Source organism: Paraburkholderia terricola (assembly GCF_003330825.1).
Classification (GTDB): Bacteria; Pseudomonadota; Gammaproteobacteria; order Burkholderiales; family Burkholderiaceae; genus Paraburkholderia; species Paraburkholderia terricola.
In genome coordinates, this window is record NZ_CP024941.1 from 1,374,134 (window position 1) to 1,431,804 (window position 57,671).

51 protein-coding genes are annotated in these 57,671 nt (G+C 64.2%); 36 read left to right on the forward strand and 15 right to left on the reverse strand.

What is annotated here, in order from left to right; all coding sequences use genetic code 11:
- Positions 1-87: 87 nt before the first annotated feature.
- The 3 genes from folD to fixL all read right to left on the reverse strand — a co-directional run bounded on the left by folD (position 88) and on the right by fixL (position 4,610).
- On the reverse strand, positions 88-948 hold the full coding sequence (folD, locus tag CUJ90_RS06125; protein WP_114162201.1) for a bifunctional methylenetetrahydrofolate dehydrogenase/methenyltetrahydrofolate cyclohydrolase FolD: 861 nt from the start codon (positions 946-948) through the stop codon (positions 88-90).
- Between the two features lie 504 nt (positions 949-1,452).
- On the reverse strand, positions 1,453-2,097 hold the full coding sequence (gene fixJ / locus CUJ90_RS06130) for an oxygen response regulator transcription factor FixJ (protein WP_073427541.1): 645 nt from the start codon (positions 2,095-2,097) through the stop codon (positions 1,453-1,455).
- Positions 2,094-4,610 carry an oxygen sensor histidine kinase FixL gene (fixL, locus tag CUJ90_RS06135; protein WP_073427542.1) on the reverse strand — a complete coding sequence of 839 codons (2,517 nt, stop codon included), beginning with the start codon at positions 4,608-4,610 and terminating at the stop codon, positions 2,094-2,096. The genes fixJ and fixL overlap by 4 nt, the downstream gene beginning before the upstream one ends.
- A gap of 275 nt (positions 4,611-4,885) precedes the next feature.
- Here fixL and aceE point away from each other — a divergent pair, with 275 nt between their 5' ends.
- From aceE to lpdA, 3 genes are all read left to right on the forward strand, one after another.
- A complete protein-coding gene (gene aceE / locus CUJ90_RS06140) occupies positions 4,886-7,582 on the forward strand; it encodes a pyruvate dehydrogenase (acetyl-transferring), homodimeric type (protein ID WP_114162202.1) in 2,697 nt (898 codons plus the stop codon).
- 84 nt (positions 7,583-7,666) lie between these two features.
- Positions 7,667-9,322 carry a dihydrolipoyllysine-residue acetyltransferase gene (aceF, locus tag CUJ90_RS06145; protein WP_114162203.1) on the forward strand — a complete coding sequence of 552 codons (1,656 nt, stop codon included), beginning with the start codon at positions 7,667-7,669 and terminating at the stop codon, positions 9,320-9,322.
- 298 nt (positions 9,323-9,620) lie between these two features.
- The gene (gene lpdA, locus CUJ90_RS06150) at positions 9,621-11,399 is read left to right on the forward strand and encodes a dihydrolipoyl dehydrogenase (protein WP_114162204.1); all 1,779 of its coding nucleotides are present in this window, start codon (positions 9,621-9,623) and stop codon (positions 11,397-11,399) included.
- Between the two features lie 322 nt (positions 11,400-11,721).
- Here lpdA and CUJ90_RS06160 read toward each other — a convergent pair whose 3' ends face one another.
- Positions 11,722-12,297 carry a phasin family protein gene (locus CUJ90_RS06160; protein ID WP_083083351.1) on the reverse strand — a complete coding sequence of 192 codons (576 nt, stop codon included), beginning with the start codon at positions 12,295-12,297 and terminating at the stop codon, positions 11,722-11,724.
- Between the two features lie 711 nt (positions 12,298-13,008).
- Here CUJ90_RS06160 and pbpG point away from each other — a divergent pair.
- The gene (gene pbpG / locus CUJ90_RS06165) at positions 13,009-14,187 is read left to right on the forward strand and encodes a D-alanyl-D-alanine endopeptidase (RefSeq protein WP_114162206.1); all 1,179 of its coding nucleotides are present in this window, start codon (positions 13,009-13,011) and stop codon (positions 14,185-14,187) included.
- A 102-nt stretch (positions 14,188-14,289) separates the two neighbouring features.
- On the opposite strand, the gene CUJ90_RS06170 is transcribed toward pbpG, so the two are convergent.
- Positions 14,290-15,093, reverse strand: a complete 804-nt coding sequence (locus tag CUJ90_RS06170) for an IclR family transcriptional regulator (protein ID WP_073427548.1) — start codon at positions 15,091-15,093, stop codon at positions 14,290-14,292.
- Between the two features lie 180 nt (positions 15,094-15,273).
- Between CUJ90_RS06170 and CUJ90_RS06175 the strand changes: the two genes are divergently transcribed.
- Entirely contained in the window at positions 15,274-15,996 is a 723-nt protein-coding gene (locus tag CUJ90_RS06175) for a (Fe-S)-binding protein (protein ID WP_114162207.1), read from the forward strand.
- A gap of 81 nt (positions 15,997-16,077) precedes the next feature.
- Entirely contained in the window at positions 16,078-17,493 is a 1,416-nt protein-coding gene (locus CUJ90_RS06180; protein WP_114162208.1) for a lactate utilization protein B, read from the forward strand.
- A 179-nt stretch (positions 17,494-17,672) separates the two neighbouring features.
- On the opposite strand, the gene CUJ90_RS06185 is transcribed toward CUJ90_RS06180, so the two are convergent.
- Positions 17,673-18,173, reverse strand: a complete 501-nt coding sequence (locus CUJ90_RS06185) for a hypothetical protein (RefSeq protein WP_114162209.1) — start codon at positions 18,171-18,173, stop codon at positions 17,673-17,675.
- Positions 18,174-18,441: 268 nt separating this feature from the next.
- Here CUJ90_RS06185 and CUJ90_RS06190 point away from each other — a divergent pair, with 268 nt between their 5' ends.
- The 10 genes from CUJ90_RS06190 (at position 18,442) to iscX (ending at position 25,633) form a co-directional block, all read left to right on the forward strand.
- Positions 18,442-18,681: a hypothetical protein gene (locus CUJ90_RS06190; RefSeq protein WP_114162210.1), complete on the forward strand. Its 240-nt coding sequence runs from the start codon at positions 18,442-18,444 to the stop codon at positions 18,679-18,681.
- A 174-nt stretch (positions 18,682-18,855) separates the two neighbouring features.
- Positions 18,856-19,353: a low molecular weight protein-tyrosine-phosphatase gene (locus tag CUJ90_RS06195; RefSeq protein WP_073427553.1), complete on the forward strand. Its 498-nt coding sequence runs from the start codon at positions 18,856-18,858 to the stop codon at positions 19,351-19,353.
- Positions 19,354-19,484: 131 nt separating this feature from the next.
- Positions 19,485-20,015 (forward strand): Fe-S cluster assembly transcriptional regulator IscR, encoded by a 531-nt coding sequence (gene iscR / locus CUJ90_RS06200; RefSeq protein ID WP_073427554.1) that lies wholly within the window; start codon positions 19,485-19,487, stop codon positions 20,013-20,015.
- Between the two features lie 94 nt (positions 20,016-20,109).
- The gene (locus tag CUJ90_RS06205) at positions 20,110-21,333 is read left to right on the forward strand and encodes an IscS subfamily cysteine desulfurase (RefSeq protein WP_114162211.1); all 1,224 of its coding nucleotides are present in this window, start codon (positions 20,110-20,112) and stop codon (positions 21,331-21,333) included.
- A 64-nt stretch (positions 21,334-21,397) separates the two neighbouring features.
- Positions 21,398-21,814: a Fe-S cluster assembly scaffold IscU gene (gene iscU, locus CUJ90_RS06210; protein ID WP_073427556.1), complete on the forward strand. Its 417-nt coding sequence runs from the start codon at positions 21,398-21,400 to the stop codon at positions 21,812-21,814.
- Positions 21,815-21,980: 166 nt separating this feature from the next.
- Positions 21,981-22,304, forward strand: coding sequence for an iron-sulfur cluster assembly protein IscA (gene iscA / locus CUJ90_RS06215; RefSeq protein WP_073427557.1), 324 nt, complete (start codon positions 21,981-21,983; stop codon positions 22,302-22,304).
- Between the two features lie 115 nt (positions 22,305-22,419).
- Positions 22,420-22,947 carry a Fe-S protein assembly co-chaperone HscB gene (hscB, locus tag CUJ90_RS06220; RefSeq protein WP_073427558.1) on the forward strand — a complete coding sequence of 176 codons (528 nt, stop codon included), beginning with the start codon at positions 22,420-22,422 and terminating at the stop codon, positions 22,945-22,947.
- Between the two features lie 111 nt (positions 22,948-23,058).
- The gene (hscA, locus tag CUJ90_RS06225; protein WP_114162212.1) at positions 23,059-24,930 is read left to right on the forward strand and encodes a Fe-S protein assembly chaperone HscA; all 1,872 of its coding nucleotides are present in this window, start codon (positions 23,059-23,061) and stop codon (positions 24,928-24,930) included.
- 148 nt (positions 24,931-25,078) lie between these two features.
- Positions 25,079-25,420: an ISC system 2Fe-2S type ferredoxin gene (gene fdx / locus CUJ90_RS06230; RefSeq protein WP_073427560.1), complete on the forward strand. Its 342-nt coding sequence runs from the start codon at positions 25,079-25,081 to the stop codon at positions 25,418-25,420.
- A gap of 15 nt (positions 25,421-25,435) precedes the next feature.
- Positions 25,436-25,633 (forward strand): Fe-S cluster assembly protein IscX, encoded by a 198-nt coding sequence (gene iscX, locus CUJ90_RS06235; protein ID WP_007181290.1) that lies wholly within the window; start codon positions 25,436-25,438, stop codon positions 25,631-25,633.
- Positions 25,634-25,763: 130 nt separating this feature from the next.
- On the opposite strand, the gene CUJ90_RS06240 is transcribed toward iscX, so the two are convergent.
- The 5 genes from CUJ90_RS06240 to CUJ90_RS06260 form a co-directional block, all read right to left on the reverse strand.
- Complete coding sequence (locus CUJ90_RS06240; protein ID WP_114162213.1) at positions 25,764-26,513, reverse strand: glycine zipper 2TM domain-containing protein; 750 nt, start codon at positions 26,511-26,513, stop codon at positions 25,764-25,766.
- A gap of 326 nt (positions 26,514-26,839) precedes the next feature.
- Positions 26,840-28,396: a lysine--tRNA ligase gene (gene lysS / locus CUJ90_RS06245; RefSeq protein WP_244220010.1), complete on the reverse strand. Its 1,557-nt coding sequence runs from the start codon at positions 28,394-28,396 to the stop codon at positions 26,840-26,842.
- A gap of 124 nt (positions 28,397-28,520) precedes the next feature.
- Positions 28,521-29,625 (reverse strand): peptide chain release factor 2 gene (gene prfB / locus CUJ90_RS06250; RefSeq protein ID WP_114162214.1). Its coding sequence is split into 2 segments (ribosomal slippage): positions 28,521-29,543 and positions 29,545-29,625, totalling 1,104 coding nucleotides; the frame shifts between segments, so codons are not numbered across the junction.
- A gap of 146 nt (positions 29,626-29,771) precedes the next feature.
- Complete coding sequence (gene recJ / locus CUJ90_RS06255; protein WP_114162215.1) at positions 29,772-31,478, reverse strand: single-stranded-DNA-specific exonuclease RecJ; 1,707 nt, start codon at positions 31,476-31,478, stop codon at positions 29,772-29,774.
- 28 nt (positions 31,479-31,506) lie between these two features.
- Positions 31,507-32,637 (reverse strand): regulator, encoded by a 1,131-nt coding sequence (locus CUJ90_RS06260; RefSeq protein WP_114162216.1) that lies wholly within the window; start codon positions 32,635-32,637, stop codon positions 31,507-31,509.
- A 154-nt stretch (positions 32,638-32,791) separates the two neighbouring features.
- On the opposite strand from CUJ90_RS06260, the gene CUJ90_RS06265 reads away from it, so the two are divergent.
- The 10 genes from CUJ90_RS06265 (at position 32,792) to ftsB (ending at position 45,027) form a co-directional block, all read left to right on the forward strand.
- On the forward strand, positions 32,792-33,037 hold the full coding sequence (locus tag CUJ90_RS06265; protein WP_152035333.1) for a hypothetical protein: 246 nt from the start codon (positions 32,792-32,794) through the stop codon (positions 33,035-33,037).
- A gap of 319 nt (positions 33,038-33,356) precedes the next feature.
- A complete protein-coding gene (locus CUJ90_RS06270) occupies positions 33,357-34,610 on the forward strand; it encodes a lipoprotein-releasing ABC transporter permease subunit (protein ID WP_073427565.1) in 1,254 nt (417 codons plus the stop codon).
- Positions 34,603-35,346, forward strand: a complete 744-nt coding sequence (gene lolD / locus CUJ90_RS06275; protein WP_073427566.1) for a lipoprotein-releasing ABC transporter ATP-binding protein LolD — start codon at positions 34,603-34,605, stop codon at positions 35,344-35,346. The genes CUJ90_RS06270 and lolD overlap by 8 nt, the downstream gene beginning before the upstream one ends.
- Before the next feature lie 93 nt (positions 35,347-35,439).
- Positions 35,440-36,228, forward strand: coding sequence for a TatD family hydrolase (locus CUJ90_RS06280; protein ID WP_083083362.1), 789 nt, complete (start codon positions 35,440-35,442; stop codon positions 36,226-36,228).
- Between the two features lie 114 nt (positions 36,229-36,342).
- Positions 36,343-39,324 (forward strand): DNA internalization-related competence protein ComEC/Rec2, encoded by a 2,982-nt coding sequence (locus CUJ90_RS06285; RefSeq protein WP_244219983.1) that lies wholly within the window; start codon positions 36,343-36,345, stop codon positions 39,322-39,324.
- 125 nt (positions 39,325-39,449) lie between these two features.
- Positions 39,450-40,247: an alpha/beta fold hydrolase gene (locus CUJ90_RS06290; RefSeq protein ID WP_073427568.1), complete on the forward strand. Its 798-nt coding sequence runs from the start codon at positions 39,450-39,452 to the stop codon at positions 40,245-40,247.
- Positions 40,248-40,496: 249 nt separating this feature from the next.
- The gene (locus CUJ90_RS06295; protein WP_073427569.1) at positions 40,497-42,170 is read left to right on the forward strand and encodes a CTP synthase; all 1,674 of its coding nucleotides are present in this window, start codon (positions 40,497-40,499) and stop codon (positions 42,168-42,170) included.
- Positions 42,167-43,021, forward strand: a complete 855-nt coding sequence (gene kdsA, locus CUJ90_RS06300) for a 3-deoxy-8-phosphooctulonate synthase (protein ID WP_073427570.1) — start codon at positions 42,167-42,169, stop codon at positions 43,019-43,021. Before CUJ90_RS06295 ends, kdsA begins: the two co-directional genes overlap by 4 nt.
- Before the next feature lie 172 nt (positions 43,022-43,193).
- The gene (gene eno / locus CUJ90_RS06305) at positions 43,194-44,477 is read left to right on the forward strand and encodes a phosphopyruvate hydratase (RefSeq protein WP_073427571.1); all 1,284 of its coding nucleotides are present in this window, start codon (positions 43,194-43,196) and stop codon (positions 44,475-44,477) included.
- A gap of 118 nt (positions 44,478-44,595) precedes the next feature.
- On the forward strand, positions 44,596-45,027 hold the full coding sequence (gene ftsB / locus CUJ90_RS06310; RefSeq protein ID WP_073427572.1) for a cell division protein FtsB: 432 nt from the start codon (positions 44,596-44,598) through the stop codon (positions 45,025-45,027).
- Between the two features lie 101 nt (positions 45,028-45,128).
- Here ftsB and CUJ90_RS06315 read toward each other — a convergent pair whose 3' ends face one another.
- The 3 genes from CUJ90_RS06315 to CUJ90_RS06325 all read right to left on the reverse strand — a co-directional run bounded on the left by CUJ90_RS06315 (position 45,129) and on the right by CUJ90_RS06325 (position 47,236).
- Positions 45,129-45,509, reverse strand: coding sequence for a DUF1542 domain-containing protein (locus tag CUJ90_RS06315; RefSeq protein ID WP_114162218.1), 381 nt, complete (start codon positions 45,507-45,509; stop codon positions 45,129-45,131).
- Positions 45,510-45,697: 188 nt separating this feature from the next.
- Positions 45,698-46,648, reverse strand: coding sequence for an Hsp33 family molecular chaperone HslO (gene hslO / locus CUJ90_RS06320; RefSeq protein WP_083083367.1), 951 nt, complete (start codon positions 46,646-46,648; stop codon positions 45,698-45,700).
- A gap of 63 nt (positions 46,649-46,711) precedes the next feature.
- Entirely contained in the window at positions 46,712-47,236 is a 525-nt protein-coding gene (locus CUJ90_RS06325) for a gamma carbonic anhydrase family protein (protein ID WP_083083368.1), read from the reverse strand.
- A 374-nt stretch (positions 47,237-47,610) separates the two neighbouring features.
- Between CUJ90_RS06325 and CUJ90_RS06330 the strand changes: the two genes are divergently transcribed.
- The 10 genes from CUJ90_RS06330 to CUJ90_RS06375 all read left to right on the forward strand — a co-directional run bounded on the left by CUJ90_RS06330 (position 47,611) and on the right by CUJ90_RS06375 (position 56,719).
- Complete coding sequence (locus CUJ90_RS06330; RefSeq protein WP_422879699.1) at positions 47,611-48,474, forward strand: ferritin-like domain-containing protein; 864 nt, start codon at positions 47,611-47,613, stop codon at positions 48,472-48,474.
- An 86-nt stretch (positions 48,475-48,560) separates the two neighbouring features.
- On the forward strand, positions 48,561-49,445 hold the full coding sequence (locus CUJ90_RS06335) for an alpha/beta fold hydrolase (protein ID WP_114162220.1): 885 nt from the start codon (positions 48,561-48,563) through the stop codon (positions 49,443-49,445).
- A 103-nt stretch (positions 49,446-49,548) separates the two neighbouring features.
- Complete coding sequence (locus CUJ90_RS06340; RefSeq protein ID WP_073427578.1) at positions 49,549-50,379, forward strand: 3',5'-nucleoside bisphosphate phosphatase; 831 nt, start codon at positions 49,549-49,551, stop codon at positions 50,377-50,379.
- 142 nt (positions 50,380-50,521) lie between these two features.
- Positions 50,522-51,157: an L-threonylcarbamoyladenylate synthase gene (locus CUJ90_RS06345; protein WP_073427579.1), complete on the forward strand. Its 636-nt coding sequence runs from the start codon at positions 50,522-50,524 to the stop codon at positions 51,155-51,157.
- Positions 51,158-51,204: 47 nt separating this feature from the next.
- Entirely contained in the window at positions 51,205-51,867 is a 663-nt protein-coding gene (locus tag CUJ90_RS06350) for a site-2 protease family protein (RefSeq protein WP_114162221.1), read from the forward strand.
- Positions 51,868-51,873: 6 nt separating this feature from the next.
- On the forward strand, positions 51,874-53,076 hold the full coding sequence (locus CUJ90_RS06355; protein WP_073427581.1) for a tryptophan--tRNA ligase: 1,203 nt from the start codon (positions 51,874-51,876) through the stop codon (positions 53,074-53,076).
- A 16-nt stretch (positions 53,077-53,092) separates the two neighbouring features.
- Complete coding sequence (locus tag CUJ90_RS06360) at positions 53,093-53,698, forward strand: class I SAM-dependent methyltransferase (protein ID WP_114163466.1); 606 nt, start codon at positions 53,093-53,095, stop codon at positions 53,696-53,698.
- Positions 53,699-53,741: 43 nt separating this feature from the next.
- On the forward strand, positions 53,742-54,668 hold the full coding sequence (dapA, locus tag CUJ90_RS06365; protein ID WP_083083372.1) for a 4-hydroxy-tetrahydrodipicolinate synthase: 927 nt from the start codon (positions 53,742-53,744) through the stop codon (positions 54,666-54,668).
- A 130-nt stretch (positions 54,669-54,798) separates the two neighbouring features.
- A complete protein-coding gene (gene bamC, locus CUJ90_RS06370; RefSeq protein WP_073427583.1) occupies positions 54,799-55,938 on the forward strand; it encodes an outer membrane protein assembly factor BamC in 1,140 nt (379 codons plus the stop codon).
- A gap of 7 nt (positions 55,939-55,945) precedes the next feature.
- Positions 55,946-56,719 (forward strand): MBL fold metallo-hydrolase, encoded by a 774-nt coding sequence (locus CUJ90_RS06375; protein WP_073427584.1) that lies wholly within the window; start codon positions 55,946-55,948, stop codon positions 56,717-56,719.
- A 109-nt stretch (positions 56,720-56,828) separates the two neighbouring features.
- On the opposite strand, the gene CUJ90_RS06380 is transcribed toward CUJ90_RS06375, so the two are convergent.
- On the reverse strand, positions 56,829-57,527 hold the full coding sequence (locus CUJ90_RS06380; protein ID WP_073427585.1) for a Bax inhibitor-1/YccA family protein: 699 nt from the start codon (positions 57,525-57,527) through the stop codon (positions 56,829-56,831).
- Positions 57,528-57,671: the final 144 nt, after the last annotated feature.

The window sequence follows — 57,671 nt, forward strand, 5'->3', positions numbered from 1 at the left end:
TCCAATCCGTCGGCAGACAAATTATCAGATGTCGCGGTTCCTCGCGCGCGAGGAGTGTGGGCGGCGCAACGCGCCGTTGGGGCTTGATTACGCCGTTGCGGCCGCTTCGCGCTCGGCGGCTTCGATCGTGTTGACGAGCAGCATCGTGATGGTCATCGGGCCGACGCCGCCCGGTACCGGCGTGATGTAGCCGGCCACTTCCTTGACGCCCGCGAAGTCGACGTCGCCGCACAGCTTGCCGGCTTCGTCGCGATTCATGCCGACGTCGATCACCGCGGCGCCCGGCTTCGCCATCTCGGCGGTGAGAATGTTGCGCAGCCCGGTGGCGGCGACCACCACGTCGGCGTTGCGCGTGTGCGCGGCCAGATCGCGCGTCTTGCTGTGGCAGATCGTGACGGTCGCGCCGGCTTCGAGCAGCAGCAGCGCCATCGGCTTGCCGACGATGTTCGAGCGGCCGATCACAACAGCATTGGCGCCCTGCAGCGGAATCTGGTAAGCGGCCAGCATCTTCATCACGCCATACGGCGTGCACGGGCGGAACAGCGGCTGGCCGGTCAGCAGCGCGCCGGCATTGGCGACGTGAAAGCCGTCGACGTCCTTCTCGGGCGCGATCGCCTCGATCACCTTATGGCTGTCGATATGCGGCGGCAGCGGCAATTGCACCAGAATGCCGTGGATGCGCGGATCGCGGTTCAGTTCGTCGATGCGCGCGAGCAGATCGGCTTCGGGCAAGTCGGCCGGATAGCGGTCGAACGACGAGCCGAGACCGTTGTCGTGGCACGCCTTCACCTTGTTGCGCACATACACTTCGCTGGCCGGATTCGCGCCCACCAGCACCACCGCGAGGCCCGGCTGATGGCCGCGGGCGGTGAGGGCGGCGGCGCGCGCGGCGACGTCGGCGCGCAGGGTCTTGGAAAGGGCTAGGCCGTCGATCAGTTTGGCAGTCATGGTCGGTCGAGATGGGCAGTTTGGAAAGCGGGCGGGGCGCGTACGTCGATGGCGCTTTTCAACCGGAACGGGTCGGCACGTGAAAAGCGCGCGGCGCGAATCGGCGATAAGCAGCGCTGCAAAGTCCGACATTATACCGACCCGCATGACGAGCCACAGGGCGATTCCGGCTCGCGCGAGAGCGCCGCCCTTCCCGTGGCACGGCCGTTGCGTGCGAGGACGAGCGCTGCGCCGATATCCGCGTTGAGCGGCGGCACGGACGCGCGCCGCACTGCTCGCCCGTGCGGCGGGATGGAGCGCGATGGGAGCGATCGGCGAGTGTGCGCAAACGGGCCAACGAGCAACACACGGCCAAGGCGTACCCGGAATCAACGAGCCGCTCGGGCAAAGGCAGAGGGAAAACAGAAGGAAACAGAAGGGAAACGGGGGCGAAGCGGGCCGGACTCGTCGACAGTCCGGCCGTTGAAACTCGAAAACGCCTGGCGGGGAGGCCGCCTGTCGCGCTTATTGTGCTTGCTGCGGCTTGTTCGACAACGCCAGTCGCAGCAGATCCGCGACGGTGTTGACGTTGAGTTTTTCCATGATGTTCGCGCGGTGCGCCTCGACCGTCTTGATGCTGATGCCGAGGTCGTCGGCGATCTGCTTGTTCAGGCGGCCGGCGATGATGCGCTCCAGCACCTGATGCTCGCGCGCGGTCAGCTTGCCCAGCCGTTCGGCGGCGGCGCGCTGTTGCTGCACGCTGGTGCTTTCGCTGCGCGCCTTGTCGAGCATGCGCTCGACCAGCTTGCGCAACTCGGCTTCGTCGAACGGTTTTTCGATGAAGTCCATCGCGCCTTTCTTCATCGTCGAGACCGCCATCGGCACGTCGCCATGGCCCGTCACGAAGATGATCGGCAGCGAGGCGTTGTCGGCGATCAGGCGTTCCTGCAACTCGAGTCCGCTCATGCCGGACATCCGCACGTCGAGAATCAGGCACGCGATCTGGCCGGGGTGCTGATGCGGCTGCCAGGCGTCGATGAACTGCTCGGCGCTGGAGAAGCATTGCACGCGGTAGCCGTTCGCCTCCAGCAGCCAGCGCAGCGAATCTCGCACGGCCTCGTCGTCGTCGACGACAAAGACTGTTTCCTGTGTGGTGACTGGGCTGTTCATAGCTCTCCCGTAACGGTTTGTGGTGTCGGCGCCTGTGACCCGCCGTTGCTCGGGCCGTCAGGCTCTCCAATGGGCAGACTGCAATGGAACGTGGCGCCCGTGATGTGGCCGTCGGACTCGACGTTGTTCACCACCCACAGACGGCCGCGATGCGATTCAATAATCGAACGGCAAATGTTCAACCCCATGCCCATACCGTCGGACTTGGTGCTGTAAAACGGTTCAAACAGACGCTCGGCCGTTGCTTCGTCGACACCCGGCCCCTGGTCGACCACGCTGATTCTGACAAAGCCGCCTTCCAGCCGCACGACCACGCGAATCACCGGATCGACGGCGTCGGGGCGTGCCTCGTGCATGGCTTCGGCGCCGTTCTTCAGCAGGTTGACCAGCACCTGCTCGATCAGCACTGGATCGACGTAGATCACCGGCAGGCGCGAACGCAAATCCGTGACGATGCGAATGCGGCGCTTCCTCGCCTCGAGTTCGGCCAGACCCACGGCATCCGCGACGATATCGGCCACGCGCGTGGCCTGCCGCTTCGGCTCGCTGCGTTTGACGAACTCGCGAATGCGCTTGATGATCATGCCCGCCCGCACCGCCTGCTGCGCGGTTTTTTCAAGCACGGGCAAGAGATTATCAGGCGTCGTTCGACCGGATTTAACCAGTGCAACGGTTCCCGAGCAATAGTTATTGATCGCGGCGAGCGGCTGGTTCAGTTCGTGCGCGAGCGAGGAGGCCATTTCGCCCATCGTCATCAGACGACTGGTGAACTGCAGCTTCTCGTCCTGCTGGCGCGACAGTTCCTGAGCCTGCTTGCGCGTGGTGATGTCGGTCGCGATCTGCATCTGCGCGAGATGGCCGTCCACCCACTGAATGTACTGGCGGCGCACCTCGAACCATTTCTGGATGCTTTGCACGTAGATTTCCTGCGCGTCGGCGGTGCTTTCGGTCAGCGCCGCGGCGGGCAGACCGGCATAGGTGTCCACCATGTCGATCGAATCGGACGACGCCTGCGAGCTATCGAAGCCGCCGCCCGCCAATTCCAGATGACCGTCCGGGCGAATGCCGAAGAGATGCCGGTAGTAGCGGTTGGCGAACAGCAGTTCGGCCTCGTCGGCGGCCAGCACGGACACCGCGGCGTCGAGGCTTTCCAGGACCGTGGTGAAGCGCTCGTGCGCGGCGGCGAGTTCCTCGCGCGCGCGCTTCGGTTCGGTGATGTCGGTCATCGACGACATCCAGCCGGTTTGACGGCCCGAACTGTCGATCAGCGGCGACACGTACAGGCGCGCATGGAACAGCGAACCGTCCTTGCGGCGCACCCGCAGTTCGAAACCCGAGGAGGGCGCCTTGCCGCGCAGCGTCATGTCGAGCTGGCGCTGCATTTCCGGATACGCGTCGCGCGGCCAGTAGGCGAACGGCGCGGTCTTGCCGACCAGATCGCTTTCGTCCCAGCCGGTCATGCGGCAAAACGCCGGATTGACGTGAGTAATGCGGCCATGCATGTCGAGCACGCGCATGCCGATCAGCACCGAGTTTTCCATCGCACGGCGAAAGAAGGCTTCGGCGTACAGCGCCTGCTGCGCTTCGAAACGTTGCCGCGTGTGTTTCCACAGGCTCCACAAACTCCACAGCACGAAGCACGACAGGCCCGCCACCAGCCAGACCAGCGTGTTGTTGGTGAAGTTGGTCATCTGCGGGAACGCGTACACGCGCACCGAGACGCCCTGGCCCGGCGGATCGAGCGGCAGATCGTAGAACATGTCGCGCGGCAGGCGCGGGCGGGTCGACGTGGTGGTCAACTCGCGGTTGTTCACGTCGATGATCGAGATCTTGTACTTGGCGGACAGCTCAGGCGGAATGTCGTGCTTCAGGATGCCTTCCACCGAAAACACGGCGGCGACGGTGCCGAGAAACTCGCGGTCGCGGAACACCGGCGTTTGCAGCGTGATGTAGCCGTTGCCCAGGTCGTCGTAGATCAACGGCGAGTACACCTGGCGGCGCGTGCTGCGCGCCTCGGCAAACGCGGCTTTCACGGCCTCGTCCATCTGCGAGTCGTTCGGCTTGGCGAGGCGCTGGCCGAACACCGGCAGCGCGGTATTGGGCCAGCGCGGCTGCTGCTGGCTCGTGTACCAGTTCATGTAGAGGATCTCGGGATGCCCCTGCATGATGTCCGTGGTGGACACCTGGAACGAATGCGGGTCGCCGTGGCCGGCGACGAGGTCGCGCGCGAGCGCCTGGATCTGTTCCTGCGCGCCGGTCATGGAAAGGCGGATCTGCTGCTGCGCCCATGCGACGTTACGGTAAAGCGTGTCTTCCTGCTGCTGTTGCTCGCGCCGGTTCAAACTCCACAGAATCAGGCTCATGACGACCAGAAAAACGAGGATCGACAGAAGCGGCGTGAGCAAATAGGAATTCGACCACCATGGTCCATGGTGCCAGCGGGAGGACGGCGTCGAATCCGCCGAATGACCGGCGGTGCGCGCCGAGCGTGCGAAAAGCCGTTCGGTCAACATGCGTGGCATTGTAGCGCAGCGCGTCGCTCGTAAATGGCGCAAAAAAGCGCGGAAACTCACGTTAATCGGAGCAAACTAGCCGGCGTATCCGTCGATCGGCAGTCAAATCAGGTTGCGCCGCAGCAATTTTCCGCATTGTGAGAATCGATCTCGCAATTCGAAAATTTTGTTGCGCGGACGTCGGGACCCTTATTACAATCGGCCGAAGCTGCCGCGGCCGTGCTTCGTCCGCGTCGTCTGTCCAAAGAGCGTTCCTCTATATCCAGGAGACGAGCATGTCCGCTGTACCCGACGAAGTCATGAAATATGTCGCCGCCGAAAAAGACGACGATCCCCAGGAAACCGGCGAATGGCTTGAAGCGCTGGATGGCGTGATTTCTGCTGTGGGCCCCGATCGCGCTCACTACCTGATCGAAAAGCAAATCGAATTCGCCCGTGTGCACGGCGAACATCTGCCGTTCTCGGCGAACACTCCCTACATCAATACGATTCCTGTCTCGCGTCAGGCGCCGATTCCGGGCGACCAGGATCTCGAACACCGCATTCGCTCGTACACGCGCTGGAACGCCATCGCCATGGTATTGCGCGCGGGCAAGGACACGAACGTCGGCGGCCACATCGCATCGTTCGCGTCGGCGGCCACGCTGTATGACGTCGGCTACAACCACTTCTGGCATGCGCCGTCGGCCGAGCATGGCGGCGACCTCGTGTTCGTGCAGGGCCATTCGTCGCCGGGCGTGTACTCGCGCGCGTTCCTGCTCGGCCGTCTGACCGAAAACCAGCTCGACAACTTCCGCCAGGAAGTGGGCGGCGAGGGCATCTCGTCGTATCCGCACCCGTGGCTGATGCCCGACTTCTGGCAATTCCCGACCGTCTCGATGGGTCTCGGCCCGATCATGGCGATCTATCAGGCGCGCTTCATGAAGTACATGCAGGCGCGCGGCATCGCGAAAACCGAGGGCCGCAAGGTCTGGGCTTTCCTCGGCGACGGCGAGACGGATGAACCGGAATCGCTCGGTGCGATCGGCATGGCCGGCCGCGAACGGCTCGACAACCTCGTGTTCGTGATCAACTGCAACCTGCAGCGCCTCGACGGTCCGGTGCGCGGTAACGGCAAGATCATCCAGGAACTCGAGAGCGAATTCCGCGGCGCGGGCTGGAACGTCATCAAGGTGATCTGGGGCAGCCGCTGGGACGCGCTGTTCCAACGCGACAAGTCGGGCGCGCTGATGCGCCGCATGATGGAAGTCGTCGACGGCGAATATCAGACGTACAAGTCGGAGTCGGGCGCGTTCGTTCGCGAGCACTTCTTCAACACGCCGGAATTGAAGGCGCTGGTCGCCGACTGGTCCGACGAGGACATCTGGAATCTGAACCGCGGCGGCCACGATCCGCACAAGATCTACGCGGCGTTCTCGGAAGCCACGAACGCCAAGGGCCAGCCGACCGTGATCCTCGCCAAGACGATCAAGGGCTACGGCATGGGCGAAGCCGGTCAGGCGATGAACATCACCCACCAGCAGAAGAAGATGCAGGTGGATCAGTTGAAGAAATTCCGCGACCAGTTCCGTCTGCCGATCTCCGACGAAGACCTCGTCAACGTGCCGTACCTGAAGTTCGAGGAAGGCTCGAAGGAACTCGAGTACATGCGCGCCCGCCGTCAGGATCTCGGCGGTTATCTGCCGGCGCGTCGCCAGAAGGCCGAATCGCTGCCGGTGCCGGAACTGTCGGTATTCGAGCCGCTGTTGAAGGGCACGGGCGAAGGCCGCGAGATTTCCACGACGATGGCGTTCGTGCGGATTCTCAATATCCTGTTGAAGGACAAGGCGCTCGGCAAGCGCATCGTGCCGATCGTGCCGGACGAGTCGCGTACCTTCGGCATGGAAGGTCTGTTCCGCCAGATCGGCATCTGGAATCAGGACGGCCAGAAGTACGTGCCGGAAGATTCCGACCAGCTTATGTTTTACCGTGAGTCGGAAACCGGTCAGATCCTGCAGGAAGGCATCAACGAAGCCGGCGGCATGTCCGACTGGATCGCGGCCGCGACGTCGTACTCGACGCACGGCGAGATCATGATCCCGTTCTACATCTTCTACTCGATGTTCGGTTTCCAGCGCATCGGCGACCTCGCATGGGCCGCGGGCGACATGCGCTCGCGCGGCTTCCTGCTGGGCGGCACGGCTGGCCGCACGACGTTGAACGGCGAGGGTCTGCAACACGAAGACGGCCATTCGCTGCTGTGGGCCGCCTCGGTGCCGAACTGCATCAGCTATGACCCGACGTTCGGTTACGAACTCGCCGTCATCATGCAGGACGGTCTGCGCCGCATGGTCGCGGATCAGGAAGACGTGTACTACTACGTCACGGTGATGAACGAGAACTACGAGCACCCGGCGATGCCGCAGGGCGAATCGGTAGCGGCCGACATCATCAAGGGCATGTACTCCTTCCGCAAGGCGGAGGCCGACAAGAAGGCGCCGCGCGTGCAGTTGATGGGCGCGGGCACAATCTTCAACGAAGTGATCGCCGCCGCCGACCTGCTGAAGAACGACTGGGGCGTTGCCGCCGATCTGTGGAGCGTGCCGAGCTTCACCGAACTCGCGCGCGAAGGCCATGAAGTGCAGCGTTGGAACCTGCTGCATCCCACCGAAGAGAAGAAGCTCTCGCACGTCGAGAAGCTCCTGAAGGACACGCAAGGTCCGGTCATCGCCTCCACCGACTACGTGCGGGCGCTCACCGAGCAGATTCGCGCGTTCGTGCCGCAGAAATTCGTCGTGCTGGGCACGGATGGCTATGGCCGTTCGGACACGCGTGAAAAGCTGCGCCACTTCTTCGAAGTCGACCGCTACTGGGTCACGGTTGCCGCGTTGAATGCACTGGCAGACGAAGGCACGATCGAACGCAAGGTCGTCGCCGAGGCGCTCAAGAAATACAACCTTGATCCCGCCAAACCCAACCCGATGACCGTCTAAGGCATCATTCCCCGTGTGCCACGGCGTGCGCGCCTGCCCTGATCGACAGGGCGGGGCGCGTGCGCGGCCCAGGAGACACTAACAATGAGTCAAGCGATCGAAGTCAAGGTGCCGGATATCGGCGATTACAAGGACATCCCTGTGATCGAGGTGCTGGTGAAGGCGGGTGATACCGTCGAGAAAGAGCAATCGCTCGTTACGCTGGAGTCCGACAAGGCGACGATGGACGTGCCGAGTTCGGCTGCGGGCGTCGTGAAGGAAGTGAAGGTCAAGGTTGGCGACAACGTGTCGGAAGGTTCGTTGATCGTCGTGCTGAATGGCGCGGGTGCCGGTGCTTCGGCTGCCGCGCCTGCTGCCGCACCGGCGCCCGCGCCGGCCGCCGCGCCTGCGCCGGCTCCCGCCGCGGCTCCGGCGCCTGCCCCGGCGGGCGGCGGTCTGCAAGAAGTGAAAGTGCCGGATATCGGCGACTACAAAGACATTCCCGTGATCGAAGTCGCGGTGAAGGTCGGCGATCGCGTCGAGAAAGAGCAGTCGCTCGTGACGCTCGAATCCGACAAGGCGACCATGGACGTGCCGAGTTCGGCCGCCGGCGTCGTCAAGGAAGTGAAGGTCAAGGTCGGCGATACGGTGTCGGAAGGCTCGGTGATCGTCGTGGTGGAAGCGGAAGGCGGCGCGGCTGCGCCGGCGCCCGCCGCCAAACCGGCAGCCGTCGAGAAGCCGTCGGATGCGCCGGTCGCGCCGTCGCCGGCTCCCGCTTCGCCGTCGGCGCTCGCTCAGGCCCCGCTGATTCCGGCCGGCGAAGGCGGTGCGCGTCATCCGAGCCATGCCTCGCCGTCCGTGCGCAAGTTCGCGCGCGAACTCGGCGTCGATGTGACGCAAGTGCAGGGCACGGGTCCGAAGGGCCGCATCACGCAAGCCGACGTCACCTCGTTCATCAAGGGGGTGATGACCGGCCAGCGCGCGGCGCCGGCGGGTGCGGCAGCGCCTGCGGCGGCAGGCGGCGGCGAATTGAATCTGCTGCCGTGGCCGAAGGTCGACTTCACGAAGTTCGGCCCGATCGATCCGAAGCCGCTGTCGCGCATCAAGAAGATTTCGGGCGCGAATCTGCATCGCAACTGGGTCATGATTCCGCACGTCACGAACAACGACGAGGCGGACATCACCGAACTCGAAGCGTTGCGCGTGCAGTTGAACAAGGAAAACGAAAAGGCCGGCGTGAAGATCACGATGCTGGCGTTCGTGATCAAGGCCGTGGTTTCCGCGCTGAAGAAATTCCCGACGTTCAACGCGAGCCTCGACGGCGATAACCTCGTGTTCAAGCAGTACTACCACGTGGGTTTTGCCGCGGATACGCCGAACGGTCTGGTCGTTCCGGTGATTCGCGATGCGGACAAGAAGGGTCTCGTCGAGATCGCGAAGGAGATGACCGATCTGTCGAAGGCAGCGCGCGAAGGCAAGCTCAAGCCGGATCAGATGCAAGGCGGCTGCTTCTCGATTTCGTCCCTTGGGGGGATCGGCGGTACGAACTTTACGCCGATCATCAATGCGCCTGAAGTCGCCATTCTCGGTTTGTCGCGTGGCGCGATGAAGCCGGTTTGGGACGGCAAAGCGTTTGTGCCGCGGCTCATTTTGCCGATGTCTTTGTCGTATGACCATCGGGTTATCGATGGGGCGGAGGCGGCGCGGTTCAATGCTTATCTTGGGTCGATTCTTGCCGATTTTCGGCGTGTGATTCTTTGATCTTGTGATGGTTGTCTGCGGTGCGGATGGCTTTGTTTAGGTGGTTATCCGCGTCTCTCTGTTGAACCTGTTTTTCTTGTGGTCTATCAGCGTCGCCCCTGTGCGGGGCGGCACTTACTTTTCTTTGTACCCCAAGGGCACTTCCTTCGGGGCGTCTTCCAAAGAAAAGTAGGCAAAAGAAAGGCGCGTCCTTGGGCGGAAGGCAAAGGCTGATTCTGCTCAGGGCGCTGCTAGCTTTCGGGCTGCAGACAGGCGGTTTAGCGAGCTTCATCACCGATCAATAAAAGAAGGGGACACTATGAGTCTCGTCGAAGTAAAAGTGCCGGATATCGGTGACTTCAAGGACGTCGATGTCATTGAAGTCAATATCAAAGCGGGCGATGTCATCGAGAACGAACAGGCGCTGATGACGCTCGAGTCCGATAAGGCCTCGATCGAAGTGCCGAGCGATACCGCCGGCACCGTCAAGGAAGTGCGCGTCAAAGCCGGCGACAAAGTCTCGCAAGGCTCGATCATCGCGCTCGTCGAAACGTCCGCGGACGCGGCTCCGGCCAAGGATGCACCGAAGGCGCCGGCCAACGAACCCGCCAAAGCGCCGGCTCCGGCCGCCACGGCGCCCAAGGCCGCCGCGCCCGCTCCGCAGGCCGGCAGCTTCTCCGGCAACGCCGACATCGAGTGCGACATGCTCGTGCTCGGCTCGGGCCCCGGCGGCTATTCGGCTGCATTCCGCTCGGCCGATCTCGGCATGAAGACGGTGCTCGTCGAGCGTTATTCGACACTGGGCGGCGTTTGTCTGAACGTCGGCTGCATTCCGTCGAAGGCGCTGCTGCATACCGCGCTCGTCATCGACGAAGCCGAAGCGCTCGGCGCACACGGCATCACGTTCGGCAAGCCGCAAATCGATCTCGACAAACTGCGCGACTTCAAGGCGGGCGTCGTCAAGAAGCTCACCGGCGGTCTCGCCGGCATGGCGAAAATGCGCAAGGTCGACGTCGTGACGGGTACCGGCGCGTTCGTCGATCCGCATCACATGGAAGTGCAGACCGAAGGCGGCAAGAAGGTCGTCAAGTTCAAGCAGGCGATCATCGCCGCAGGCTCCGAAGCGGTGAAGCTGCCGTTCATTCCGGAAGACCCGCGAGTGGTCGATTCGACCGGCGCGCTGGAATTGCGTCAGATTCCGCAGCGCATGCTGGTGATCGGCGGCGGCATCATCGGCCTCGAAATGGCGACGGTGTATGCGACGCTCGGCGCGCAGATCGACGTTGTCGAAATGCTCGACGGTCTGATGGCCGGTGCCGACCGTGATCTGGTCAAGGTCTGGGAGAAGTACAACAGCAAGCGTTTCGCCAACGTCATGCTGAAGACCAAAACCACCGCGGCCGAAGCGAAAGACGACGGCATCTACGTCTCGTTCGAGGGCGAAAAGGCCCCGGCCGAAGCGCAACGCTACGATCTCGTGCTGGTCGCCGTCGGCCGTACGCCGAACGGCAAGAGGATCGGTGCCGACAAGGCCGGCGTTGCCGTGACGGACCGTGGCTTCATCGAGGTCGACAAGCAGATGCGCACCAACGTGCCGCACATCTTTGCGATCGGCGATATCGTCGGTCAGCCGATGCTCGCGCACAAGGCCGTGCATGAAGCGCACGTCGCCGCTGAAGTCGCGCACGGCGAGAAGGCCTACTTCGACGCGTTGCAGATTCCGTCGGTGGCGTACACCGATCCGGAAGTGGCCTGGGCCGGCAAGACGGAAGACCAGTTGAAGGCCGAAGGCGTCAAGTACGGCAAGGCGGTGTTCCCGTGGGCCGCTTCAGGCCGCGCGATCGCCAACGGCCGCGACGAAGGCTTCACGAAACTGCTGTTTGACGAGGAAACGCATCGCGTGATCGGTGGCGGGATCGTCGGTCTGAACGCGGGCGACCTGATCAGCGAAGTGTGTCTCGCGGTTGAAATGGGCGCGGATGCAACGGATATCGGCAAGACGATTCATCCGCATCCGACGCTCGGCGAATCGATCGGGATGGCCGCCGAATTGTACGAAGGCGTCTGCACCGATTTGCCGCCGCAGAAAAAGAAGTAATGCTGTCGAGCCCGCGCGTTTTCAGCCGGGCTCTATAAAAAAACGGCGCGCCCCGCGAAGGGCGCGCCGTTTTTTTTCGCGGCGGGCTGGAGGTAGCGTTCGCCGTGCAAGACGGTGGAAACGAACAAACGGCCGCGCGTGTCAGGCATCAACTCAGGCAAAAAAATCCCGGCCTTTCGCCGGGCAAACGATACGTTATTCAACGTATCGGAGCGTTCGGCCAATCGAAGCGGGCGAGCGGCAACCGCTCGACGCTGTTGCCTGGAGTAGCGCCGGCCCAACGGGTGAGCTGGACCGGCGTGATGGCGATGCCTGATGAAACTTAAACTGCCTTCTTGGCCGACGAGCGCGATGCTTGCGCAGCGGCTTGCGAAGCTGCCTTCGATGCGGCCGTGGCGGCAGCATTGAAGTTGCTTTCGGCGATTTCGACGGCTTGCTTGGTCGCCTTGTGGACCGTTTCGTACGTGGTGTTGGCGGCAGTGATAGCCGACTTCATCACGGCGACAGCGGTTTCCGAACCAGCCGGCGCATTCTTCGCGACGTTTTCGACGAGCGACTGCACCTTGCGGTTTTGCTCTTCGAATTGCGCTTCAGCGACGCGGGCGAATTCACCTTGGGTTGCCGACACGATTTCATACACGTGGCGGCCATACGACAGCGCCTTTTCAGCCACCGGCTGTGCAAGGCTTGCTTGCAGGGCCAGCAATTCCTGCGCGTCTTTCACCGACAGCGCGCGTTGAGCATTTTCCTGGCTTTCCGCGAGCGTCGATTTCACGACTTGCAGGTTCAGCTCAACCAGCTTTTCGACGCCTTCGAATGCCTTGGTCGTAAGGCCGAACAGCGTTTCAAAGTTGGCTTTCTGGGCGGCGGCGAATTGCTCAGGGGTCAGCAGAGTCATGGTTTACGCTCCTGGATTGCGGTCTGTCTGTGCGGACCGCATTGGGTTGGTGGCGAGACGTTAGATCGTCTGCCTGGACCGCGATGTTTTGTGCATCGCAGCAATGGTTGCTATTTTAGGATGCCTGTCACGAATGTCAAGCACTTTTTGTGCGTCGCACAATCTTAAGAAGTTGCTGATAAAACAAGAACTTATGCGCGAAGCATGACCGGCGTATGACCAGGTCGATTTGACATTTGCACCCCACTGGTGCCAGGCGAAATCGGTAATGATTGCCGCGTCACGGGGCTTTTCGTGGTTTCGTCCATCCGACGTAAACCAGAAGGTCTCATGGAACGTTAATGCTTGGTGCTAGTCGAATGCGCGTTGGCGTCTCCAGCAAGCGTTTAACAGCTTGCGGCAAGATCCGGCGTTGTTCCCTTGCGTTCGCAGAAGCGTTGTGCATCGGCGCTGTGACCGTACTTCCCCTATTAAGGTTGTTTCCGCGTTTGCCGTTATGCTGTAAGAAGCATCCCTTTCCGCGGATGGCGGCAACGGCGAAGCAACGCGCCGGCGATCGTTTTTTTCGATCGAGGCGTGGCACTTATTTGTGTTTTGGCGATCGGATCTTACAAGCCGGTTTAAGGACCGCGTATAAGTGCTTCAAATTGCTAATTTTTCGTTGTTTTACTACACTTGCGGAAACCTCTCGCCGCTCCCTACCGAACACCCATGAAAACCGACATGTTTTCGTCGCTAAAAGTGATCCGCGGCGCGGCCCGCAGCACCGCTCTGTCGGTGGCCGTCTCCATGGTCATCACAGCGGCGTTCGCCGCGCCTGTGAGCGCTTTTGCCGCCACGCCTGCTGCAACCGCAAAAACATCCAAACAAGCCAAAACGGCCAAAAAGCCGGCAGCCGCCAAGGTGTCGAGCAAGTCGTCGAAGGCCGGCAAAGGCGCGACCGTCAAGGCCGTTGCCGCCGACGACGACACGCCGCGCGCAAGCGTCAAGCGTAAGCGCGTAACGTACACGTCGAATGGTCGCCACCATTCGGCGGTGCGCCGCGTCGCCTATGAGCCGCGTCAGCCGACGGTCGGCCAGGCTTTTGGTCTGCACGAAACGCCGGACGCGTTGATGCTGCGCTCGAGCGTCGCCTACGTGATCGATCAGAACACCGGCGAACCGCTCTTCGACAAGAACTCGCGCGCCGTGGTGCCGATTGCGTCGATCACCAAGCTGATGACCGCGATGGTGGTCCTGGATTCGAAAGAGTCCATGAGCGACCAGCTGGAAGTCACCGACGAAGACCGCGACTACGAGAAAAACACCGGCTCGCGCCTGTCGGTGGGTTCGGTGCTCTCGCGTGAAGACATGCTGCATATCGCGCTGATGGCGTCGGAAAACCGCGCGGCCGCAGCGCTGTCGCGTTATTTCCCCGGCGGCCGCCCGGCGTTTCTTGCGGCAATGAACGCGAAGGCGAGGCAACTCGGCATGACCGACACGCACTTCGAGAACGCCACGGGTTTGACAAGCCAGAATGTGTCGAGCGCGCGCGACCTGGTGAAGATGGTCAACGCGGCGTATCAGTATCCGCTGATCCGCAAGTTCTCGACCGATCACAGCTACGAGGTCTACACCGGCAAGCGTTCGCTCGCGTACAACAGCACGAATGCGCTGGTGCGCAATCCGACGTGGGACATTGGTCTGCAAAAGACCGGTTTCATCAATGAGGCGGGTGAGTGCCTCGTCATGCAGGCGACCATTCATGGCCGTCCGATGGTCCTCGTGCTGCTCGACTCGTCGGGCAAATACTCGCGCTTCGCGGACGCCACGCGTCTGCGCACATGGCTGGATAACGGCGGCGACCAGCCGCGCATCACGAGCGCGGACGCCGGCGGCGCCGGCACCTGAAATGCTTCCTTCGGCGGCCGGTTTGCACACTGGCGCCTCCAACGAAAAAGCCTCGCACTTGCGAGGCTTTTTTGTGCGGCAGCGATTCAAGCTGCCGACGGCTTACGCGTGGCTATGCGTATGATCTTGCGAGGCTTGCGGCCGGTAGCCGAGCGACTCCGAAATCATCAGCGCCGTTTGACTGAGCTGGCCGAGCCACGAGTCCTGCAAACGGTCGGCCGGTGCCGACAGCGACAGACCCGCGACCAGCTTGCCGGTGTCGTCGTAAATGCCGGCGGCGATGCAGCGCACGCCCAATTCCAGTTCCTCGTTATCGCGCGCGCAGGCCTGCTGACGCACGTGCGAAAGCTCGCGCTCCAGCTTGGTCAGGTCGGTGATGCTGTTTTGCGTGTGACCCGACAAACCCGTGCGGGTGGCGTAGGCGCGAACGCGGGTGGATTCGTCGGCGGCGAGAAACAGCTTGCCCACCGACGTGAGATGCAAAGGCGCCCGCCCGCCGATGGCCCGCACCACCTGCATGCCGGAGCGTTCCGAATAGGCGCGTTCGATATAGACGATCTCGTCACCCTGGCGTACCGACAGATTCACTGTCTGGCCCGTCTGACGATGCAGTTCGCGCATCGGCGTGAGCGCCGCGTCGCGCACCGACAGGCGTGCCTTCACCAGATTGCCCAGTTCGAGCAGGCGCATGCCGAGACGGTAGGTGCCGGGATCCGACCGGTCGACCAGCCGGCACATCACCATGTCGTTCAGGATGCGGTGCGCGGTGGACGGATGCAGCTCCGTGCGGATGGCGAGTTCTTTCAGGCTGACCGGGTCGCTATGCGCAGCGAGTGCGTCGAGCAAGCGCATCATGCGTTCGATCACCTGGATCGAAGTTTTGGGATCCGGGTTCGTATCGCTCATGGGAGGAATCGGTTGACGCGTCAAACAGCGGAAAACTGATTGTATCTCGTATCGTGAAAAAAGCGAACGCGGTTCGAAGCGCTATTCCAAATTAACGTGGCACGCGTCCTATGCCTTCCGGCCGTTGGTATTGTGCGCCAAACGGCGGATAATCAGGGACGTTTTCCCGAAGGAGGGCTCATGCGAGTCGGATTGTTCGTCACCTGCCTGATCGACCTGATGCGTCCGGAGATCGGTTTTTCGGTCATCAAGCTGATCGAGGGCGCCGGTTTCGAGGTGGTGGTGCCTCCCGCGCAAACCTGCTGCGGGCAGCCCGCATACAACTCCGGCGAACGGCGCATCGCGCGCGACCTCGCGGAGAAAGCGCTGCGTGAGTTCGAACAGTTCGACTACGTCGTGGTGCCGTCCGGCTCGTGCGGCGGCATGATCCGCGCGCACTACGGCGATCTCTTTGCCGACGATCCCGAATTGATGAACCGCTTCGGCCGCTTGCGGCCGAGAGTGTTCGAGCTGACCGATTTCCTCGTCAACGTGGCCAGGGTGCAATTGCAGCCCGGCGAATTCGCGGGGCAGGTGACTTATCACGATTCCTGTTCGGGATTGCGTGAGCTCGGCGTCAAGACGCAGCCGCGCGCGCTGCTCGCGCAAGTGGGCGTGGCGGTGACCGAAATGAAGGGCTGCGAGCACTGCTGCGGTTTCGGCGGCACCTTCGCGGTCAAGTACGGCGATATTTCCACGGCGATCGTCGACGAAAAATGCGCGAACATCAGCGCGAGCGGCGCGGGCGCGGTGGTGCTGGGCGACCTCGGCTGCATGCTCAATATCGAAGGGCGGTTGCGGCGCACCGGCGACACCACGACGCGGGTGTTGCACATCGCGCAGGTGCTCGCCGGCGACGCGTGAAGGCGTGCCGCGTTCCATTCCGCGCGCTTCATTTCGAACGTCTCATCCGAATGCCCGATTCCGAATAAGCACAAGGCCGCCATGCAAGTCCAATCGATGCAGTTCAAGGCTCGCGCGGGTCAGAAACTCGCCGACCAGCGTCTGCAGCAGAACCTCACCAAGCTGTCGACCAAATTCGTGTCGGCCCGCGCCGCGGCCATGACCGCCATCGACTTTCCCGCCACCCGCGCGGCGTTGAAGGAGCGCCGTGATCGCGCGCTGGAAAACCTCGATGTGTGGCTGGAAACGTTCGAACGCGAGGCGACCCGGCGCGGCGTCACGGTGCTGTTCGCCGAGACGACCCAGGAAGCCGCCCGGCTCGTCGGCGACATCTCGCGCCGGCATGACGTGAAGAAGGTGATCAAGACCAAGTCGATGGTCACCGAGGAAATGCGCCTGAACGAGGTGCTCGGTCAGATGGGCGTGCAGTCGATCGAAACCGATCTGGGCGAATACATTCTGCAGATCAACGACAACGAACCGCCGAGCCACATCATCGCGCCGGTCGTCCATAAGGATAAGGACGAGATCGCCGATCTGTTCGCGAAGACCCACAACCGGCCGCGCCTCACCGAAATCACCGATATGACGCGGGAAGCGCGCGAAGTACTGCGTCCGCATTTCCTGTCGGCGGACATGGGCGTGACGGGCGGCAACTTCGTGGTGGCGGAAACCGGCTCGGTCGTGCTCGTCACGAACGAGGGCAACGAGGGCATGTGCACGGTGATGCCGCGTGTGCATGTCGCCGTCACGGGTATCGAGAAGGTGCTGCCCACGCTCGAAGACCTCGCGACGGCGATGCGTCTGCTGCCGCGCTCGGCGACGGGCCAGGCGACGTCGAACTATTTTTCGGTGCTGACCGGGCCGCGCGGCGAGGCGGATCAGGATGGCCCCGAGCATATGTACGTCGTGCTGGTCGACGGCGGGCGCACGGGGCTCATAGGCGGCGATTTCCAGGAGATGCTGCGCTGTATCCGCTGCGGCGCGTGCATGAACCATTGCCCGGTCTATCAGAAGGTGGGCGGCCATGCATACGGTTGGGTGTATCCCGGCCCGATGGGTTCGGTCCTGACACCGAGCTATGTCGGCATCGACAAGGCGCTGGATTTGCCGCAGGCAGCGACCTTATGCGGCGAATGCAATAGCGTGTGCCCGGTGGGAATTCCCTTATCCGATCTGTTGCGCAAGCTGCGTGAGAAGCAGGTGGAGCGGCGTCTGCGGCCGTGGAGGGAGCGCGCGGGGCTGGCGGTGTGGGGTTTCCTCGCGCTGCATCCGGACGCTTATGCGCTCTTCACCAAGATGGCCGTGCGCGTGCTGGAGCGAATGGGCGGGAAAACTCGTTCGATTGCGAGGCTGCCGTTAGGCGGTGCGGGCTGGACGCATACGCGCGAGATGCCGGCGCCGGTGGGGCGCACCTTCAGGGAGTTGTATGCCGCGCAGCGCAGTCACATCGGCTGAGTAGGCGGCGCGATCTTGTTGCCGAGGGGGCGGCTGTCAGCCGTGAATCGACATCGCTCTCTTGCGACTGGCGCCGTTGGCCGGCTTGCTCGCGGCCGGGCGCGGCGCGCGAGGCGCCGCTGTGTCGAGCCGGAGCGCCCGCTGTCGCTCAAGCACGACCGCAGGGTCCGTCGGGTGGATCAATGGTCGGTCATTCCACCGGACGGGCGGCCAGGCACGCCCCTGATGACCGGCGCGGCACCCCGTCCGCCGCCGTTGCCAGCCTGTTGCGGAGGTGGAGGCGGAGGACTACCGGCTCCGGGGCGTGCCGCATTCGATCCGCTCGGCCCACCCGGTCCGGCGACAGCGCCTTGTGGCGGCGGCCCGCCGCGAGCCCCTCCGCCGTTCGGCTGACCACGCCCCCCGCCGTTATCGCCGCGGTAGCCGTCGCGGTAACCGTTGTAGGGTCGACCGCGATCGGGATAGCCGCGGTAGCCTCCCCAGTAGCCGGGTCCGTCGTAATACGCCGGGCCGTAGTAATTGCCGTAGCCCATGTACACGCTGGTCTGCGGCGCGCCATAGGCGTAGCCGTCATAGCCGCTGTAGCCATTGCCGTACATCGGCGTGCCGTCCGGATATACCGCGCAGCCGCTCAGCAACGCAGCGGTGGCGAGACCTACGATTGAAGCAATGCGTTTCATCTGATGGACCGGTGCGAAAGTTTCATGTCTATGAGACCGCTATTATCGCGATACGTCATGCGAGCTTTGTATGCGTTTGTAAGGATTTCTTTTTTGTGCCAACCAGCGCGCGGAGGCGGTGCGCGGAATCCGTCAATTCACTGTTCCATTCATAGCAACGCTGTATCTCGCGCCAGCCGGTTTTTCTCGATTGCGAATTTCTATAGGATTCGACATGGGAATAGTGAATCACGAGTTCACGCGCCCCTCAATCGGAAGAAACAACATCATGAAAAAGACAATATCGGTGTACTGGCCGCTCGCCATCGTTGTGCCGCTTGCCGCGGCCGCCTATCTGCATATTTGCGGCGATGCCGCTTCGCGCGCCTCGCAGGCGCCGCTCGCCGCCGATCAATTGACCGCGGAACTCGCGCGCGCTGTTTCATACGGCATGGTCGGCGATGCGTCGACGCTGCCGGCAAAGCCGATACGCGCCGTCGCCGCGACGCCGCTCGCCGAAGCGTCCTGAGCGCGACATCTGACGCGATCGAATAAAACAGCAACATGCCGCGCGCTGCGGCGGTAGAAGCAGCGCCTGGCCGAGGCGGCGGGGCGCCCGGCGAGATTCCGCGCGCCTTTGTATAATCGCGGCACCGTTCGCCAACCGTCGTTTCCTGCGCGTCGAAGCGCCTGAAAGTCTCTAATGAAAACCGTGTCCATCTGCTTCGTCTGCCTCGGGAACATCTGCCGTTCACCGACCGCGGAAGGTGTGATGCGCCACCTCGTTGGCGAAGCCAGGCTCGCGGAGCGCATTCTGATCGATTCGGCCGGCACCGGCGACTGGCACATCGGCGCGCCGCCCGACGACCGTGCGCGACATGCGGCCGGCCGGCGCGGTTACAAATTGGAAGCGCTGCGCGGACGCCAGATCACCCCGGCCGATTTCGAGCGCTTCGATCTGCTGATCGCGATGGACGATAAGAACGTCGCGGCCTTGCGTCGGATCTGCCCGCCGGAGCAGCGCGACAAGATCCGACTGCTGATGGAATTCGTCCCCGAGACGGACAGCCGTTGGAGCGGCACCCGCGAAGTCGCCGATCCCTATTTCGGTGGCGCGGACGGTTTCGAGCAAGTGCTGGATCAGTGTGAAGCGGCGTGCCGCGGGCTGATCGCGGCGTTGCGTCCCCAGTTGACGGCCTAGTCCTGCGGGGAGCCGCGCCGGACGCATCCAGCAATTAAGCAAATGACCCAAATCGCGACAGGGATACTTGACTAATTCACTCATGTATTTATACTTGACCAAACTTGTCGAGAATTGCGGTTCCCACACATATGAGACTCACCACGAAAGGCCGTTTCGCCGTCACGGCGATGATTGACCTGGCACTGCGCCAGGAGCAGGGCCCGGTGACGCTTGCGGGTATCAGCCAGCGCCAACATATCTCCCTGTCGTATCTCGAGCAGCTGTTTGGCAAGCTGCGTCGCCATGAAATCGTCGAGTCCGTGCGCGGACCGGGCGGCGGCTACAATCTGGCCCGTCGCGCTGAAGACGTGACCGTGGCCGACATCATCATCGCGGTCGACGAGCCGCTCGATGCCACCCAATGCGGTGGCAAGGGCTCGTGCGAAGGCACCAAACAGCACGACGGCCATTGCATGACGCATGAACTGTGGTCGACGCTGAATCAGAAAATGGTCGAGTACCTGGATTCCGTCTCTCTCAAGGATCTGGTCGACCAGCAGCGTGCGCGCGAAGGCGTGCCAACCGTGTTGCGCGACCGGCGCAACGAGGCGCCGGCGGTCGAGCCCGTTCGCGCGGCGCCGAAAGGGCCCAATTCCGTTTTCAACATGGCCGGTTCCTAGGCGCGGTAGCGCGCGGTGTGGCGCGGTGTGAAGCATCACCGCAGCCGGATCGAGAATCCAGAAGCCAGAGCATATGACGTCCCCGGAGCGATACATGAACAACGACATTCCCCACCTGCCCATTTACATGGACTACAGCGCCACGACCCCGGTCGACCCGCGCGTGGTGGACAAGATGATTCCGTACCTGCGCGAGCAGTTCGGCAACCCCGCCTCGCGCAGCCACTCGTATGGCTGGACCGCGGAGCGCGCGGTCGAGGAAGCGCGCGAGAACGTGGCCGCGCTGGTGAACGCCGATCCGCGCGAGATCATCTGGACCTCGGGCGCGACGGAATCGGACAACCTCGCGATCAAGGGCGCCGCGCACTTCTACAAGAGCAAGGGCAAGCACATCGTCACGGTGAAGACCGAGCACAAGGCCGTGCTCGATACCTGCCGCGAACTCGAGCGCGAAGGCTTCGAAGTCACGTATCTGGATGTGAAGGACGACGGTCTGATCGACCTCGACGTGTTCAAGGCCGCGCTGCGTCCGGACACGATCCTTGTGTCGGTGATGTCGGTGAACAACGAGATCGGCGTGATCCAGGACATCGAGGCGATCGGTGAAATCTGCCGTGAAAAAGGCATCATTTTCCACGTCGACGCCGCGCAAGCCACCGGCAAGATCGACATCGATCTGCAAAAGCTGAAGGTCGACCTGATGTCGTTCTCGGCGCACAAGACCTATGGCCCGAAGGGCATCGGCGCGCTGTACGTGCGCCGCAAGCCGCGTATCCGTATCGAGGCGCAAATGCACGGCGGCGGTCACGAGCGCGGCATGCGTTCGGGCACGCTGGCCACGCACCAGATCGTCGGCATGGGCGAGGCGTTCCGTATCGCGCGCGAAGAGATGGCGACGGAGAACGAGCGCATTCGCATGCTGCGCGATCGTCTGTTGCGCGGCCTGTCGGAATTGGAAGAAGTGTATGTGAACGGCGAAATGGAAAAGCGTGTGCCGCACAACCTGAACATCAGCTTCAATTTCGTCGAAGGCGAATCGCTGATCATGGCGGTAAAGGACGTCGCGGTGTCGTCGGGCTCGGCTTGCACGTCGGCTTCGCTGGAACCGTCGTACGTGCTGCGCGCATTGGGCCGCAACGACGAACTCGCGCACAGCTCGATCCGCTTCACGGTGGGCCGCTTCACGACCGAGCAGGACGTCGACTATGTAATCAACCTGCTGAAGACCAAGATTTCGAAGCTGCGCGATCTGTCGCCGCTGTGGGAAATGCACCAGGACGGGATCGACATCTCGACCATCCAGTGGGCAGCGCACTGACGCGCCGGTTTGTGAACGTCGAATTCATCGAATTGCAGGTTGAAACGAATCAAGGAGTGTGATCATGGCTTATAGCGACAAGGTACTGGACCACTATGAAAACCCGCGCAACGTCGGTTCCTTCGCGAAGGACGACGATGCGGTCGGCACCGGCATGGTCGGCGCGCCGGCCTGCGGCGACGTGATGAAGCTGCAGATTCGCGTCGGCGCGGACGGCGTCATCGAAGACGCGAAGTTCAAGACGTATGGCTGCGGTTCGGCGATTGCGTCGAGCTCGCTCGTCACCGAATGGGTGAAGGGCAAGACGCTCGATCAAGCCATGTCGATCAAGAACACGCAGATCGCTGAAGAACTCGCGCTGCCGCCGGTGAAGATCCACTGCTCGATCCTCGCGGAAGACGCGATCAAGGCAGCGGTCGCCGACTACAAGCAACGCCACGGCGTTGCTGCGGTTGTCGAGGGCGACAAGCAAACCGCGTAAGCGGGCGTCGGGATTCGAAGTGAGCCGGAAGCGGCGGCGCAACGAACGCGCCGCCCGGCATGAGCGATATTTGATGCAGGCAGGGTGGCAGCGCGAGGAATTACCGCGGCGATAAGCCCGAGTGACGAAACGCGGACTGCCCGCACACTGCGCAATGAGAAACGCAATGGCAATTACGTTGACCGAAAAGGCAGCACAGCACGTCCAGAAGTATCTGATCCGCCGCGGTAAAGGCGTCGGGCTGCGCCTCGGCGTGCGTACCACCGGGTGCTCCGGCCTCGCCTACAAGCTTGAGTACGTGGACGAACTCGCGCCCGAAGACCAGGTGTTCGAATGCAACGGCGTGAAGATCATTGTCGACCCCAAGAGCCTCGCCTATATCGACGGCACTGAACTCGACTTCGCGCGCGAAGGATTGAACGAAGGCTTCAAGTTCAACAATCCGAACGTGAAGGACGAATGCGGTTGCGGCGAGTCGTTCCGGGTGTAAACCGGAACACTTCCGCGTGCGGCGGACAAAAGGCGGCGCGGGCCGCCTTTTTAGTTTCATCCGCGTTTTTAGACGGCACTCTTGTGCGCTTTCCTGAACGGACCTCTTCTATCCGATGGCCTCGCTGAACGACAGCCACTTCGACCTGTTCGGTCTGCCGGCGCAATTCGCGCTCGACGCAACGACGCTCGATCACGCCTACCGCACCGTGCAGGCCCAGGTGCATCCCGACCGCTTCGCGGCGGCCGGCGACGCACAAAAGCGCATCGCCATGCAGTGGGCGACGCGCACCAACGAGGCGTATCAGACGCTGCGCGATCCGCTCAAGCGCGCTACTTACCTGCTGCATCTGCGCGGCATCGACGTCGGCGCGGAGAACAATACGGCGATGGAGCCGTCGTTCCTGATGCAGCAGATGGAGTGGCGCGAAGGCATCGAGGACGCGGCCGCGGCGAAAAACGTCGACGCGCTCGACGCCCTCCTGACCGAACTGCGCGACGAAGAGCGCATGCGTTTCACCAAGCTCGGCGCACTGCTCGACAGCGGCGCGAATCAGGCGGCGGGCGAGGCGGTGCGGCAGTTGATGTTCATCGAGCGGGTAGCGTCGGAAATAGACGCGCAGATCGAGCGGCTCGAACACTAGCGATCCGGGCGCGAGCCAACGCCGCGCCAGAACGCAGCCGGAACAGCCGAAGCTTTATATCCAGCAACGCGAAAATTCAGGACGGGGCGAAGCGGCCCCGAGAAGATCCAGATGGCCTTACTGCAAATCTCCGAACCCGGCATGGCGCCGGCGCCTCATCAGCGGCGCCTGGCGGTCGGTATCGACCTCGGCACCACCAATTCCCTCGTCGCCGCCGTGCGCAGCGGCGTGCCCGACGTGCTGCCCGACGACGACGGCCATGTGCTGCTGCCGTCGGTGGTGCGTTACCTCGAAAAGGGCGGCCGCCGCATCGGCCGGGCGGCCAAGGCTGAAGCGGCCACCGATCCGCGCAACACGATCGTGTCGGTCAAGCGCTTCATGGGCCGGGGCAAGGCGGAAGTCGAGGGCGCCGAGAACGCGCCCTACGATTTCATCGACGTCCCGGGCATGGTGCAGATCCGTACCGTCGACGGCGTGAAAAGCCCGGTGGAAGTGTCGGCGGAAATTCTCGCCACGCTGCGCCAGCGCGCCGAGGACACGCTCGGCGACGAACTGGTCGGCGCGGTCATCACGGTGCCCGCTTACTTCGATGAGGCGCAGCGCCAGGCGACCAAGGACGCCGCCCGCCTCGCGGGCCTGAACGTGCTGCGTCTGCTGAACGAGCCGACGGCGGCCGCGATCGCCTACGGCCTCGACAACGGCTCCGAAGGCCTGTACGCGGTGTACGACCTCGGCGGCGGCACCTTCGACCTGTCGATTCTGAAGCTCACGAAGGGCGTGTTCGAAGTGCTCGCGGCGGGCGGCGATTCCGCGCTCGGCGGCGACGATTTCGATCACATGTTGTATCGCCATGTGCTGGAGCAGGCGGGCATTGCCCCGCAAACGCTCGCGCCTGAAGACGTTCGCCTGCTGCTCGACAGCGTGCGCGTGACCAAGGAGGCGTTGTCGGACGCGCCGAGTGCAACGCTACAGGCGACGCTCTCGAGCGGCGCCCGGATCGATCTGACGATCGAGGAAGCCACTTTCGAGGCCATCACGCAGGCGCTGGTGCAGCGCACGCTCGGGCCCACGAAGAAAGCGCTGCGCGACGCGAGGGTCACGACGAAGGACATCAAGGGCGTCGTGCTGGTCGGCGGCGCGACGCGCATGCCGGTGATCCGCCGCGCGGTCGAGGCGTTCTTCGGCCAGCCGCCGCTCATCAATCTCGACCCGGATCAGGTCGTCGCGCTCGGCGCGGCGATCCAGGCCGATCTGCTCGCGGGCAACCGCGGCGCGGACGGCGACGACTGGCTGCTGCTCGACGTGATCCCGCTGTCGCTCGGCGTGGAGACGATGGGCGGTCTGACCGAGAAGATCATCCCGCGCAATTCGACCATTCCGGTCGCGCGCGCGCAGGATTTCACGACCTTCAAGGACGGCCAGACGGCGATGGCGATCCACGTCGTGCAAGGCGAGCGCGAGCTCGTCAGCGATTGCCGCTCGCTCGCGCGTTTCGAGCTGCGCGGCATTCCGCCGATGGCGGCCGGCGCGGCGCGCATCCGCGTCACGTATCAGGTCGACGCCGACGGTCTGCTGTCCGTGTTCGCACGCGAGCTGGCCTCGGGCGTGGAAGCGTCGGTGGTGGTGAAGCCGTCCTACGGTCTCGCCGACGACGACATCGCCAGAATGCTCGAAGACAGTTTCTCGACCGCCGAGGTCGACATGCGCGCCCGCGCGCTGCGCGAGGCGCAGGTCGAAGCGCGGCGTCTCGTGGAAGCGACCGACGCGGCGCTCGCCGCCGACGCCGAATTGCTCGACGACAGCGAACGCGCCGAACTCGACGCGCTGTTGAACGCGCTGCGCAACGTCGAGCAAAGCGACGACGTCGACGCGATCGAAGCCGCGACGAAAACGCTCGCCGAAGGCACCGACGAATTCGCCGCGCGCCGCATGAACAAGGGCATTCGCCGCGCGCTCGCCGGCCGCAAGCTCGACGAGATCTGAGTCGCGCCGGCGGCACGCGGGCCGCGAGACCCGCTACCCGCGACCCAAACCGAAGCGCGCCGCGCGGACTTAAAAAGTCCGCGTGCCGCCAGTAAAATGGTACGTAGGCTGTTGCGCCGACCGTGCCTCAGACCTAAACGGAAAATGTATGCCTCAAATCGTTGTGCTGCCTCACGTCGAACTGTGCCCGGAAGGCGCGGTGATCGATGCCGTGCCCGGCAAGAGCATCTGCGACAACCTGCTCGATAACGGCATCGAGATCGAGCATGCTTGCGAGAAGTCGTGCGCGTGCACGACCTGTCACGTGATCGTGCGTGAGGGTTTCGCCGCCTTGACGCCGTCCGAGGAAGACGAGGACGATCTGTTGGACAAGGCGTGGGGGCTCGAGCCGGCCTCGCGTCTGTCGTGCCAGGCGATCGTGCCTGAAGAGCAGGATCTGGTTGTCGAAATCCCGCGCTACTCGATCAATCACGCGAAGGAAAACCACTAACAGGAGGATGCAGCCATGAAGTGGACCGATACGCAAGACATCGCGATGGCCCTGACTGACAAGCACCAGGACATCGACCCGCAGCAGGTGCGCTTCACCGACTTGCACCGCTGGGTCACCGAACTGGAGGGGTTCGACGACGATCCCAACCGGTCGAACGAGAAGATCCTCGAAGCGATTCAGGCTGCATGGATTGAAGACGCGGATTACTGAGTTTTCGCCGCCGTCGCGCGATGACTGGCGCGGCGGCCGCGGCAAGGAAAAAGGCGATTCCATCATCGGAATCGCCTTTTTTAAAGCCTGCCTGCCGCAATATCGCAGCCCCACAGGCTGCCGCCAACGCTCAGCCCGCCACGAGCGTGCCGTTTTCAACGCGCACACGCTGACCTTGCTGGAACGGCGGGGCTTCATTGTACGTAAAGTAGCGCGTCTTGCCGTTTTCCATCCGCACCCGCACCGAATAGGAAGTCGTGCTGCGGATGTGCTTTTCGACCGAGTTGCCCGCGAGACCGCCGCCCAGCGCGCCGAGCAAGGTCATCGCGGTACGGCCGTTGCCGCTGCCGAACTGATTGCCGACCACGCCGCCGGCCACCGCGCCGCCGACCGCGCCGATACCGGTGCCGTGGCCTTCCTGACGCACCGCCGAAATAGCGACCACCGTGCCGCACGTGGAGCAGTAAGCCGAGCGCGGCTGCTGCTGCTGTTGCGCATATTGCGGCGCCGCCTGCGCTTGTTGCTGCTGCGCGTACTGTTGCTGGGCGGGCGCCGGAGCAGGGGCGCGTTGCGGCTGCTGTTCAGCCTGTTGTTGAGCGGCTTGCTGAGCGTTCTGCGGCGCGCCTTGTTGCGCTGACTGTTGCGCTGACTGCTGCGCCGATGGATTCGCCGGTGCGGCAGAGTCGATTACGTTCGGCTGCGTCGCCACCTGGGCGGTTTGCGTCTGGTCGGTTTGCGCGCCGTTGCTCGAGGCTTTGGGAAAGAGCCCTGTCATGGCCGCTGTCGCCACGAGACTGGCAATGATGACCGCGCCCGCGGCTGTCGCGACGAGCGGATGGATACGGCGTGGTTGCGTGGATTTGGAATCTGGACTGTCCATACTGGCCTCCGTCTTAAGCAGAGTCGACTGTTATTGAGACTGAGTGTCGGGGCAAATCGATCCCGCGAGGGTTTCAATTTGTAACATCCTGGAGGCAATCATCCCGGACTGACTGCATCGAAGCTCGCGCTGCGCGGCAGGGTGTGCGGATTCCTTCAAGGCTCGCAACAGTTGCTGAGAACACGGCGTGGTCGTCGGGGCGGGCCTTTTACCGATGGTTACAACCATCAACGGCGGCCTACCGGCTTTTTGCGCGCCGCAAGAAAAACGCCCGGCGTTAGTTCAATCGTGCCGGGCGTTTCACTTGATGCGAGGCCGCGCAACGATCAATCCTCGCGGCGCAGATGCGGAAACAGAATCACGTCGCGGATGCTCGGGCTGTCGGTCAGCATCATCACCAGACGGTCGATGCCGATGCCGCAACCGCCGGCCGGCGGCATGCCGTATTCGAGCGCGCGGATGTAGTCGGCGTCGTAGAACATCGCTTCTTCGTCGCCGGCCTCTTTCTGGTCGACCTGCTTCTTGAAGCGGGCGGCCTGGTCTTCCGGATCGTTCAGTTCCGAGAAGCCATTGGCGATCTCACGGCCCGTGATAAACAGCTCGAAACGCTCGGTGATGCCGGGCACTTTGTCCGACGCGCGCGCGAGGGGCGACACCTCGACCGGGTAGTCGATGATGTACGTCGGCTCCCACAATTGCGACTCGGCGGTTTCCTCGAACAGCGCCAATTGCAGCGAACCCACGCCGGCATTGAGGAACTGCGGCTGCGACGCGTCCACGCCGAACTTCTTCAACTCGGTACGCAGGAATGCGCTGTCGGCGAGTTGCTCGTTCGTGTATTGCGGCGCGTACTTCTGGATCGCCTGCGTGATCGTCAGCCGGTGGAACGGCTTGGCGAGATCGAGCTCGCGGCCCTGATAGGTGATCGTGGCGGTGCCCAATGCGTCGATCGCCGCCTGGCGGATCAACTGCTCGGTGAAGTCCATCACCCACGTGTAATCGGTGTACGCCGCGTAGAACTCGATCATCGTGAATTCCGGATTGTGGCGCACCGAGACGCCCTCGTTGCGGAAATTCCGGTTGATCTCGAACACGCGCTCGAAGCCGCCGACCACCAGCCGCTTCAGATACAGTTCGGGCGCGATGCGCAGGAACATCTGCATGTCGAGCGCGTTGTGGTGCGTGGTGAACGGCTTGGCCGCCGCGCCGCCCGGAATCGGGTGCAGCATCGGCGTTTCGACTTCCATGAAATCCGCGTCCGCCATGAACTTGCGGATCGACGAAATCGCCTTGGTGCGTGCGACGAACGTCTTGCGCGTTTCCGGCGTGACGATCAGGTCGACGTAGCGCTGGCGGTACTTCATCTCCTGATCCGACAGGCCGTGGAATTTGTCCGGCAGCGGACGCAGCGACTTCGACAGCAGACGCAGGTTCGTGCAACGCACCGAGAGCTCGCCCTTGTTGGTGCGGAACAGCACACCGCGCGCCGCGACGATGTCGCCCATGTCCCACTTCTTGAAGGCGTCGTACGTTTCCTGGCCGACGTCGGCCGGCGTGATGAAGAACTGGATCTGACCCGAACCGTCGCGCACGGTGGCGAAGCTCGCCTTGCCCATCACACGCTTGAGCATCATGCGGCCGGCGATCGCGACTTGGAGCGGGTTGGCCTCGAGCGCTTCCTTGTCCGCGTGCTCGTACTGCGATTGCAGATCGTCCGCGTGATGCGTGGGACGGAAGTCGTTCGGATAGGCGACGCCGTGCTCGCGCAGTTCGCGCAGCTTTTCGCGGCGCTCGGCGATGATCTTGTTGTCGTCCAACTCGGGCACGACGTTCGGTTGGGCCGCATTAGGCTGCGCCACATTACGCTGGGTCGATTCGGTCATGATGGTCTGGTATTCGGTGGCCCGCATCGGATGAATCTCGCGCGGGTGGCCTGCGAGTACGTCGACGAACAGGCGTTAAAAAGATGCGGCGCGGCAATGCGATGCATGCCGCGCCGGTTGCGCTTTAGACGCCCTGTTTCAGGCTGGCGCTGATGAACGGATCGAGGTCGCCGTCGAGCACGCTCTTGGTATTGCTGATTTCGACGTTGGTGCGCAGATCCTTGATACGGCTGTTGTCCAGCACGTACGAGCGGATCTGATGACCCCAGCCCACATCGGTCTTGCCGGCTTCGAGCTTGTCCTGCTCGGCCTGACGCTTGCGGATTTCCGCTTCGTACAGGCGCGATTTCAGCATGGCCATGGCTTCGGCGCGGTTGCGGTGCTGCGAACGGTCGTTCTGGCACTGCACGACGATGCCCGACGGCATGTGCGTGATACGCACCGCGGAGTCGGTCTTGTTGATGTGCTGACCGCCCGCGCCGGACGCGCGGTAGGTGTCGATGCGCAGATCGGCCGGATTGATGTCGACTTCGATCGAATCGTCGACTTCCGGGTACACGAACACGGACGAGAACGACGTATGACGCCCGCCCGACGAATCGAACGGCGACTTGCGCACGAGGCGGTGCACGCCGGTTTCGGTGCGCAGAAAGCCATACGCGTATTCGCCTTCGATCTTGATGGTCGCGTTCTTGATGCCCGCGACGTCGCCCTCGGTCTGTTCCAGCACTTCGGTCTTGAAGCCCTTGCGCTCGCAGTAGCGCAGGTACTGGCGCAGCAGCATGGACGCCCAGTCGCACGCTTCGGTGCCGCCGGCGCCGGCCTGAATGTCGAGGAAGGCGTTGTTCGGGTCGGCCGGATTCGCGAACATCCGGCGGAATTCCATGTCGGCGACGCGCTGTTCGAGCCCTTGCGCGTCCGTTTCGCAGGCGATCAGGGTTTCATCGTCGCCTTCCTCGCGGGCCATGTCGAACAGGTCCTGCGCGTCGCGCAGGTCGTTGTCGAGCGAGGTGAGTTTGCCGACCACGTCGTCAAGCAGTTTCTTTTCCCGGCCGAGGGCCTGGGCGTGCTTCGAGTCGTTCCAGACGTCCGGGTCTTCGAGTTCCCGGTTGACTTCGATCAGGCGACGAGACTTGTCGTCGTAGTCAAAGATACCCCCGTAGGTCGGCCGCGCGCGTGCGCAGGTCCGCCAGAGAGGCTTCGATCGCGTTGAGACGTTCCGCTTCCATGTCGATCTTTTGTGGCTTCGTAAAAAGGGGAAATTATAGCCGATCGGCGCGCCGCGCCGGGCGCTCGCGCGCGATCCGGCGCGCGTTCCGGGTTGATTTTGCAGTGGTTTTGGCGCCGCCGCGCATGCCGGTCGAGCGCCGCGCGACTAGCTTGCCGCGTGCTCGACGATCAATTGCACCCGCGACACGCCGTTCCATGTGTCGCTCGCGAGGCGATAGGCGACGGTGGTGCGCGCGGGCAGCGTGTCGGTGTGGTTGAACCAGATCGCGTTGAAGCGCTGGCGGCCGCGCACGAGTTGCAGCTTCAGATGCTTGTCCTTCACCAGCGCCTGGGACGCGATGTCGAATTCGCCGGAAAACACCGGCGCCGGGAAGCCCTGGCCCCACACGGCGGCGTCGAGCATTTCGACGAATTGCGGCGTGAAGTAGGCGTCCTCGAGTTCGCCGTCGGTCTCGATGGTGCGCGACAGCGCCTCCTCGGAGAGCCATTCGCGGCCGACCGCCTCGAACGCGGCGGTGAAACGCGGCACGTCGGCGGCGGCGAGCGTCAGGCCCGCGGCCATCGCGTGGCCGCCGAACTTGACGATCAGGCCGGGCTCGCGCTTCGAGATCAGATCGAGCGCGTCGCGCAGATGAAAGCCCGCGATCGAACGGCCCGAGCCCTTGACGAGCTGGCCGCTGTCGTCGGCGAGCGCGAACGTGAACGAGGGGCGGTGGAACTTCTCCTTCAGGCGCCCGGCGACGATGCCGATCACGCCCTGGTGCCACGCCGGATTGAACAGCGTGATGGTGGTCGCGCCGTCGGGGTCGATCGTGGAAAGATCGTCGAGCGCCTGCTGCTGCATGCCGGCCTCGATCTCGCGGCGTTCGCGGTTCATCGTGTCCAGTTGCTGCGCGAGGTCCCATGCGCGGCCGATGTCGTCGGTGGTCAGGCATTCGATGCCGAGCGACATGTCGGACAGACGGCCGGCCGCATTCAGCCGCGGGCCGAGCGCAAAGCCCAGATCGAAACCCGACGCGCTGCGCGCGTCGCGCGCGGCGGCGCGAAAGAGGGCGGCGATGCCCGGCTGCATCTTGCCTTTGCGGATGCGCTGCAAGCCTTGCGCGACCAGCACGCGGTTATTGCCGTCGAGCTTGACGACGTCCGCGACCGTGCCGAGCGCGACCAGATCGAGCAGGCCGTCCAGACGCGGCTCGGGATGCAGGTCGTTGAACGCGCCGCGGCGGCGCAATTCGGCGCGCAACGCCAGCAGCACGTAAAACATCACGCCGACGCCCGCGATGCACTTGCTCGGAAACGTGCAGCCCGGCTGATTCGGATTGACGATCGCGCGGGCTGCGGGCAGTTCGTCGCCGGGCAGATGGTGATCGGTGACGAGCACGTCGATGCCGAGCGCGTTGGCCGCCTCCACGCCGTCGACGCTGGCGATGCCGTTGTCGACCGTGATCAGCAGATCCGGCTTGCCGGACGCGTTCCTCGCGGCCAGCGCGACGATCTCGGGCGTGAGGCCGTAACCGTATTCGAAGCGGTTCGGCACCAGATAGTCGATCCGGCCGCCGAACATGCGCAGGCCGCGCACCGCGACCGCGCACGCGGTGGCGCCGTCGCAGTCGTAGTCGGCGACCACCAGCATGCGGCGCTTGCCCTCGATCGCGTCGGCGAGCAGCGCGGCGGCGTCCTCGCAGCCCTTGAGTCCGGCGGGCGCCACGAGGCGCGCGAGACCGGTTTCGATTTCGTCGGGCATGCACACGCCGCGCGCGGCGTACAGGCGCGCGAGTACCGGATGCAGGCCGTGACGGATGAGAATTTCGGCGTCGACGGGAGACGAGGCGCGCGTAACGATTCGAGTCATTCGGAAAGGCCGTGGATCAGGCGATCAATCATTCGATGAAAAGCGAGGCGAGCACGCGCCGCCGCCAGAATTTGCGCAGGTCGCCGCGCGTGACCGAGAGCGTCACCGAGCCGGTGTCGCCGCACAAGGTCAGGCCGAGTTCGCCGAGCCGGCCGGATTGCAGCGCGTCGAGCGCCGGTTCGAACCAGTCGCTTTGCAACGCGGCGAAGGCGTCGTTCCAGCGCGCCCAGTCCTGCTGGATGTACGGCGCGGAAAACGGATCGAGTTCGACCAGCGTGGTGGGTTCAGTGTTGCTGGCGGCATGGCTCGTGCTCCCGAACGTGCCGTTGACGGCGGCGGACAGCGCGCCGAACGAAGCCGGCGGCGCGCCGGTCCGCACACCGGCGGTCATCGCGAGACCGCGTGTCGCGGCCGCGTCGGAGAACACCCGCGCGAACGGACTGCGCACCGGTTGCGCCGCGCCTTGCGCATGAAACCAGATCGAGTTGACGGCCGGCAGGCCGCGCGCCTCGCGCGCTTCATTGACCGGATGTTCGAACCACGCCATCTGCACTTCGTTTTGCAGCTTCATCCACGCGCGCGAGCGCTCGCCGGAATGCGCCTCGTGCGGCAGCCAGATTTCGATGTTGCGGCCGCTCGCGCGCAACGGCGACGCGCCCGCCAGCGTGCCGAAGCCTTCGCCGGACAAATACCAGCGCGTGGGTTTGGGCGCCTCGATGCGCACGCCGAGTTCCTCGATCAGCGGCCGGGCGACCGCGAGCAGCGCGCCGGCTTCTTCATCGGACAACTCCAGCGAGGCGGGATCGATCAGCACCAGATGGTCATGCGCGATCCGCACATGCACCGGTTGTACGCACGCCCACATCGCGTTGCCGGGCTCGCCGCCGTCGGCGCGCAGCATGTAGGGCGCAAGCGGCGCCTCGTCGGCGGCGGCCGCGCCGCTCGGCAGTGCGCCGAACTGGCGCGCCACCCAGCGTTCATGCGGCAGCGTGCGCTGAAAGTCCTCGCCGATCACCCGTTCGACCAGCGTGGCGCGCGCGATCAGCCGGTCGAGGGCCGGGCTCTGGATGTCGTGTAAGGCGGTGGAGGCGTCCGCGGCGGCGGGCAGCGCGAAGGGCAGGAGGAGATGAAGGCGGTCGGCGTGCATGATGCTGCGCATTGTAGGGCAAAGAGTGCGACTATTCAGACCAAACGCGGACCCGACACGAACCATGCCGCGGACCGTATCGACACATTCCGGCGCCATGCGAGGGCCGCGCCGATACCAGCAAGCCGCGCGCGGCGGCACCGCGCACATGACGCAGGAGACCGGCATGTCGCGTGAACTGAAAACCGAGCAGGAACTGCTCGCACTCGTCGTCAAGGCGCTCGATGCCAATCCGGCCACGGCCGGTTGGATTCCGACCGGCTTTCACGAGACCGTCGAGGACGAAACCGGCTGCAACTGGGACATCACTCACCTGCATCGCGACCGCAAGGACGCCGAGCTGCGCGACGCGGCGGCGAATCAGGCGGCCGCGCTCATCAATGATCTGAGGGGGCGCTACAACCTGAGTTAGCGTGCGCGGCGGCGTCGTGGGCGGCGGCGGGGGGCCGCCGCCGGCGAGCGTCCCGCTCGCAAGCCGTTTGCGCGAATCGGCGGCATTGTATGGCAAACTTCGCGCTTGATTGGCGGCGGTGCGGCGGCGGTGGGCGGGCGTCGGAGGCGCGAGCTTTGCCCGGACGCCGGAACGTCATACCGGAACCATCGCGGGTGCCGCGACACCAATGATCACGGCGCTCATGCCGCAAGCATGACCGTCGTCATATCGCGGCTGGCCGCCGTCATCGCGCAGCAAAACGCTCAAGAGCAGCCGAAGAACGCAGAAAAGGATTCGCTTGAAATTTCCCTACGAATGGCAGATTGGCTGGCGCTACACCCGCGCCGGCAAACGCACGACCGGCAACGGCTTCATTTCCTTCATCGCGCTCGTTTCGATGTCGGGCATCGCGCTTGGCGTCGCGGCGCTGATCGTCGTGTTGTCCGTGATGAACGGTTTCCAGAAAGAGGTGCGTGACCGCATGCTGTCGGTGCTCGCGCACGTCGAGATCTTTTCGCCGACCGGCTCGATGCCCAACTGGCAATTGACCGCCCAGGAGGCTCGCCAGAACAAGGAAGTGATCGGCGCGGCGCCTTATGTCGAGGCGCAGGCGCTGCTCACGCGCCAGGACGCCGTGAGCGGCGTGGCGCTGCGCGGCGTCGAACCCACGCTCGAGCCGCAGGTGTCCGACATCGGCCGCGAGATGAAGGGCGGCAAGCTGACCGACCTCGTGCCGGGCGACTTCGGCATCGTGCTGGGTGCGGACCTCGCCACCAATCTCGGCGTGCAGGTCAACGACAAGATCACGCTGGTCGCGCCCGAAGGCACGATCACGCCGGCCGGCATGCTGCCGCGCCTGAAGCAGTTCACGGTGGTGGGCATCTTCGAGTCGGGGCATTACGAATACGACAGCACGCTCGCGCTGATCAACATCAAGGACGCGCAGGCGCTGTTCCGCCTGCCCGCGCCGACCGGCGTGCGACTGCGCCTGACCGACATGCAGCGCGCGCCGGAAGTCGCGCATCAACTCGCGCGCAGTCTCTCCGGCGACCTGTACATCCGCGACTGGACCCAGCAGAACAAGACCTGGTTCTCGGCGGTGCAGATCGAAAAACGCATGATGTTCATCATCCTCACGCTGATCATCGCGGTGGCGGCGTTCAACCTCGTGTCGTCGCTGGTGATGACGGTGACCAACAAGCAGGCCGACATCGCGATTCTGCGCACGCTGGGCGCGCAGCCCGGTTCGATCATGAAGATCTTCGTGGTGCAGGGCGTGACGATCGGCTTCGTCGGCACGGCAACCGGCGTCGCGCTCGGCTGCCTGATCGCGTGGAGCATTCCGTGGCTGGTGCCGATGATCGAGCATCTGATCGGCGTGCAGTTCCTGCCGCCGTCGGTGTATTTCATCAGCGAACTGCCGTCCGAGCTGATTCCGGCCGACGTCGCGCGCATCGGCATCATCGCGTTCGCGATGTCGGCGCTGGCGACGCTTTACCCGAGCTGGCGCGGTGCGAAAGTCCGTCCCGCGGAGGCGCTGCGCTATGAATGACCGTTCCGCTACCTTACCCATGACCTCTCAGGAAAGCGCGCCGCATCCCTACGTGCTGGAAGCAACCGGCATTTCCAAGTCGTTCGTGCAGGGCGGCCTGAACGTGCAGGTGCTCAACAACGCCGAACTGAGCGTGCGGCGCGGCGAGAAACTCGCGATCGTCGGCGCGTCGGGTTCGGGCAAGAGCACGCTGCTGCATGTGCTCGGCGGCCTCGACGATCCGAGCGCCGGCCACGTCTCGGTGATGGGCAAGCCGTTCACCCGGCTCTCCGAGCGCGAACGCAACGACCTGCGCAATCGCGCGCTCGGCTTCGTGTATCAGTTCCACCACCTGCTGCCGGAGTTTTCCGCGCTCGACAACGTCGCGATGCCGCTGCGGATTCGCCGCATGACCACCGAGGCGTCGCGCCGCGAAGCGCTCACGGTGCTGGAGCGCGTCGGCATGGGGCATCGCGCGAAGCATCGTCCGGGCGAGCTGTCGGGCGGCGAGCGCCAGCGGGTGGCGATCGCGCGCGCGCTGGTCACGAAGCCCGCGTGCGTGCTGGCGGACGAGCCGACCGGCAATCTCGACGGCAGCACCGCCGACATCGTGTTCAACCTGATGCTCGAACTGTCGCAAACGCTCGACACCAGTTTCGTGATCGTCACGCATGATCCCGAATTGGCCGGACGTTGCGACCGCATCATGCGCCTGCGCGACGGCGTCCTTCACGAAGAGCCGCCGGTGCCGGTGTGATCGCCGTGAAGGCGCTGATCGATGATGGGATCGATGCGGGGATCGATGCCCCGCGCAACGTGAGCTGATACCCCACCACTAGCAAGGCACGCCATGTGGATCGATACGCACTGCCATCTCGACGCTTCCGAATTCGACGCCGACCGCGACCAGGTCGCGGCGGCGGCGCGCGATGCGGGTGTGGGGCGCATCGTGATTCCGGCGATCGGCCGCGAGAACTTCGCGACGGTGCGTGAACTGGCGCACCGGGTCGACGGCGGCGCCTACGCGCTCGGCATTCATCCGCTTTTCACGCCGTCCGCGCAGGAGCGCGATCTCGAACTGCTGCGCATGGAAATCGAGGCGAGTCTCGACGACCCGCGCTTCGTCGGCATCGGCGAGATCGGCCTGGATTATTTCGTCGAGGGTCTCGACGACGCGCGCCAGCAATTCTTCTATAACGGCCAACTGCAACTCGCGCGCGAATTCGATCTGCCGGTGATCTGCCACGTGCGTAAGTCACAGGACCAGGTGATCAAGGGACTGCGGCGGCATCAGGTTCACCGCGGCATCGCGCATGCGTTCAACGGCAGTTTTCAGCAGGCTCAGGCGTATATCGACCAGGGCATGCATCTCGGCTTCGGCGGCAATCTGACTTTCGAGCGGGCGCGGCAGATTCGCCGCCTCGCCGAGCAATTGCCGTTCGACGCGCTGGTCGTCGAGACCGACGCGCCGGACATCGCGCCTTCCTGGATGTACAAGCAGCGCAACACGCCGGAGCAGATTCCGGGCATCGGCGCGGGCCTCGCGCAACTGCGCGGCATGAGCGCGGACGAAGCCGCCCTAGGCACAACGGCTAACGCGCTCGCCGCACTGCCGCGGCTCGCGCTTTCCTCTGCATAATCGAACTCGATGGTTTGAGTGATTCGCGCCGGGCGCCGCTCACGCCCGGCGGGCTCGTCGACGCTTGCGCGCCGAGCGTCGCGTCGTCGTCCGGCGCCGGTTGGCGGAGGGCGAATGCGGGCATGGTGGTGCGGGTTTGCGTTGGGCGTGATGGGGTTGCAGCGGCAGGCCGCGTTGCCGGATTGGCACGAGTGGTGGATGCTCGCGTTGCTCGGCGGCGGCGCGCTAGTAGTGGCGGCTTGGGGATGGCGGGGTGGGTCGTCGGGCGGGGCGCGCGGCGAGGAGGCTGGTGTTGCGCATGACGGTTTGATTGCGGCAAGGGCCGTGGGTGGGGGTGCGGGAATGGGTGTGGATGTGGTCGCGGCTACGAACGTGGTCACGACTGCGGATGTGGCCACGACTACGAATGCGGTCGGGACTGCGGATGTGTCCACGACTACGAATGCGGTCGCGACTGCGCATGTGTCCACGACTACGAATGCGGCCTCGGCTACGCATGTGTTCACGGCTACGAATGCAGCGTCGGCCCCGCATGTGGCTACGGCTACGAATGCGCCTACGGCTACGAATGCAGCCACGGCAATCCATGCGCCCACGGCTGTAAACACAGCCACCGCTGCCAACACGGCTGCGTCTGCGTCTACGCTCGGGCGCCCGCTGCGGTTCAGCGCACGCATTCGTTCGTTCATCGGCTGGAGCGGCCTGTGGTGTGCCGCCTTCTGCTCGGGCTTCGGCTACGCGGCCTGGCGCGCGGAAGCACGGCTCGCGGTGAGCTTGCCGGTCGCCTGGGAAGGCCGCCATATCGACGTGATCGGCACGATCAAGGGTTTGCCGTCGCGCGGCGAGAAAGGCGCGCGCTTCCTGTTCCAGGTCGAATCGGCCGATGCGCCTATCGCCGCTTTCCCGCGCGTGATTCAACTGTCGTGGATCGCCGACGATGCGCCGGCGCCTTTACTCGAGCCGGGCGAGCGCTGGCGCTTGACGGTGCGGCTCAAACGGCCGCACGGCAACGCGAACTTCGGCGTGCGCGATGCCGAAGCGAACCTGCTTGCGCGCAACGTGCGCGCCACCGGCTATGTGAGCGCACCCGCGCATGCCATGCGCTTGCCGGGCCATGCGCGCGGCGTGAGCGTGACCGTCGACCGCTGGCGCGCCGCGTTGCGGGCGCGCATCGACACCGTGCTCGCCGACGCGCCGCATCGCGGCATCGTGGTGGCGCTCGCCGTCGGCGCACAGGACGAGATCAGCGACGTCGACTGGCTGCTGATGCGCGGCACCGGCACGAGTCATCTGGTGGCGATCTCGGGTTTGCACATCGGTATCGTCGCGGGTCTGACGGGCTGGCTGACGGGCGCGTTGTGGCGGCGCTCGGGGTTCATCGGCCGCAACTGGCCGTTGTATCTGCCCGCGCAGGTCGTCGCGGTGACGGGCGGCGCCATGTTCGCCGCGCTGCACGCGGCGCTGGCCGGCTTCAACGTGCCGGCGCAGCGCGCGCTGTGGATGGCGAGTGTCGTCGCGCTCGCGTTTGTCAGCGGCCGCAACCTCGCGCGTTCGATGGTGCTGGCGTGGGCGCTAGGGCTGGTGCTGCTGGTCGATCCGTGGGCGGTGGTGTCGGCGGGGTTCTGGTTGTCGTTCTGCGCCGTGGCGGCGATTCTGTTCGCGATGTCGGGCCGGCCCCGCGTGCGGGATCACGAGCAACGCCGCGACGAAGAGCGCGAGGGCGGCGAGGCGGCGACCCGGTGCGCGCGTCTGCGCATCGGCCTGCGCCGCTGGATTCGCGCTTGCGGCGAACGGCTGCGCGACGCCGCCCATGTTCAGTTCGCGGTGACGATCGCGCTCGCGCCGCTCACGGTCTACTGGTTTTCGCAGATTCCGCTGATCGGTCCGCTCGCGAACGCCTTCGCGATTCCGTGGATGAGCCTGCTCGTCACGCCGGTTGTTCTGGCCGGCATCGCGCTGCCCGCACCGTTCGACGCCTACGCGTTCGGCGCCGCGCACGCGTTGCTCGATCCGCTGGCCGCGGGTTTGCGGATGCTGTCCGGCCCTGCCTGGACACTGTGGCGGCTGCCGCAACCGGACGCGTGGGCGCTGGGCGCGGCGGCGCTCGGCGTGCTCTGGTGCCTGGCGCCGCGCGGCTGGCCGCTGCGCTGGGCCGCTCCGCTCACCTGGCTGCCGCTCGTGCTGCCGGCGCCGTCGGGGCCGCCGCACGGCAGCTTCCGTCTGACCGCGCTGGATGTCGGGCAGGGTAGCTCGGTGCTGATCGAGACGGCGCATCACACGCTGCTGTTCGATGCGGGCCCCGGTCCGGAATCGACTCACGCGGGCGAGCGCGTCGTCGTGCCGTTCCTGCAGGCGCATGGCGTGACGGCGCTCGACACGCTGATCGTCAGTCACGCCGATTCGGATCATTCGGGCGGCGCGCCTGCGGTGCTGGACGCGATCGAGGTGCGTCAGATGGTGGCCGCGTTGGCGCCGGAGAATCCGCTGTGGTCGAACGCGCGAGAACGCGGCGCCGAGACGCTGGGTTGCGCGGCGGGGCAGCGCTGGCAGTGGGACGGCGTCGAGTTCGCGATGCTCTGGCCGGATGCCGGGCCGCTGCAAGGCAAACCGAACGCGCATTCCTGCGTGCTGCGCGTGAGGACCGCGCTGGCCGAAGCGGGCTCGTCAGCCGGGCCGGTGCAAACGGACCAGTCGCGCATGGCGGCGCTGCTGGCCGCGGATATCGAGGCGCCGGGCGAACGCGTCCTGCTCGCGCGCGATCGCGGGGCGCTGCGTGCGCAGGTGCTGGTGGTGCCGCATCACGGCAGCAAGACCTCGTCGACTGAGCCGTTCCTCGACTCTATCGATCCGCTCATCGCGCTATTTCAGGTAGGCTATCGCAACCGTTTTCATCATCCGAACGTGGGTGTGTTCGAGCGCTACAAGGCGCGGCGCATCGAGCTGGGGCGCAGCGATACGGACGGCGCGGTGCGGGTCGAGGTCAACCCGGATCGCGCGCCGGACGCCGGAGCCGAAGCCGGCGCGCCGATGAGCGGCGCCGCGTTGACGCTCGAGCGCTATCGCGACACGCAGCGCCGCTACTGGATGGATCGCTGACGGATCGCCGGCCGCACGAAAGAGAAAAGGCGCGGGAGCAACGCGAACAAACACAGAACAAACATGCCGCCAGGCCGCAAGCCCCAAGAAGCCCGCGCGCGAAAACAGAACGGAGAGAGCCACAGTTGAAAAACATCATTCACTTCTCGCATGCGAATGGCTTTCCGGCGTCGACCTACCGGACGATCTTCGCCGAACTCGCCGACGACTACGAACTGCGCTCGATCGAGCGCATCGGCCACGACACCCGCTATCCGGTGACTCAGGACTGGCCGCATCTGGTCGAGCAGCTGCTCGACGACATCGGCCGTTCGTACGAGCAACCGGTGTGGCTGGTGGGGCATTCGCTCGGCGGCTATCTGTCGTTGATGGCCGCGCTCAAGAAGCCGCAGTGGGTGAGGGGCGTGGTGATGCTGGATTCGCCGGTGATCGCCGGCTGGCGCAGCAGCATGCTGCGCGTGTCGCAATGGACCGGGCTCGACGAGCGCCTGTCGCCCGCGGCCGCCACCCGCGCGCGCCGCACGCATTGGGCGAGCCGCGACGAAGCGTGGCGGCACTTCCATTCGAAGCCGGCATTCGCGCGTTGGGACGAGCGCATGCTGTCCGATTACATCGACTTCGGCATTCCGCAAACCTCGCCGGACGGCTCGCGTTCGCTGGCGTTCGACCGCCGCACCGAGTATCAGATCTACCGGACCTTGCCGCACACGCTCGGCGCGCGGCTCGCGCGCGGCGCGCCGGTGCCGGTGGGGTTCATCGCCGGCACGCGTTCGAAGGAAATCCGCCAGGCCGGTCTCGATGCAACCCGCCGCGCGACCGGCAGTCATCTGGAATGGATCGAGGGCAGCCATCTCTATCCGATGGAAAAGCCGATCGAAACCGCGCGCGCGGTGCAGCGAATGTTGCGTGAGCTGGAGCGGTGATTTGACGCTGTAGGCGGGTTGGCCGGCGCATGGAGATACCGTTGCGATGCCGGGCGATGATAGTGAGGTTAGCTCCGCGACTGACGAGCCCAACGCGCCTCGCGCTTCATATCGCCGTGAAACGGTGCAAGATCGGCGCGCGCCGATTGCCGCCGCCGCGGCCTCCCTGGTCGTGCAGGCCGCTCGGATTTTGCTGGGGTTGGGGCCCTGCTTTACGGTATAATCCGTTTTTCCCGCGAGCATCCAGCGATGACCAAATATGTTTTCGTCACCGGCGGCGTAGTATCTTCCCTCGGCAAGGGTATTGCCGCCGCTTCCCTCGCCGCGATCCTCGAATCGCGCGGTCTCAAAGTCACCCTCCTCAAGCTCGATCCCTACATCAACGTCGACCCCGGCACGATGAGCCCGTTTCAGCACGGCGAAGTGTTCGTGACGGAAGACGGAGCGGAGACCGACCTCGACCTCGGCCACTATGAGCGCTTCATCAGCACGAAGATGCGCAAGGCCAACAACTTCACCACGGGCCAGATCTACGAATCGGTGATCCGCAAGGAACGCCGCGGCGATTATCTCGGCAAGACGGTGCAGGTCATCCCGCACATCACGAATGAAATCCAGGCGTTCATCGAACGCGGCGCGGCTTCCGCGACGTGCGGTGAGCCGGACGTCGCGATCGTCGAAGTGGGCGGCACCGTGGGCGACATCGAATCGCTGCCGTTCCTCGAGGCCGCGCGTCAAATGAGCCTGCGCATGGGCCGCAACAGCGCGTGCTTCGTGCACCTCACGCTGGTGCCGTGGGTCGCCACCGCCGGCGAACTGAAAACCAAGCCCACGCAACACAGCGTGCAGAAGCTGCGTGAAATCGGCATCTCGCCGCACGTGCTGCTGTGCCGCGCCGACCGCCGCATTCCGGACGACGAACGCGCGAAGATCTCGATGTTCTCGAACGTGCCCGAAGACGCGGTGATTTCCGTGTGGGATGCGGACAGCATCTACAAGATTCCGCAGATGCTGCACGACCAGGGTCTGGACGCGATCATCTGCGAGGAACTCAAGCTCACGCCGAAGCCGGCCGATCTGTCCATGTGGTCGAGGCTCGTCGAGAAGCTCGAGAATCCGCAGCACGAAGTCACGATCGGCATGGTCGGTAAGTACGTCGATCTGACCGAGTCGTACAAGTCGCTGATCGAAGCGCTGCGCCATGCGTCGATGCATACGGCGACCCGCGTGAACATCGAATACATCGATTCGGAAGAGATCGAGACGAAGGGCGTCGAAAGCCTCAGGCATCTCGACGCGGTGCTCGTGCCGGGCGGCTTCGGCCGTCGCGGCACCGAGGGCAAGATCGCCGCGATCCGCTATGCGCGCGAAGCCAAGGTGCCGTATCTCGGCATCTGCCTCGGCATGCAACTGGCCGTGATCGAATTCGCCCGCGACGTGGTGGGTCTGAAGGGTGCGAACAGCACCGAGTTCGACCAGGAAACCGAAAACCGCGTGGTCGCGCTGATCACCGAGTGGTACGACCGCGAAGGCCGCGTCGAAAAGCGTACCGAGGAATCGGACCTGGGCGGCACGATGCGCCTCGGTTCGCAACGTTGCCCGATCAAGCCCGGCACGATGGCCGAAGAGATCTACGGCAAGGACGTGAACGAGCGTCACCGGCATCGCTACGAGGTCAATAACCGCTTCGTGCCCCAGCTCGAAGCCGGCGGCCTTGTTATCAGCGCCCGCACGCCGAGTGAAGATCTGCCGGAAATGATGGAATTGCCGCGCGGCATGCACCCGTGGTTCGTCGGCGTGCAGTTCCACCCGGAATTCACCTCCACGCCGCGTGACGGCCATCCGCTCTTCAAGTCGTTCGTGGAAGCGGCGCTCGCGCATCAGCAGTCGCGCGTGGAAAAGGAAGTCGGAGAGCAAGCATGAAACTGGGCGATTTCGAAATTGGGCTCGACAAGCCGTTTTTCCTGATCGCGGGCACCTGTGTCGTCGAATCCGAACAGATGACGATCGACACGGCCGGCCGCCTCAAGGAAATCTGCGCGAAGCTGAACATTCCGTTCATCTACAAATCGTCGTACGACAAGGCCAATCGCAGCAGCGGCAAGTCGTTCCGCGGCTTGGGCATGGACGAAGGCCTGCGTATCCTGTCCGAAGTGAAGCGCCAGCTTGGTCTGCCCGTGCTCACCGACGTTCACGCCGAGCACGAGATCGAGCAGGTCGCGTCGGTGGTCGATGTGTTGCAAACGCCGGCTTTTCTGTGCCGTCAAACGGACTTCATCCATGCTTGCGCGCGCTCGGGCAAACCGGTCAACATCAAGAAAGGCCAGTTCCTCGCGCCGCACGACATGAAGAACGTGATCGACAAGGCGCGCGACGCGGCGCGTGAAGCGGGCCTCTCCGAAGACCGCTTCATGGCGTGCGAACGCGGCGTGTCGTTCGGCTATAACAATCTGGTGTCGGACATGCGCTCGCTCGCGATCATGCGCGAAACCAACGCGCCGATCGTGTTCGACGCCACCCACTCGGTGCAATTGCCGGGCGGGCAGGGCACGAGCTCGGGCGGTCAGCGCGAATTCGTGCCGGTGCTGGCGCGTGCCGCGGTGGCGGTGGGCGTGTCGGGGCTCTTCATGGAGACGCATCCCAAGCCTTCGGAAGCCAAATCGGACGGCCCGAACGCCGTGCCGCTGCACCGCATGGCCGAATTGCTGGAAACGCTTGTCACGCTCGACCAGGCCGTCAAGCGCGCGCCGTTCCTCGAAAGCGATTTCAACTGATTCAGCATGCGCGGCGTGTCATGCCTCGCGTGCATGATCTGCCCGTCGGCACGCGGCACATGCACGCAATGGTCGTCGAACGTATCGGTGCGCGAGTTGTCTGCCGGGGAGACCGGCCTGCGCCAGATACAGTGTCACAGTAAAGAATTCAACGTCATTTCTTGAGGAAACCATGAGTGCTATCGTAGATATCATCGGTCGAGAGATTCTCGATTCGCGAGGCAACCCCACCGTCGAATGCGACGTGCTGCTCGAGTCGGGCACGATGGGCCGCGCCGCGGTGCCGTCGGGCGCTTCCACGGGTTCGCGTGAAGCCATCGAACTGCGCGACGGCGAAACCGGCCGTTACAGCGGCAAGGGCGTGCTGAAGGCCGTCGAGCACATCAACACCGAAATCTCCGAAGCGATCATGGGCCTCGACGCTTCCGAGCAGGCTTTCCTCGACAAGACCCTGCTGGAACTCGACGGCACGGACAACAAATCGCGCCTCGGCGCGAACGCGATGCTGGCCGTTTCGATGGCCGTCGCGAAGGCCGCCGCTGAAGAAGCCGGCCTGCCGCTGTACCGCTACTTCGGCGGTTCGGGCGCGATGCAACTGCCGGTGCCGATGATGAACATCGTCAACGGCGGCGCGCACGCGAACAACAGCCTGGACATCCAGGAATTCATGATCGTGCCGGTCAGCCAGCCGACTTTCCGCGAAGCGCTGCGCTGTGGCGCCGAAGTGTTCCACGCACTGAAGAAGATCCTGAGCGACCGCGGCATGAGCACGGCAGTCGGCGATGAAGGCGGCTTCGCGCCGAACTTCGGCAGCAACGACGAATGCCTGTCCACCATCCTGCAAGCTATCGAGAAAGCGGGCTACCGTGCCGGCGAAGACGTGCTGCTCGCGCTCGACTGCGCGGCAAGCGAGTTCTATCACGACGGCAAGTACCAGTTGGCCGGCGAAGGCCTGCAACTGTCGTCGGCGGAATTCACCGACTACCTCGCCACGCTCGCGGACAAATTCCCGATCGTGTCGATCGAAGACGGCATGCACGAAAGCGACTGGGCCGGCTGGAAGCTGCTGACCGACAAGCTCGGCAAGAAGATCCAACTGGTGGGCGACGACCTGTTCGTCACCAACACGCGCATCCTGAAGGAAGGCATCGAGAAGGGCATCGCCAACTCGATCCTGATCAAGATCAACCAGATCGGCACGCTCACGGAAACGTTCGCGGCGATCGAAATGGCGAAGCGCGCAGGCTACACGGCCGTGATCTCGCACCGTTCGGGCGAAACCGAAGATTCGACCATCGCGGATATCGCAGTCGGCCTGAATGCCGGCCAGATCAAGACCGGTTCGCTGTCGCGCTCGGACCGTATCTCGAAGTACAACCAGTTGCTGCGTATCGAAGAAGACCTCGGCGATATCGCCAGCTATCCGGGCAAGTCGGCGTTCTACAATCTGCGCTAAATGACTGCAGGTAGCCAAACTGATTGCGCTAACCGATGAGCCGGTTATCCTTCGTTCCTGATTGACCTCGCCGCCCTGCGTATAGCGCAGGGCGGCGCGTATTTATTGTGCTTACTTCATGCGGCTTGTCACTGCTGTCCTGATCGTTCTACTGGTATTGATCCAGTACCCGCTCTGGTGGGGGCACGGCGGCTGGTTGCGCGTGCACGAGTTGCAGCAGCAACTGGCGCAGCAACAGCAGAAGAACGTCGATGCGAAGCTGCGCAACGAGCGTATTCAGGGAGAAGTGCAAGATTTGCAGAACGGCACGGCCGCGGTGGAAGAGCGGGCGCGCTACGAAATGGGCATGGTCAAGGACAGCGAGGTGTTCGTGCAGTTCGTCTCGCCGAATGCGCCGTTGCCGACCGCGAACACACCTTCAGTGACGACTTCCACGCGTGGTGAGATGTCGAGCGCACCGCTGCATATGGTGCCCAATCCGGAATCTCGCGCCAGGCCGGATAGAAAGCGCGGGAGCAAGACCGCGAAAGAGAAGACGGCCCCGCACTGAGCCGTGGCACCGGGTTGTCGCGCTCAGTCGTCGTATCGAGCCGTCGTTACTTGAACCTGCCCGCAACGCACCCGCGCATTGACTCGTTGCATTGACTCGTCTTACCAGCCCCAGTACGGCCCGTAGCCGACGCCGAGACCCGTTCCCCAGCCGTGCCCCCAACCACCGCCGTAATAGCTGCCGTACACGCTGACGGGCGGCGAGTAATAACGCGACCACACCTGCGCGGCGTTTTCCGCGGCAATGGCCTGGTTCTGCTCGGCCATCACCTGTTGATCGATGGCGTCATAGCGTTGACGCTCTTCCTGCGTAAGCGGCTGGGCGTTGTTGCCCATGCCTGACTGGTTGGCGGGCAAGCGGCTATAAATCGGCGACGGGCCCGGTGGGTCCATCACGCAGCCGGCTAGCGCAACGCTGCCGCCAATGACGGCCAATACGGCACAGGTGCGCGCCGAACGTATCAACGAAGTGAGGTGGTTCATGTTCGATCTCCGCCGGTCGGATGCCTAAGCAAGATATGCGGGCGTGGCCGCCAATGACACGACGCAATGATCAAAGATACCGCGCCGTCCGAGCCTTGAAAAGACAGCGGACGGCGCGGTAGTTTGCTGCCGTGGACAAGTGACACGCGTTGGCGTGGGGCGGGCATCACGCCCGCGCCGGCGGGCGTTCAATGCCGTTGTTCGGTGGCCGGCGTCACCCCTTGTGAGAGGGCATTCGCGACGAAAAGTTGCGCCACGTCGACCGGGTCGAATTCGTAGCGCTGGTTGCAGAATTCGCAATGGATCTCCACATGACCGCGCTCTTCGATCACGCCATCCACTTCCTCGCGGCCCAGCATCTTGAGCATCGCGCCGACTTTTTCACGCGAACAGGTGCACTCGAAGCGCGCCGTGGCCGGCTCGAAATGCTGGACGTTTTCCTGCCAGAAGAGGCGGCGGAACACCGTTTCCGGCTCTTCCTTCAGCAGCTCGTCTTGCGACAGCGTGCCGCCCAGCGTGCAGACGCGTTCCCACGTATCGGCGTCCAGTTCGCCCGGATGCGGAACGATGCCGCCGTCGCCCGGCAGCTTTTGCAGCAGCATGCCGACCGCGCGCTCGGTGTTCGCGGCGAGCCACAGGCGCGTGTCGAGCTGTTCCGAGTGATGCATGTAATGTTCGAGCACTTCGGCCATCGACTTAAGCGGTCCGTCCACGCCCGACAGCGGCACGATGCTTTGATACGGCTGCTGGCCCGGCTGCTTGTCGCGCGGGTCCAACGTAATCACGCAGCGGCCGTGGCCGCCCGCGTTGACCAGTTCGATCAGCGACGTGGCGTCGCCGATCGCGTTGCCCGCTTCGCCGGACAGCTTCGCGGTGGCGCGCATCGACAGATCGGAACTGCACTGCACCACCAGCATTCTGGCCGGGCCGTCGCCGAAAATCTGCATGATGAGCGTGCCGTCGAACTTCAGATTCGCCGACAGCAGCGCGCACGCGGCCATCATCTCGCCGAGAATCGTCCGCACGGGCGCCGGGTACTCACGCCGCGTCAGCACTTCCTGCCACGTATTGCGCAGCGAAACGATCTCGCCGCGCACCGGCGCCGCGCTGAACATGAATTTTTGCAACTGGTCGCTCACAACTTTTCCTCGGTCGAATGACGCGGCCTGATGCCGCGCCGTGCGCGCCCGCGCTCCGGCTGTTTAGCCGATACGCACGAGCTGCGCCTTGAAATACTCGCGGCGTTCGGCATAGCTTGCCGTGCCGCGCTGCATATTGGCGATATCCGTCTCGCTCAGCTCGCGCACCACTTTGGCGGGCGCGCCGAGAATCAGCGAATTGTCGGGAAACACCTTGCCTTCCGTGACGATGGCGCCCGCTCCGACCAGACAGTTGCGGCCGATCACCGCGCCATTCAAGACCACCGCCTGAATTCCGATCAGCGAGCCTTCCTTGATCGTGCAGCCATGCAGCATGACCTGGTGGCCGACGGTCACGTTCGCCTCGATCTTCAGCGGAAAGCCGGGGTCGGTGTGCAGCACCGCGTTTTCCTGCACGTTGCTGCCCGCGCCGATGGTGATCGGCTCGTTGTCGCCGCGAATCGTCGCGCCGAACCACACGCTCGAATTTTCCCCGAGCGTCACGTTGCCGATGATGTTCGCCGAATCCGCGACGAACACGCTTTCGTGGATGGTCGGGGCGGCTTCGCCAAGCTTGTAAATCGTCACAGTGTCTCCTCTTGATCGGTCGCCATGCGCGGTGCGGCGGGCTGAAAACTGCCTGAATCGGCGCGTGTCGCCAGCGCAACGAGCGCGTCGGATGGTCGAATCGAGTATTGTAAACGGTTGTGTGATTCGGGTGCCTGGCGAGGCGGGCAGGGAAGTGCGAGGGTCACAGGCCGTGTCTTCCTGTTGTGCGCCATTGTTACGCGTGTCGCCGGTTGTGTCCGTGAACAGCGTTTTGGACCTCGCCTTGGATGCCGGATTTGGCTTTCCTTCGCTCCTTTCCTGGTCCCGCTGTCATCCTCTCCAACCGCAGTCCAACTGCCGTTCCCTTTGCCGATCCGCTTGCCATGATTCGCGCCGCTCCGTCCGCTTCCTCCATGCCGCTCGCCTCCAACGCCGCGAACCGGGCTCGATGCGCACGCACGGCCGCGCTCGCCGCATTGCGCGAAACCGATCCGGTCGCGAAGACGGCCGCCACCCGTGCGCTGTACGCCGCCGTGCTCGACGGCAGCCTGGCATGCTCGCCGGACCTCGAACTCGAAGAGCCGGCCGGCCTGCCGGGCCGTCCGGAGCGGCCCGAACTGGTCGAGCCGCGCAAGCTGGGGCGACGCAGCATGCAATCGCCGCAAGGGCGCGCCGTTCTGCTGCACGCGCTCGCGCACATCGAATTCAACGCGATCAACCTCGCGCTCGACGCCGTGTGGCGCTTCACGGGCATGCCCGTCGACTTCTACGCGGACTGGCTCAAGGTTGCCGCAGAGGAGGCGTATCACTTCTCGCTGCTCGCCGCGCGCCTCGCGGAATACGACCACGTCTACGGCGATTTTCCCGCGCACGACGGCCTGTGGGACATGTGCGAGCGCACGCGTGGCGACGTGCTGGCGCGCATGGCGCTGGTGCCGCGCACGCTGGAAGCGCGCGGCCTCGACGCCTCGCCGCCGATCCGCGCGCGGCTGCAACAAGCGGGCGATCAGGCGTCCGCGGCGATTCTCGACGTGATCCTGCGCGACGAAATCGGCCACGTACTGATCGGCAATCGCTGGTTCCGTTACTTGTGCGACGAGGGTGGCCGGGATCCGCACGCGACTTACACGCGTCTCGCCGACCAGTATCACGCACCGAAACTACGTGGCCCGTTCAATTTCGAGGCGCGCCGCGACGCGGGTTTCGATGAAGCGGAACTCGCCGCGCTGGCGGGCCTCGACGCTCCCGCGCCTGTTGCGCCCGCAGAGGACGACTGACGGAGCGACCCGTTCCCCAATCGGCCGACGCCGCGCCGGCTATCTCGCTATAATCGAACGACCATTCTTTTCCGGGTGCGCCGTTCATGACTCTCTCCCAATCCGAATTCATCGCCGTGCACGGCATCCGTCTGCATGTGCGGCGCTGGGGCAGTCCGCGTGCGCCCATGCTGTTCATGCTGCACGGCTGGATGGACGTGGCGGCGTCCTTCCAGTTCGTCGTCGATGCGCTCGGCGGCGACTGGCAGGTGATCGCGCCGGACATGCGCGGCTTCGGCCTGTCCGACTGGCCGGTGGCGGAGCATGGCGGCGGCAACTACTGGATTCCGGACTATCTCGCCGATCTGGACGCATTGCTCGACCACTATGCGCCAACCGGCGAAGTGAATCTGGTCGGCCACAGCATGGGCGCGAACATCGCGTGCATCTATGCGGGCGTGCGGCCGGAGCGGGTGCGGCGCGTGATCGACCTCGAAGGCTTCGGCCTCGCACCGTCGCACCCGGCGCAAGCGCCTGGCCGGCTGCGTCACTGGCTCGACGAGTTGCACGATCCGCCGCATTTGAAGCGCTATGCGTCGCTCGACGAGGTCGCCGGGCGGCTGATCAAGACCAACCCGCGGCTCGATCCGCGGCGCGCGCGGTTTCTCGCGCAGCACTGGTCGAAGCCGGACGCCGAAGGGCGCTTCATGCTGCTCGCCGATCCGGCGCACAAGCTGCGCGGTCCGACGCTGTACCGCCTCGACGAAGTCATGGCCATCTGGCGCAAGGTCAGCGCCAAAGTGCTGCACGTTGAAGCCGCCAATTCGCCAACGCTCGCGCAGATCGCCGGCGACATTCCGCTCGACGAGTTCAAGGCGCGTTTTCAGGCTTTCCCGGACTGGCGCGAGAAGATCATCGACGAAGCGGGGCACATGGTGCATCACGACCAGCCGGAGCAGGTGGCTGCGCTGATCGAAGGGTTTTGCGCGTAGACGCCTCCAAAAATCCGGGGGATGAGGCACGGTGGCGCGAGATAGCTCCGCGTTCACTTACTGCGTTGCAGTAAAATGAGCGCTGAACTTTTTCAAGACACTGATGAACGCCGACCTCCACTGCCATTCCACTGTCTCCGACGGCCAGTTCGCGCCGGCCGACGTCGCGCGCCGCGCGCACGCGGGCGGTGTGACGCTGTGGGCCTTGACCGACCACGACGAACTGGGCGGCCAGCAAGAGGCGCGCAGCGCGGCGGAAGCGCTCGGCATGGGCTACCTGAGCGGTGTGGAAATTTCGGTTACGTGGGCCTCGCGCACGGTGCATATCGTGGGGCTCGGCATCGATCCCACCAGTTCGGTTCTGATCGACGGTCTCGCGCGCACCCGCAACGGCCGCGCCGCGCGTGCCGAGGCGATCGGCGAACAGTTGGCCACGCTCGGCATACCCGACGCCTACCAGGGCGCGCTCAAGTACGTGTCGAATCCGGACATGATTTCGCGCACGCATTTCGCGCGCTTCATGGTCGAAAACGGCTACGCCAGTTCCACGCAAGACGTGTTCACCCGTATTCTCGGCGACGGCAAGCCCGGCTATGTGCCGCATCGCTGGGCCAAACTGGCCGACGCGGTGGGCTGGATTCGGGCCGCGGGCGGCGAGGCGGTCATTGCGCACCCGGGCCGCTACGACTATTCGCCGGTCGAATTCGACGCGTTTTTCGCCGAATTCATCGATCTGGGCGGCAAGGCGATCGAGGTGGTGACGGGCAGTCATACGCCCGATCAATACCGCGAATATGCGGATGTCGCGCGCCGTTTCGGCTTTGAGGCGTCGCGCGGCTCCGATTTCCACGCACCCGGCGAAGGCCGCGTCGACCTCGGCACGCTGCCGCCGCTGCCTTCCGATCTCAAGCCCGTCTGGGAACGCTGGCTGTGATTGCGCGCCGTGCCGCGGCGGCACGATACGCGCGAAAGCCGGCCGCCCCTGGCGCGTGCTTTCGTCCGCTTGTTCGTCCGCTTCTCTGTCTGCTTCGCATCCGGTTTCCGTTCGCAGTCATCTGTCGCCATGGTTAGTCATCATGTCCCAATACTTTCGGCTTCATCCTGACAACCCGCAGCCGCGGCTCGTCAAGCAGGCCGTGCAGATCATCAACGATGGCGGCGTGGTCGCGTTGCCGACGGATTCGAGCTACGCGCTCGCCTGCCATCTCGACGACAAGAACGCGGTCGAGCGCCTGCGGCGCATTCGCGGGCTCGACGAAAAGCAGTTGCTGTCGCTGCTGGTGCGCGACCTCTCGGAGCTGGCGAATTTCGCGATGGTCGACAACCGGCAGTACCGGCTGATCAAATCGGTGACGCCGGGTCCCTACGTGTTCGTCTTGCAGGCCACCAAGGAAGTGCCGCGGCGCCTGTCGCATCCGTCGCGCAAGACCATCGGCCTGCGGGTGCCCGAGCACGCGATCACGCTGGCGATTCTCGAGGAGCTCGGTCAGCCGCTGCTCGGCTCCACGCTGATCATGCCGGGCGAAACGCAGCCGCTGAACGACCCGGAGGACATTCGCGCGCGGCTGGAAAAACAACTGGATCTGGTAATCGACGGCGGCCCGTGCGTGTGCGAACCGTCCACGGTGATCGACCTGAGCGGCGCCGAACCGGTGCTGGTGCGAGCCGGGCGCGGTTCTCTCGCGCCATTCGGTCTCGAAGAAACGGCATGAACGAAAGCGGACAGACGCACGCAACCGCGTTGTTACAATAGCGAGATATGGATTCTTCCCTGATACAGACCATTGCGGTGTACGCGCTGCCGGTGATTTTCGCGATCACGCTGCACGAAGCCGCGCATGGTTACGTCGCGCGCTGGCTCGGCGACAATACCGCGTACGTGCTCGGCCGCGTGTCCATCAATCCGATGCGGCACATCGACCCGCTCGGCACGATCGCGATTCCCCTGCTGTTGTACTTCGCCACCAGTGGCGCCTTCATGTTCGGTTACGCGAAGCCCGTGCCGGTCGCCTTCGGCAACTTGCGCAATCCGCGCTGGGGCAGCCTGTGGGTGGCGGCGGCGGGTCCAGGATGTAATTTCGTGCAGGCGCTGATCTGGGGCCTGTTCGGCGTCGCGCTCGCGGTGCTGAGCGTCGAGGAGCCGTTTCTCACGCGCATGGCGGGCGCGGGCGTCGGCGTGAACCTCGTGCTCGGCGTGCTCAACCTGTTTCCGCTGCCGCCGCTCGACGGCGGCCGCGTGCTGATGGCGCTGTTGCCGCCGCGGCACTCGATCGCGCTGTCGCGCCTCGAGCCTTACGGTTTTTTCATCGTGATGGCGCTGGTGATGACGGGCACGCTGACGCGTTACTGGTTGAGCCCGCTCGTCACGATCGGCTACGCTGCGATTACCGCAATTCTGACTCCACTCGTTTCGCTTTTTTAAATAACCATGTTCCCAGACCGTATCTTCTCCGGCATGCGGCCCACCGGGTCACTGCACCTCGGCCACTATCACGGCGTGCTGAAAAACTGGGTGCGGCTGCAGTCCGAATACCCGTGTTTCTTCTGCGTGGTCGACTGGCACGCGCTGACGACGCACTACGAAACGCCCGAAGTGATCGAAAAGAACGTCTGGGACGTGCTGATCGACTGGCTTGCCTCCGGCATCGATCCGGCGCAGGCCACGCTGTTCATCCAGAGCAAGGTGCCCGAGCACGCGGAACTGGCGCTGCTGCTCGGCATGAGCACGCCGCTCGGCTGGCTCGAACGCGTACCGACCTACAAGGAACAGATGGAGAAGCTGAAGGACAAGGACCTGTCCACTTACGGCTTCCTCGGCTATCCGGTGCTGATGGCGGCGGACATTCTGCTGTACCGCGGCTCGCTCGTGCCGGTCGGTGAAGATCAGGTGCCGCACGTCGAAATGACGCGTGAAATCGCGCGCCGTTTCAACTACCTGTACGGCCGTGAGCCGGGCTTCGAGGAAAAGGCCAGCGAAGCGGCGAAGAAGCTCGGCGGCAAGCGCGCGAAGCTGTATCACGAGTTGCGCAATGCCTACCAGCAGGAAGGCGACGACGAAGCGCTCGAACAGGCGCGCGCGATGTTGCAGGAGTCGCAGAGTCTGTCGATGAACGACCGCGAGCGGCTGTTCGGCTACCTCGAAGGGTCGCGCAAGATCATCCTCGTCGAGCCGCAGGCCATGCTCACGGAGGCGTCGCGCATGCCGGGTCTCGACGGCCAGAAAATGTCGAAGTCATACGGCAATACGATCGGCCTGCGCGAAGACGCGGAAACGATCACGAAAAAAGTCCGCACCATGCCGACCGACCCGGCGCGCGTGCGCCGCACCGATCCGGGCGACCCGGACAAATGCCCGGTGTGGCAACTGCACCAGGTCTACACGGACGAAGCCACGCACGAGTGGGTGCAGAAGGGCTGCCGGACGGCCGGCATCGGTTGTCTCGAGTGCAAGCAGCCGGTGATCGAAGGCATCCTGCGCGAACAGCAGCCCATGCTCGAACGCGCGCAGAAGTACATGGACGATCCGTCGCTGTTGCGCGCGATCGTCGCCGACGGCTGCGACAAGGCCCGCAAGTTCGCCACCGAAACGATGCGCGACGTGCGGGAAGCGATGGGTCTGTCATACAACTGAGCGGCGGGTGCAAGCGATGAATACGCCGGCCGTCTCGCCGCCATCGCACGGAAACGGCGAGCCGTCGCAGTGGGTGCGCCATTGGGCGCACCTGGTCGCGGCGGGCGGCGCCGTGCTGGACGTGGCATCGGGAGCCGGGCGGCATGCGCGCTTTTTTGCGTCGCGGGGTCATCCGGTGACGGCAATCGACCGCGACGCAGTGGCGCTCGACACGATGCGCGACGAGCCGCTCATCACGACGTTCGCCGCCGACCTCGAGGGCGCCGCATGGCCTTTGTCGGACGACGCGAAGTTCGCCGCTGTCGTCGTGACGAACTACCTGCATCGGCCGCTTTTTCCGCAGCTTCTGAACTTGCTCGTGCCCGGCGGCGTACTGGTTTACGAGACCTTCGCGCAAGGAAACGAAAGCATCGGCAAGCCCTCTAATCCCGCGTTCCTGCTCGCGCCCGGCGAACTGCTCGATGTGGTCCGGGGCCGCCTGCGGGTGGTCGCGTTTCAAGATGGTTTTCTCGCGCAGCCGCGTCCGGCTTACGTCCAGCGGATTTGCGCAATTCTCGAAGCGGAGCGCTCAGTCGACACCGCGCAGGCGGCACCCCCGCCTTGTTACGAGTTGGCTGGCTAATCCGCTACAATCGCGGTTTACCTGATCAAATTCATGGCGTTTCATGACTAACGGCAACCAGAGCGGCAATCAAGGCAGCAACGACGGGGTCCGGATTCGCGGCAGCATTCCCGCCATCATCACTCCCATGCTTGAAGACGGCAGCCTCGATCTGCCGGCGTTTCGCAAACTGATCGACTGGCATATCGCGGAGGGCACGAATGCGCTGGTCGTGGTCGGCACGAGCGGCGAATCGGCCACGCTATCGGTCGAGGAACACGTGCTGATGGTCAAGACGGCGGTCGAGCACACGGCGGGCCGGATTCCGGTGATCGCGGGCTCGGGCGGCAACTCCACCACCGAGGCGATCGAACTCACGCAGCAGGCGAGGGAAGTGGGTGCGGACGCCACGCTGCAAGTCGTGCCGTACTACAACAAGCCGACCCAGGAAGGCATCTATCGCCACTTCACGAAGATCGCGGAAACCGTCGATCTGCCGGTGATCCTGTACAACGTGCCCGGCCGCACCGTTGCGGACATGAGCAACGAAACCATCCTGCGTTGCGCGCAGGTGCCGGGCATCATCGGCGTGAAGGAAGCGACCGGCAACATCGATCGCGCCGCGCATCTGATCAAGTCGGCGCCCGCGCACTTCGGCATCTACAGCGGCGACGATCCCACCGCGATCGCGTTGATGCTGCTCGGCGGCCACGGCAATATTTCGGTCACCGCGAACGTCGCGCCGCGCGCGATGAGCGAACTGTGCAAGGCCGCGCTTGCCGCGGACGCCAGGACCGCCCGAGAGATTCATCTCAAACTCCTGTCGCTGCATAAGAACCTGTTCATCGAATCGAATCCGATTCCCGCGAAATGGGCGCTGCAGCAACTGGGTCGTGTGCAGGGCGGAATCCGCCTGCCGCTCACGCCGCTCGACGCGCAATACCACGAAGCGGTGCGCGGCGCGCTGCGCGAAGCGGGCCTGCTGGGCTAAGCGGACCCACCGCGGCACCCATCAGCGCTAACGAAAGCCTGCCACCGGCATCCCCTTAACCGACGTCGATCCAGCCCACGTTCCCGGCACACAGAACCAGGCACCGCGTTCCAGCATCACGAAGGACCTCATGAAACGTTCCGCACTTTCCCTCCACGCAACCCGCATGGCGGCGCTGGCGCTTGCCCTCACGACGCTCGCCGGCTGTGACACGCTGAACGACTGGTTCGCTTCCGACCGCGTCAACTACAAGGGCGCGGGCAGCGCGCCGCCGCTCGCCGTTCCGGGCGACCTCACCACCACGCCGACCGATCAGCGCTATGTCGCGCCGCCCGCCAATCTGGCACTGGGCGGTGCCACGAAACGCGCGATCACCGCGGCGGGCAACGCCACCGAAGGGCAACCCACCGCGCAAGACCCGTTCGGCATGCACATCGAGCGCGACGGCGACCGCCGCTGGCTGGTGGTCGACGGCCGCTCGCCGGAACAACTGTGGTCGCAGTTGCAGGAGTTCTGGCAGGAAAACGGCTTCGCGCTGAAAACCGACGCGCCGGCCACCGGCATCCTGGTGACCGACTGGGCTGAAAATCGCGCCAATATTCCGGACGACTGGTTCCGCCGCACGGTGGGCAAGGTCATCGACTTCGCGTATTCGTCGGGCACCCGCGACAGCTTCCGCACGCTCGTGTCGCGCGGTGCGTCCGACACCACGGACATCTCGATCACGCATAGCGCGATGGAAGAAATGCTGACGGGCCAGGACAAGACGTCGTCGCGCTGGGAAGAGCGTCCGCGCGATCCCGCGCTGGAGGCGCTGTTCCTCACCAAGCTGATGCAGAAATTCGGCCTGACCGAAGCGCAATCGAAGCAACTGCTGACCGATGCGCGTCCGGCTACCGCGCCGGCCAAAATCGACAAGACCGCGGGCGCGTCGACGCTCGATCTGCAGGAATCGTTCGACCGTGCATGGCTGCGCGTGGGCCTTGCACTCGACCGCACCAACTTCACCGTCGACAACCGCGACCGCGCAAAGGGGATCTACTACGTGCGTTACGCGGATTCGATGCAGGAACTGAAGAAGGAGGGGCTGTTCGGCAAGCTGTTCTACAGCGGCAGTTCGTCGAAGAAGCCGGGTCAGGAATTCCTCGTCAACGTGCGCTCCAAGGGCGACAGCGTGACGCAGGTCGCGGTGCTGGACGCGAACGGACAAGTGGACAACTCGTCCGACGCGCAACGCATCGTGACGCTGCTGCACGCGCAACTGAATTAAGCGGGCCGTGAGGTTCGCGAGTCTTGGCAGCGGCAGTGAAGGGAATGCGTTGCTGGTCGAAGCGCGCAGCGGCGCCACCACCACGCGCGTGTTGCTCGACTGCGGCTTCTCGGCCAAGGAAGTCGAGCGGCGTTTGGCGCGGCTCGGCGCGAGCGCTGAGGCCCTCGACGCCATTCTCATCACGCACGAACACAGCGACCACATCGGCAGCGCGCTGACACTGGCGCGCAAGTGGTCGATTCCGCTGTACATGAGCTGGGGCACCGCCCGCGCAGTGGGCGCGGACGAAGCCGATGTCGACCTGCAGGTGCTGTGGGGCGACGAGGCGGTGGCAATCGGCGACCTCGGGATCCTCCCTTACACCGTTCCGCACGACGCCCGGGAGCCGCTGCAGTATGTGTTCTCGAACGGCGCCAGCCGGCTCGGCGTGCTGACCGATGTCGGCACTTCGACGCCGCATATCAGTTCGGTGCTGAGCGGCTGCGACGCGCTAGTGCTCGAGTGTAATCACGATCTGCGAATGCTGGCGGGCAGCCGCTATCCGCAATCGCTGAAGGCGCGCATCGGCGGCAATCACGGGCATTTGAACAACGACGCGGCGGCGGAAATTCTGGCGTCGCTCGACCGTTCGCGCTTGCGTCACCTGGTAGCCGCGCATCTGAGCCAGCAAAACAACTTACCGGAACTGGCACAAGCCGCGATGGCGGGTGTGCTGGGCTCGGAGCCCGCCGAAGTGGTGGTGGCTTCGCAGGACGAAGGTTTTGCGTGGCTGAGTTTGTGACGCGCATCTGAGCCGCGTGCGGACGCTGCATTGAAAAAGCCCATAACGATCGCTCGTTATGGGCTTTTTTCCAAGGCGGGCGTTTTGGGCGCCGCGCCTCGAATCATCTTTAGTTGCGGTTGCCGCCGAAAATACCAAGCAGCGCCAGCAGGTTGACGAACACGTTGTAAAGATCCAGGTAGATCGCGAGCGCAGCGGTGATGTAGTTCGTTTCACCACCGTTCACGACGCGCTGCACGTCGAACAGCATGTAGGCCGAGAAGATCACGATGGCCATGACCGAAACCGTCAGCATCAAGGCCGGCAGATGCAGGAACACGTTCGCGACCGAAGCGAGCAGCAGCACGATCACGCCCATGAAGAGCCACTTGCCGAGACCCGAGAAGTCGCGCTTGCTGACCGTGGCGATCGTTGCCATCGAGGCAAAGATCACACCAGTGCCACCAAAGGCGAGCATGATCAGCGACGGCCCATTCGAGAAACCGAGCACGAAGCCGAGGATGCGCGACAGCATCAGGCCCATGAAGAACGTGAAGCCGAGCAGCACAAAGACGCCGACAGCGCTGTCTTTGGTCTTCTCGATGGCGAACATGAAGCCGAAGGCGATCGCGAAGAACGCCAGCATGCTCATGGCGGGGCTGGTGGCGGCGAACAGCGAGAAACCGGTAGCGAGGCCAACCCACGCGCCCAGCACTGTCGGAATCATGGACAGCGCCAGCAGCCAGTAGGTGTTCCGTAGCACGCGGTTACGCGTTTCGACTGTGCTGACCGCGCCAGTGCGGCCAAAGCTATACGGATGTTCGTTCATGGTCTCTCCTTACGTCAGAAGCGTGTTGCGTAGTGGTTGTACAGCGGGTGTACCGAAATCGTGCAGCGCCTGCCGGATTTTGCCGCCGGTCGCGCGGTGTTCATTCCTAAGATTGGCGCGGTGGCGAGGAGTTTCAATGGCCTC

Coding starts and splice junctions, on each gene's coding strand:
- folD (WP_114162201.1), bottom strand. CDS start 948: ATGACTGCCAAACTGATCGACGGCCTAGCCCTTTCCAAGACCCTGCGC.
- fixJ (WP_073427541.1), bottom strand. CDS start 2,097: ATGAACAGCCCAGTCACCACACAGGAAACAGTCTTTGTCGTCGACGAC.
- fixL (WP_073427542.1), bottom strand. CDS start 4,610: ATGTTGACCGAACGGCTTTTCGCACGCTCGGCGCGCACCGCCGGTCAT.
- aceE (WP_114162202.1), top strand. CDS start 4,886: ATGTCCGCTGTACCCGACGAAGTCATGAAATATGTCGCCGCCGAAAAA.
- aceF (WP_114162203.1), top strand. CDS start 7,667: ATGAGTCAAGCGATCGAAGTCAAGGTGCCGGATATCGGCGATTACAAG.
- lpdA (WP_114162204.1), top strand. CDS start 9,621: ATGAGTCTCGTCGAAGTAAAAGTGCCGGATATCGGTGACTTCAAGGAC.
- CUJ90_RS06160 (WP_083083351.1), bottom strand. CDS start 12,297: ATGACTCTGCTGACCCCTGAGCAATTCGCCGCCGCCCAGAAAGCCAAC.
- pbpG (WP_114162206.1), top strand. CDS start 13,009: ATGAAAACCGACATGTTTTCGTCGCTAAAAGTGATCCGCGGCGCGGCC.
- CUJ90_RS06170 (WP_073427548.1), bottom strand. CDS start 15,093: ATGAGCGATACGAACCCGGATCCCAAAACTTCGATCCAGGTGATCGAA.
- CUJ90_RS06175 (WP_114162207.1), top strand. CDS start 15,274: ATGCGAGTCGGATTGTTCGTCACCTGCCTGATCGACCTGATGCGTCCG.
- CUJ90_RS06180 (WP_114162208.1), top strand. CDS start 16,078: ATGCAAGTCCAATCGATGCAGTTCAAGGCTCGCGCGGGTCAGAAACTC.
- CUJ90_RS06185 (WP_114162209.1), bottom strand. CDS start 18,173: ATGAAACGCATTGCTTCAATCGTAGGTCTCGCCACCGCTGCGTTGCTG.
- CUJ90_RS06190 (WP_114162210.1), top strand. CDS start 18,442: ATGAAAAAGACAATATCGGTGTACTGGCCGCTCGCCATCGTTGTGCCG.
- CUJ90_RS06195 (WP_073427553.1), top strand. CDS start 18,856: ATGAAAACCGTGTCCATCTGCTTCGTCTGCCTCGGGAACATCTGCCGT.
- iscR (WP_073427554.1), top strand. CDS start 19,485: ATGAGACTCACCACGAAAGGCCGTTTCGCCGTCACGGCGATGATTGAC.
- CUJ90_RS06205 (WP_114162211.1), top strand. CDS start 20,110: ATGAACAACGACATTCCCCACCTGCCCATTTACATGGACTACAGCGCC.
- iscU (WP_073427556.1), top strand. CDS start 21,398: ATGGCTTATAGCGACAAGGTACTGGACCACTATGAAAACCCGCGCAAC.
- iscA (WP_073427557.1), top strand. CDS start 21,981: ATGGCAATTACGTTGACCGAAAAGGCAGCACAGCACGTCCAGAAGTAT.
- hscB (WP_073427558.1), top strand. CDS start 22,420: ATGGCCTCGCTGAACGACAGCCACTTCGACCTGTTCGGTCTGCCGGCG.
- hscA (WP_114162212.1), top strand. CDS start 23,059: ATGGCCTTACTGCAAATCTCCGAACCCGGCATGGCGCCGGCGCCTCAT.
- fdx (WP_073427560.1), top strand. CDS start 25,079: ATGCCTCAAATCGTTGTGCTGCCTCACGTCGAACTGTGCCCGGAAGGC.
- iscX (WP_007181290.1), top strand. CDS start 25,436: ATGAAGTGGACCGATACGCAAGACATCGCGATGGCCCTGACTGACAAG.
- CUJ90_RS06240 (WP_114162213.1), bottom strand. CDS start 26,513: ATGGACAGTCCAGATTCCAAATCCACGCAACCACGCCGTATCCATCCG.
- lysS (WP_244220010.1), bottom strand. CDS start 28,396: ATGACCGAATCGACCCAGCGTAATGTGGCGCAGCCTAATGCGGCCCAA.
- recJ (WP_114162215.1), bottom strand. CDS start 31,478: ATGACTCGAATCGTTACGCGCGCCTCGTCTCCCGTCGACGCCGAAATT.
- CUJ90_RS06260 (WP_114162216.1), bottom strand. CDS start 32,637: ATGCGCAGCATCATGCACGCCGACCGCCTTCATCTCCTCCTGCCCTTC.
- CUJ90_RS06265 (WP_152035333.1), top strand. CDS start 32,792: ATGTCGCGTGAACTGAAAACCGAGCAGGAACTGCTCGCACTCGTCGTC.
- lolD (WP_073427566.1), top strand. CDS start 34,603: ATGAATGACCGTTCCGCTACCTTACCCATGACCTCTCAGGAAAGCGCG.
- CUJ90_RS06280 (WP_083083362.1), top strand. CDS start 35,440: ATGTGGATCGATACGCACTGCCATCTCGACGCTTCCGAATTCGACGCC.
- CUJ90_RS06285 (WP_244219983.1), top strand. CDS start 36,343: ATGCGGGCATGGTGGTGCGGGTTTGCGTTGGGCGTGATGGGGTTGCAG.
- CUJ90_RS06295 (WP_073427569.1), top strand. CDS start 40,497: ATGACCAAATATGTTTTCGTCACCGGCGGCGTAGTATCTTCCCTCGGC.
- kdsA (WP_073427570.1), top strand. CDS start 42,167: ATGAAACTGGGCGATTTCGAAATTGGGCTCGACAAGCCGTTTTTCCTG.
- eno (WP_073427571.1), top strand. CDS start 43,194: ATGAGTGCTATCGTAGATATCATCGGTCGAGAGATTCTCGATTCGCGA.
- ftsB (WP_073427572.1), top strand. CDS start 44,596: ATGCGGCTTGTCACTGCTGTCCTGATCGTTCTACTGGTATTGATCCAG.
- CUJ90_RS06315 (WP_114162218.1), bottom strand. CDS start 45,509: ATGAACCACCTCACTTCGTTGATACGTTCGGCGCGCACCTGTGCCGTA.
- CUJ90_RS06330 (WP_422879699.1), top strand. CDS start 47,611: ATGCCGCTCGCCTCCAACGCCGCGAACCGGGCTCGATGCGCACGCACG.
- CUJ90_RS06335 (WP_114162220.1), top strand. CDS start 48,561: ATGACTCTCTCCCAATCCGAATTCATCGCCGTGCACGGCATCCGTCTG.
- CUJ90_RS06340 (WP_073427578.1), top strand. CDS start 49,549: ATGAACGCCGACCTCCACTGCCATTCCACTGTCTCCGACGGCCAGTTC.
- CUJ90_RS06345 (WP_073427579.1), top strand. CDS start 50,522: ATGTCCCAATACTTTCGGCTTCATCCTGACAACCCGCAGCCGCGGCTC.
- CUJ90_RS06350 (WP_114162221.1), top strand. CDS start 51,205: ATGGATTCTTCCCTGATACAGACCATTGCGGTGTACGCGCTGCCGGTG.
- CUJ90_RS06355 (WP_073427581.1), top strand. CDS start 51,874: ATGTTCCCAGACCGTATCTTCTCCGGCATGCGGCCCACCGGGTCACTG.
- CUJ90_RS06360 (WP_114163466.1), top strand. CDS start 53,093: ATGAATACGCCGGCCGTCTCGCCGCCATCGCACGGAAACGGCGAGCCG.
- dapA (WP_083083372.1), top strand. CDS start 53,742: ATGACTAACGGCAACCAGAGCGGCAATCAAGGCAGCAACGACGGGGTC.
- bamC (WP_073427583.1), top strand. CDS start 54,799: ATGAAACGTTCCGCACTTTCCCTCCACGCAACCCGCATGGCGGCGCTG.
- CUJ90_RS06380 (WP_073427585.1), bottom strand. CDS start 57,527: ATGAACGAACATCCGTATAGCTTTGGCCGCACTGGCGCGGTCAGCACA.